This window comes from Amycolatopsis sp. NPDC114505 (assembly GCF_055633615.1).
Window position 1 is genome coordinate 601,168 of record NZ_JBVKDV010000005.1, and the last position, 54,216, is coordinate 655,383.

Annotated in this window: 57 protein-coding genes (2 of these 57 cut by a window edge); 35 read left to right on the forward strand and 22 right to left on the reverse strand. The window is 71.8% G+C overall.

Translation table 11 applies throughout. The features are described 5' to 3' along the window. On the reverse strand, positions 1-242 hold the 5' portion of the coding sequence (locus tag ACZ7OU_RS45740) for a putative quinol monooxygenase (RefSeq protein ID WP_284750715.1). 55 nt of this gene lie to the left of the window's left edge; 242 of the gene's 297 nt are visible here — the first part of the coding sequence; the start codon lies at positions 240-242; its stop codon lies off the left edge, out of view. A 169-nt stretch (positions 243-411) separates the two neighbouring features. Here ACZ7OU_RS45740 and ACZ7OU_RS45745 point away from each other — a divergent pair, with 169 nt between their 5' ends. The 13 genes from ACZ7OU_RS45745 (at position 412) to ACZ7OU_RS45805 (ending at position 15,129) form a co-directional block, all read left to right on the forward strand. Further along, entirely contained in the window at positions 412-1,797 is a 1,386-nt protein-coding gene (locus tag ACZ7OU_RS45745; protein ID WP_470260053.1) for an AlkA N-terminal domain-containing protein, read from the forward strand. Between the two features lie 20 nt (positions 1,798-1,817). Continuing rightward, positions 1,818-2,642, forward strand: coding sequence for an isocitrate lyase/PEP mutase family protein (locus ACZ7OU_RS45750; protein ID WP_470244902.1), 825 nt, complete (start codon positions 1,818-1,820; stop codon positions 2,640-2,642). Positions 2,643-2,806: 164 nt separating this feature from the next. Then, positions 2,807-3,982, forward strand: coding sequence for an acyl-CoA dehydrogenase family protein (locus tag ACZ7OU_RS45755; RefSeq protein WP_470244901.1), 1,176 nt, complete (start codon positions 2,807-2,809; stop codon positions 3,980-3,982). Positions 3,983-4,023: 41 nt separating this feature from the next. Continuing rightward, a complete protein-coding gene (locus tag ACZ7OU_RS45760) occupies positions 4,024-5,691 on the forward strand; it encodes a peptide ABC transporter substrate-binding protein (RefSeq protein WP_470244900.1) in 1,668 nt (555 codons plus the stop codon). Positions 5,692-5,750: 59 nt separating this feature from the next. Next, positions 5,751-7,097, forward strand: a complete 1,347-nt coding sequence (locus ACZ7OU_RS45765) for a SidA/IucD/PvdA family monooxygenase (RefSeq protein WP_470260054.1) — start codon at positions 5,751-5,753, stop codon at positions 7,095-7,097. Then, a complete protein-coding gene (locus tag ACZ7OU_RS45770) occupies positions 7,094-7,465 on the forward strand; it encodes a cupin domain-containing protein (protein WP_470244898.1) in 372 nt (123 codons plus the stop codon). The genes ACZ7OU_RS45765 and ACZ7OU_RS45770 overlap by 4 nt, the downstream gene beginning before the upstream one ends. Then, positions 7,462-9,000: a class I tRNA ligase family protein gene (locus ACZ7OU_RS45775; RefSeq protein ID WP_470260055.1), complete on the forward strand. Its 1,539-nt coding sequence runs from the start codon at positions 7,462-7,464 to the stop codon at positions 8,998-9,000. The genes ACZ7OU_RS45770 and ACZ7OU_RS45775 overlap by 4 nt, the downstream gene beginning before the upstream one ends. Beyond that, positions 8,997-10,496: an NAD(P)/FAD-dependent oxidoreductase gene (locus ACZ7OU_RS45780; RefSeq protein WP_470260056.1), complete on the forward strand. Its 1,500-nt coding sequence runs from the start codon at positions 8,997-8,999 to the stop codon at positions 10,494-10,496. Before ACZ7OU_RS45775 ends, ACZ7OU_RS45780 begins: the two co-directional genes overlap by 4 nt. Before the next feature lie 18 nt (positions 10,497-10,514). Continuing rightward, positions 10,515-11,813 (forward strand): ATP-grasp domain-containing protein, encoded by a 1,299-nt coding sequence (locus tag ACZ7OU_RS45785; RefSeq protein WP_470260057.1) that lies wholly within the window; start codon positions 10,515-10,517, stop codon positions 11,811-11,813. Continuing rightward, positions 11,810-12,151: an avidin-fold protein gene (locus ACZ7OU_RS45790; protein WP_470260058.1), complete on the forward strand. Its 342-nt coding sequence runs from the start codon at positions 11,810-11,812 to the stop codon at positions 12,149-12,151. Before ACZ7OU_RS45785 ends, ACZ7OU_RS45790 begins: the two co-directional genes overlap by 4 nt. Beyond that, a complete protein-coding gene (locus ACZ7OU_RS45795) occupies positions 12,148-13,494 on the forward strand; it encodes an FAD-binding oxidoreductase (RefSeq protein ID WP_470260059.1) in 1,347 nt (448 codons plus the stop codon). Before ACZ7OU_RS45790 ends, ACZ7OU_RS45795 begins: the two co-directional genes overlap by 4 nt. Then, positions 13,494-14,024 (forward strand): flavin reductase family protein, encoded by a 531-nt coding sequence (locus tag ACZ7OU_RS45800; protein WP_470260060.1) that lies wholly within the window; start codon positions 13,494-13,496, stop codon positions 14,022-14,024. The genes ACZ7OU_RS45795 and ACZ7OU_RS45800 overlap by 1 nt, the downstream gene beginning before the upstream one ends. Before the next feature lie 55 nt (positions 14,025-14,079). Continuing rightward, positions 14,080-15,129, forward strand: a complete 1,050-nt coding sequence (locus ACZ7OU_RS45805) for a radical SAM protein (RefSeq protein ID WP_470260061.1) — start codon at positions 14,080-14,082, stop codon at positions 15,127-15,129. 7 nt (positions 15,130-15,136) lie between these two features. On the opposite strand, the gene ACZ7OU_RS45810 is transcribed toward ACZ7OU_RS45805, so the two are convergent. Together ACZ7OU_RS45810 and ACZ7OU_RS45815 are read right to left on the reverse strand one after the other, a co-directional pair. Further along, entirely contained in the window at positions 15,137-16,366 is a 1,230-nt protein-coding gene (locus ACZ7OU_RS45810; protein ID WP_470260062.1) for an HNH endonuclease signature motif containing protein, read from the reverse strand. Positions 16,367-16,534: 168 nt separating this feature from the next. Then, positions 16,535-16,960 (reverse strand): MerR family transcriptional regulator, encoded by a 426-nt coding sequence (locus tag ACZ7OU_RS45815; protein WP_470260063.1) that lies wholly within the window; start codon positions 16,958-16,960, stop codon positions 16,535-16,537. Positions 16,961-16,984: 24 nt separating this feature from the next. Here ACZ7OU_RS45815 and ACZ7OU_RS45820 point away from each other — a divergent pair, with 24 nt between their 5' ends. From ACZ7OU_RS45820 to ACZ7OU_RS45835, 4 genes are all read left to right on the forward strand, one after another. Beyond that, positions 16,985-18,370 (forward strand): MFS transporter, encoded by a 1,386-nt coding sequence (locus tag ACZ7OU_RS45820; protein ID WP_470260064.1) that lies wholly within the window; start codon positions 16,985-16,987, stop codon positions 18,368-18,370. Positions 18,371-18,486: 116 nt separating this feature from the next. Continuing rightward, positions 18,487-18,858 carry a YciI family protein gene (locus ACZ7OU_RS45825; protein ID WP_470244888.1) on the forward strand — a complete coding sequence of 124 codons (372 nt, stop codon included), beginning with the start codon at positions 18,487-18,489 and terminating at the stop codon, positions 18,856-18,858. A 47-nt stretch (positions 18,859-18,905) separates the two neighbouring features. Continuing rightward, positions 18,906-19,730 carry an NAD(P)H-binding protein gene (locus tag ACZ7OU_RS45830; protein WP_470260065.1) on the forward strand — a complete coding sequence of 275 codons (825 nt, stop codon included), beginning with the start codon at positions 18,906-18,908 and terminating at the stop codon, positions 19,728-19,730. Positions 19,731-19,821: 91 nt separating this feature from the next. Next, complete coding sequence (locus tag ACZ7OU_RS45835; RefSeq protein ID WP_470260066.1) at positions 19,822-20,703, forward strand: M48 family metalloprotease; 882 nt, start codon at positions 19,822-19,824, stop codon at positions 20,701-20,703. On the opposite strand, the gene ACZ7OU_RS45840 is transcribed toward ACZ7OU_RS45835, so the two are convergent. The 3 genes from ACZ7OU_RS45840 to ACZ7OU_RS45850 are packed head-to-tail and all read right to left on the reverse strand — an operon-like array spanning position 20,693 to position 22,325. Then, a complete protein-coding gene (locus ACZ7OU_RS45840; protein ID WP_470260067.1) occupies positions 20,693-21,667 on the reverse strand; it encodes an NAD(P)-dependent alcohol dehydrogenase in 975 nt (324 codons plus the stop codon). The genes ACZ7OU_RS45835 and ACZ7OU_RS45840 overlap by 11 nt on opposite strands. Further along, on the reverse strand, positions 21,664-21,879 hold the full coding sequence (locus ACZ7OU_RS45845; RefSeq protein ID WP_470245681.1) for a helix-turn-helix transcriptional regulator: 216 nt from the start codon (positions 21,877-21,879) through the stop codon (positions 21,664-21,666). The genes ACZ7OU_RS45840 and ACZ7OU_RS45845 overlap by 4 nt, the downstream gene beginning before the upstream one ends. After that, the gene (locus ACZ7OU_RS45850; protein ID WP_470260068.1) at positions 21,876-22,325 is read right to left on the reverse strand and encodes a hypothetical protein; all 450 of its coding nucleotides are present in this window, start codon (positions 22,323-22,325) and stop codon (positions 21,876-21,878) included. The genes ACZ7OU_RS45845 and ACZ7OU_RS45850 overlap by 4 nt, the downstream gene beginning before the upstream one ends. 105 nt (positions 22,326-22,430) lie before the next feature. Here ACZ7OU_RS45850 and ACZ7OU_RS45855 point away from each other — a divergent pair, with 105 nt between their 5' ends. Next, on the forward strand, positions 22,431-22,781 hold the full coding sequence (locus ACZ7OU_RS45855; RefSeq protein ID WP_155545365.1) for a YciI family protein: 351 nt from the start codon (positions 22,431-22,433) through the stop codon (positions 22,779-22,781). A 5-nt stretch (positions 22,782-22,786) separates the two neighbouring features. Next, positions 22,787-24,028: an RNA polymerase sigma factor gene (locus ACZ7OU_RS45860; protein WP_470260069.1), complete on the forward strand. Its 1,242-nt coding sequence runs from the start codon at positions 22,787-22,789 to the stop codon at positions 24,026-24,028. Between the two features lie 325 nt (positions 24,029-24,353). Here ACZ7OU_RS45860 and ACZ7OU_RS45865 read toward each other — a convergent pair whose 3' ends face one another. Further along, the gene (locus ACZ7OU_RS45865) at positions 24,354-24,971 is read right to left on the reverse strand and encodes an enoyl-CoA hydratase/isomerase family protein (protein WP_470260070.1); all 618 of its coding nucleotides are present in this window, start codon (positions 24,969-24,971) and stop codon (positions 24,354-24,356) included. Beyond that, positions 24,968-25,561: a TetR/AcrR family transcriptional regulator gene (locus tag ACZ7OU_RS45870; RefSeq protein WP_470260071.1), complete on the reverse strand. Its 594-nt coding sequence runs from the start codon at positions 25,559-25,561 to the stop codon at positions 24,968-24,970. Before ACZ7OU_RS45870 ends, ACZ7OU_RS45865 begins: the two co-directional genes overlap by 4 nt. Positions 25,562-25,614: 53 nt before the next feature. Between ACZ7OU_RS45870 and ACZ7OU_RS45875 the strand changes: the two genes are divergently transcribed. Beyond that, positions 25,615-25,968, forward strand: coding sequence for an arsenate reductase family protein (locus tag ACZ7OU_RS45875; RefSeq protein ID WP_470260072.1), 354 nt, complete (start codon positions 25,615-25,617; stop codon positions 25,966-25,968). Here ACZ7OU_RS45875 and ACZ7OU_RS45880 read toward each other — a convergent pair. Next, on the reverse strand, positions 25,965-27,176 hold the full coding sequence (locus tag ACZ7OU_RS45880) for a threonine synthase (protein ID WP_470260073.1): 1,212 nt from the start codon (positions 27,174-27,176) through the stop codon (positions 25,965-25,967). The two genes, ACZ7OU_RS45875 and ACZ7OU_RS45880, sit on opposite strands and share 4 nt — an antisense overlap. A gap of 11 nt (positions 27,177-27,187) precedes the next feature. Further along, positions 27,188-27,679, reverse strand: a complete 492-nt coding sequence (locus ACZ7OU_RS45885; protein ID WP_470260074.1) for an EXPERA domain-containing protein — start codon at positions 27,677-27,679, stop codon at positions 27,188-27,190. 30 nt (positions 27,680-27,709) lie between these two features. On the opposite strand from ACZ7OU_RS45885, the gene ACZ7OU_RS45890 reads away from it, so the two are divergent. Then, positions 27,710-28,489 (forward strand): DUF1295 domain-containing protein, encoded by a 780-nt coding sequence (locus ACZ7OU_RS45890; protein ID WP_470260075.1) that lies wholly within the window; start codon positions 27,710-27,712, stop codon positions 28,487-28,489. Next, positions 28,486-29,298 (forward strand): carbon-nitrogen hydrolase family protein, encoded by an 813-nt coding sequence (locus ACZ7OU_RS45895; protein WP_470260076.1) that lies wholly within the window; start codon positions 28,486-28,488, stop codon positions 29,296-29,298. Before ACZ7OU_RS45890 ends, ACZ7OU_RS45895 begins: the two co-directional genes overlap by 4 nt. A 17-nt stretch (positions 29,299-29,315) precedes the next feature. On the opposite strand, the gene ACZ7OU_RS45900 is transcribed toward ACZ7OU_RS45895, so the two are convergent. The 3 genes from ACZ7OU_RS45900 to ACZ7OU_RS45910 all read right to left on the reverse strand — a co-directional run bounded on the left by ACZ7OU_RS45900 (position 29,316) and on the right by ACZ7OU_RS45910 (position 32,311). Beyond that, positions 29,316-30,062 carry an SDR family NAD(P)-dependent oxidoreductase gene (locus ACZ7OU_RS45900; protein WP_470260077.1) on the reverse strand — a complete coding sequence of 249 codons (747 nt, stop codon included), beginning with the start codon at positions 30,060-30,062 and terminating at the stop codon, positions 29,316-29,318. A 90-nt stretch (positions 30,063-30,152) separates the two neighbouring features. Beyond that, positions 30,153-31,052 carry a LysR family transcriptional regulator gene (locus tag ACZ7OU_RS45905; protein WP_470260078.1) on the reverse strand — a complete coding sequence of 300 codons (900 nt, stop codon included), beginning with the start codon at positions 31,050-31,052 and terminating at the stop codon, positions 30,153-30,155. After that, positions 31,052-32,311, reverse strand: coding sequence for a cytochrome P450 (locus ACZ7OU_RS45910; RefSeq protein ID WP_470260079.1), 1,260 nt, complete (start codon positions 32,309-32,311; stop codon positions 31,052-31,054). Before ACZ7OU_RS45910 ends, ACZ7OU_RS45905 begins: the two co-directional genes overlap by 1 nt. A 46-nt stretch (positions 32,312-32,357) precedes the next feature. Between ACZ7OU_RS45910 and ACZ7OU_RS45915 the strand changes: the two genes are divergently transcribed. Both ACZ7OU_RS45915 and ACZ7OU_RS45920 read left to right on the forward strand, forming a co-directional pair. Beyond that, entirely contained in the window at positions 32,358-33,086 is a 729-nt protein-coding gene (locus ACZ7OU_RS45915; RefSeq protein ID WP_470260080.1) for an alpha/beta fold hydrolase, read from the forward strand. Positions 33,087-33,327: 241 nt separating this feature from the next. Continuing rightward, a complete protein-coding gene (locus tag ACZ7OU_RS45920) occupies positions 33,328-36,555 on the forward strand; it encodes a tetratricopeptide repeat protein (RefSeq protein WP_470260081.1) in 3,228 nt (1,075 codons plus the stop codon). Here the strand turns inward: ACZ7OU_RS45920 and ACZ7OU_RS45925 are convergent. Together ACZ7OU_RS45925 and ACZ7OU_RS45930 are read right to left on the reverse strand one after the other, a co-directional pair. Then, complete coding sequence (locus tag ACZ7OU_RS45925; protein ID WP_470244866.1) at positions 36,492-36,716, reverse strand: hypothetical protein; 225 nt, start codon at positions 36,714-36,716, stop codon at positions 36,492-36,494. The genes ACZ7OU_RS45920 and ACZ7OU_RS45925 overlap by 64 nt on opposite strands. Then, entirely contained in the window at positions 36,713-37,510 is a 798-nt protein-coding gene (locus ACZ7OU_RS45930) for a methyltransferase (protein ID WP_470260082.1), read from the reverse strand. Before ACZ7OU_RS45930 ends, ACZ7OU_RS45925 begins: the two co-directional genes overlap by 4 nt. A 28-nt stretch (positions 37,511-37,538) precedes the next feature. Between ACZ7OU_RS45930 and pdxR the strand changes: the two genes are divergently transcribed. The 3 genes from pdxR (at position 37,539) to ACZ7OU_RS45945 (ending at position 41,640) form a co-directional block, all read left to right on the forward strand. Continuing rightward, a complete protein-coding gene (gene pdxR / locus ACZ7OU_RS45935) occupies positions 37,539-39,011 on the forward strand; it encodes a MocR-like pyridoxine biosynthesis transcription factor PdxR (RefSeq protein WP_470260083.1) in 1,473 nt (490 codons plus the stop codon). A gap of 94 nt (positions 39,012-39,105) precedes the next feature. After that, positions 39,106-40,875, forward strand: coding sequence for an MFS transporter (locus tag ACZ7OU_RS45940; RefSeq protein WP_470244863.1), 1,770 nt, complete (start codon positions 39,106-39,108; stop codon positions 40,873-40,875). Positions 40,876-40,938: 63 nt separating this feature from the next. Continuing rightward, positions 40,939-41,640: a hypothetical protein gene (locus ACZ7OU_RS45945; protein WP_470244862.1), complete on the forward strand. Its 702-nt coding sequence runs from the start codon at positions 40,939-40,941 to the stop codon at positions 41,638-41,640. 6 nt (positions 41,641-41,646) lie between these two features. On the opposite strand, the gene ACZ7OU_RS45950 is transcribed toward ACZ7OU_RS45945, so the two are convergent. Next, a complete protein-coding gene (locus tag ACZ7OU_RS45950) occupies positions 41,647-42,309 on the reverse strand; it encodes a peptidylprolyl isomerase (RefSeq protein ID WP_470244861.1) in 663 nt (220 codons plus the stop codon). 25 nt (positions 42,310-42,334) lie between these two features. Next, positions 42,335-42,589, reverse strand: coding sequence for a DUF2631 domain-containing protein (locus ACZ7OU_RS45955; protein WP_360674352.1), 255 nt, complete (start codon positions 42,587-42,589; stop codon positions 42,335-42,337). A gap of 94 nt (positions 42,590-42,683) precedes the next feature. On the opposite strand from ACZ7OU_RS45955, the gene dxr reads away from it, so the two are divergent. From dxr to ispG, 3 genes are all read left to right on the forward strand, one after another. Beyond that, complete coding sequence (dxr, locus tag ACZ7OU_RS45960) at positions 42,684-43,886, forward strand: 1-deoxy-D-xylulose-5-phosphate reductoisomerase (protein ID WP_470244860.1); 1,203 nt, start codon at positions 42,684-42,686, stop codon at positions 43,884-43,886. A gap of 3 nt (positions 43,887-43,889) precedes the next feature. Then, complete coding sequence (locus ACZ7OU_RS45965) at positions 43,890-45,104, forward strand: M50 family metallopeptidase (protein WP_470260084.1); 1,215 nt, start codon at positions 43,890-43,892, stop codon at positions 45,102-45,104. A 136-nt stretch (positions 45,105-45,240) separates the two neighbouring features. Further along, a complete protein-coding gene (gene ispG, locus ACZ7OU_RS45970) occupies positions 45,241-46,374 on the forward strand; it encodes a flavodoxin-dependent (E)-4-hydroxy-3-methylbut-2-enyl-diphosphate synthase (protein ID WP_470245680.1) in 1,134 nt (377 codons plus the stop codon). A gap of 46 nt (positions 46,375-46,420) precedes the next feature. Here the strand turns inward: ispG and ACZ7OU_RS45975 are convergent, their stop codons facing one another. After that, positions 46,421-46,675 (reverse strand): hypothetical protein, encoded by a 255-nt coding sequence (locus tag ACZ7OU_RS45975; protein WP_155545387.1) that lies wholly within the window; start codon positions 46,673-46,675, stop codon positions 46,421-46,423. Between the two features lie 83 nt (positions 46,676-46,758). On the opposite strand from ACZ7OU_RS45975, the gene ACZ7OU_RS45980 reads away from it, so the two are divergent. Together ACZ7OU_RS45980 and ACZ7OU_RS45985 are read left to right on the forward strand one after the other, a co-directional pair. Continuing rightward, on the forward strand, positions 46,759-47,562 hold the full coding sequence (locus ACZ7OU_RS45980) for a helix-turn-helix domain-containing protein (protein WP_470260085.1): 804 nt from the start codon (positions 46,759-46,761) through the stop codon (positions 47,560-47,562). Further along, entirely contained in the window at positions 47,559-47,948 is a 390-nt protein-coding gene (locus ACZ7OU_RS45985; RefSeq protein ID WP_470260086.1) for a VOC family protein, read from the forward strand. The genes ACZ7OU_RS45980 and ACZ7OU_RS45985 overlap by 4 nt, the downstream gene beginning before the upstream one ends. Positions 47,949-48,124: 176 nt before the next feature. On the opposite strand, the gene ACZ7OU_RS45990 is transcribed toward ACZ7OU_RS45985, so the two are convergent. After that, positions 48,125-48,331, reverse strand: coding sequence for a DUF4177 domain-containing protein (locus ACZ7OU_RS45990; RefSeq protein WP_470244856.1), 207 nt, complete (start codon positions 48,329-48,331; stop codon positions 48,125-48,127). A 100-nt stretch (positions 48,332-48,431) separates the two neighbouring features. On the opposite strand from ACZ7OU_RS45990, the gene ACZ7OU_RS45995 reads away from it, so the two are divergent. The 3 genes from ACZ7OU_RS45995 (at position 48,432) to map (ending at position 52,023) form a co-directional block, all read left to right on the forward strand. After that, positions 48,432-49,286 (forward strand): GNAT family N-acetyltransferase, encoded by an 855-nt coding sequence (locus ACZ7OU_RS45995; RefSeq protein ID WP_470260087.1) that lies wholly within the window; start codon positions 48,432-48,434, stop codon positions 49,284-49,286. A 62-nt stretch (positions 49,287-49,348) separates the two neighbouring features. Further along, positions 49,349-51,142, forward strand: a complete 1,794-nt coding sequence (locus ACZ7OU_RS46000) for a penicillin-binding transpeptidase domain-containing protein (RefSeq protein WP_470260088.1) — start codon at positions 49,349-49,351, stop codon at positions 51,140-51,142. 23 nt (positions 51,143-51,165) lie between these two features. Further along, positions 51,166-52,023: a type I methionyl aminopeptidase gene (gene map / locus ACZ7OU_RS46005; protein WP_470244853.1), complete on the forward strand. Its 858-nt coding sequence runs from the start codon at positions 51,166-51,168 to the stop codon at positions 52,021-52,023. Position 52,024: 1 nt separating this feature from the next. Here map and ACZ7OU_RS46010 read toward each other — a convergent pair whose 3' ends face one another. The 3 genes in view from ACZ7OU_RS46010 to ACZ7OU_RS46020 are tightly spaced (at most 29 nt apart) and all read right to left on the reverse strand, a layout consistent with a single transcriptional unit that may run on beyond the window. Further along, positions 52,025-52,828, reverse strand: coding sequence for an ABC transporter permease (locus tag ACZ7OU_RS46010; RefSeq protein ID WP_436394399.1), 804 nt, complete (start codon positions 52,826-52,828; stop codon positions 52,025-52,027). Then, positions 52,828-53,793, reverse strand: coding sequence for an ATP-binding cassette domain-containing protein (locus ACZ7OU_RS46015; protein WP_470260089.1), 966 nt, complete (start codon positions 53,791-53,793; stop codon positions 52,828-52,830). Before ACZ7OU_RS46015 ends, ACZ7OU_RS46010 begins: the two co-directional genes overlap by 1 nt. Before the next feature lie 29 nt (positions 53,794-53,822). Further along, positions 53,823-54,216, reverse strand: partial view of a DUF4097 family beta strand repeat-containing protein gene (locus ACZ7OU_RS46020; RefSeq protein ID WP_470260090.1) — the final stretch only. 449 nt of this gene lie beyond the right edge of the window; only the last 394 of its 843 coding nucleotides appear in the window; its start codon lies beyond the right edge, outside the window — the gene reads right to left on this strand; it ends in the stop codon at positions 53,823-53,825.

A 54,216-nucleotide genomic window follows, 5' to 3' on the forward strand; every position in this document is an offset into this window, starting at 1 on the left:
GCGAACTTGCCGGCGATCAGTTCCTTGTAGGCGGCCGACCCGGTGTGCGCGTCGTAGGCGGCCTGGTCGGCGAAGTGCTCGACGAACAGCAGGAAGTCCGGCTTGGCGGGGTCGCGGTAGACGCGGAAGGACACGGTGCCGTCCTCCTGCCCGGGGCCGAGCGGCGCGAACTCGTGCACGAGCGCCTCGGCCTCGGCCTGCTTGCCCGGCTTGAGGGGGATGGGGAACACCTTCGCCAGCATGGGAAAACCTCTCGGTAGTGCGGTGCTTGGTCCGGCGACCACTTTGCCGAGCGCGCGCGGCCGCGTCCGGCCACATCCGGACACGTCTCTTCTCCTGGTGTGCGCACCTGCCACGGTCGTGTCCGGATCTGGCTAGCGCCCGCCGGGGCGGATCGCCTACACCTGGGACATGACGACTTTTTCGGCCGTGGTCACGACCGGCATCTACTGTCGTCCCGGCTGCGGGGCGAAGCCGCTCGCGGAGAACGTGAAGACCTTCGAGCTCGCCGCCGAGGCCGAGGCGGCCGGGTTCCGGGCCTGCTTGCGGTGCCGCCCCTACCGCGTCGCCGGCCCGGTCGGCGCCGACGCGCCGGAGCTCGTCTGCCGCGCGGTGCAGCTGATCATCGCCGGAGCCTTGGACACCGGCACCGAGGCGGCGCTGGGCCAGCGGCTGGCGGTGTCCCCGCGGCACCTGCGCCGGCTCTTCCACGACCACCTCGGCGTGACGCCCGACCAGCTCGCCCGGTCGCGCCGCGCCCACTTCGCGCGCCGCCTGCTCGACGACTCGGACCTGACCGTCGCGGACGTGGCGTTCGCGGCCGGGTTCGGCAGCCTGCGTCAGTTCAACCGGGACATGAAGCTCGTCTTCCGCGCGTCGCCGGTCGAGCTGCGCAACCGGCGCCGGCGGACCGACCGGCTCGCCGCCGACGGTGGCCTGACGGTGCGGCTGCCCTTCGCACCACCCCTGCACTGGGAAGCCCTCAGCGCGTTCCTGGCCGAACGCGCGGTGCCCGGCGTCGAGTCGGTGCGCGACGGCGTCTACCGGCGCACCATCAGCCTCGACGGCGAAGCGGGGGTCATCGAGGTGACGCGCGGCGGCGACGACCACCTGCTGCTGACCGCGCACATGCCGTTCTGGGAAGGCCTCATCCACGTCGTCGACCGCGTCGGGCGGATGTTCGGTGTCGACGCCGACATCGCCCCCGCCGAGGCCGCCCTCGCCGGGGACCCGGTGCTGGGGCCGCTCCTGCGCAAGCGGCCGGGGTTGCGCGTGCCGGGGGCGTGGGGCTCCTTCGAGGTCGCGGTGGAAGCCGTGCTCAGTCAGTACAGCGTCCGCGCGCGGGTGCGGCGGCAGCTGGCCGCGCTGGTCGACGCGGCGGGTCAGCGCGTACCCGGCCTCGAGCACGGCCTGACCCACCTGTTCCCCTCGGCCGAGACCCTGGCCCAGGCGGACCTGGCGGGGGCCCGGCTGCCCGCGGCGACCGCGAAGACACTGCGGACGTTCGCCGCCGCCGTGGCCGCGGACGAGACCCTGCTCGATCCCGGGGCGAGCCTCGCCGACTGCACGTCCGCGCTGACGGCACTGCCCGGCATCGAGCAGAGCACCGCCCAGGAGATCGCGCTGCGGCTCGGGCACGCCGATGCGTTCCCGGCCACCGAGCGCACGCTCGAGACGATGCTGCTCGAGCACGACGTCTCCGCCGACGCCGGCCGGCTGGCCGCCGCCTGGCACCCGTGGCGCGCCTTCGCCGCGACCCACCTGATCGCCGCCGGTGTACCGACGCCGGCCGCCTGAACCACCGAGAAGGAGTACGGATGTCCACCAAGCGGCTCGCCGAACAGCTGCGTGCCCTGCACACCGACCGCACTTTGGTGCTGCCGAACGCCTGGGACGCCGCCAGCGCGGCCCTCATCGCGCGGGCCGGTGCGCCGGCGATCGCGACCACCAGCGGCGGGGTCGCCTGGTCCGCCGGACGGCCCGACGGGCACGGCCTCACGCGTGAGGAGATGGCCGAGCTGGTCGCGCGGATCGTGCGCGTCGTCGACGTCCCGGTGACCGCCGACATCGAGGGCGGCTACGGCCCGTCCGAAGCCGACGTCGCGGCGACCGTCCGCGCGATCGTCGAGGCCGGCGCGGTCGGGATCAACCTGGAGGACTCGACCGCTCCCGGCGGTCCGCTGTTCGACGTCCCGGCCCAGGTCGGGCGGGTCCGCGCGGCCCGTGACGCGGCGACCGCGGCCGGCCTGCCCGAGCTGTGGGTCAACATCCGCACCGACGTCTACCTGTTCGGCATCGGCGAGCCCGAAGGCCGCCTGGACGACGTCCTCTCCCGCGCGGGCGCCTACGCCGCCGCGGGCGCGGACAGCCTGTTCGTGCCGGGCCTGATCGAGCTGGAGACGTTGCGCGTCCTCGTCAAGGAGAGCCCGCTGCCGGTCAACGTGATGGTGTGGCCGGGCGCCCCGACCGTGGCGGAGCTGGAAGCGGTCGGCGTCCGCCGGATCAGCGTCGGCACGGCGATCGCGCAGGGCGCCTACGCGGTCGCGCAGCGCGCGGCGGTCGAACTGCTGGAGCAGGGCACCTACACCGCGCTGGAGGGCGGGCTCGACTTCGGCGCGGTCAACAGCGCCGTGACCGGCTGATTCTTCCCCCGGGACAGGGCCGCGACGGAGCTTCCGTCGCGGCCCTGTCCACTTCGTTTTTGCGCCCCGTTGATTTTCCTTGGTGGACAACCGTTTCCATCAATTAAACCGCTGGCTTCAATCACTTCCACAGCCGAGAAGAAGACCTCGAGGGAAGTGATGTGATGACCGTAGTCGAGCCGTTGGCGGTCCGCCCGCCGGAAACCGCGGCGGAGATCCTCGCCAGGGCCCATGCCCTCGCCCCGGTGCTGAGGGACCGCGCCGAGGAGATCGAGCGGGCCCGGCGGCTGCCCCCGGACGTCGTGGACCTCCTGCGCGGCACCGGAGTGTTCCGGATGGGGTTCTCCCGCACGCACGGCGGTCCCGAGCTGACGTCGATCGAGCAGACCGAGGTGATCGAAGCCTTGGCCTACGGCGACCCCGGGGCCGGGTGGTGCGCGATGATCGGGTCGGACACCGGTCTCTACGCCTCGTTCCTGGACCACGCCGTCGCCGAAGAGATGTTCCCGAGCCTGGACATGGCGACCGCGGGGCTGCTCTTTCCCAACGGCCGGGCGGAAATCGTCCCCGGCGGCTACCGCCTGACCGGCCGCTGGCAGTTCGGCAGCGGTGTCACCCACGCCGACTGGGTCGTCTCCGGAGCGTTCCTGTACCGCGACGGTGAGCCCGAACACGACTCGATCCTGCTGATGGTCCCGAAGTCCGACGTCGAGGTGCTCGACACCTGGCACACCACCGGCCTGGCGGGCAGCGGCAGCTGCGACTACACGATCACCGACGTGTTCGTGCCCGCCGAGCACACGCTCACCTTCGCCGACGTCCGCGGCGGCTCGGGTCCGCTGGCCCAGCCCGAGGTGCACATGCGGAACATGCCGGGCGTCGCGCTCGGTGTCGCCCGCGCCGCGCTCGACTTCGCCACGGACGCCGCCGTCTCCGCGGGCCGCGAAGACGACTACCGCACGCAGACCACCCTCGCCGACTGCGAAGCCGACTTCGCCGCGACGCGCGAAGGCGTCTACGGCGCGTTGCGCCGCCAGCACGAAGTCCTGTCCGCCGGCGGTTCCCTCGACGACCTGACCCCGCGCGAGCGGGCCGCGCTGCCGCTGTCACGGCGGCACGCGTTCCGCACTGCCCGGGCGATCGTCACCCGGCTCTACGACCTGGTGCAGACCACCGCGATCTACCGGCCGTCGCCGCTGGACCGCTGGCTGCGCGACACCACCACGATGTGCCAGCACATCGTGGCGCAGGACCGGATCCTGCAGACCGCCGGCGCCCACCTCCTCGGTGGCCGCCCCGCGTTCCCGCTGGCACTGGGCATCACCTCCAGCCGGCGCTGACTCCACCCCGTCCCACCCCCCGAATAAGAAGGAAGACACCCATGCGCAAGCTCCGGGCCGCCGTCTGCGCGGCCGCCGTGCTCGCCGTGACACTCACGGCGTGCAGCACCCCGAGCGGCACCACCACCGCCGCTCCCTCGCCCGACGGTGCCGCCGCGCCCGCCGCGGCGAGCATCGACCGCGACGCGGTCATCAGCTACAGCGAGACCGAGCCGGCCAACCCGCTCGTGCCCGGCAACACGACCGAGGTCGGCGGCATCAGCGTGCTGGGCACGCTCTTCCGCGGCCTCATCGAGTACGACGCCAAGACGGCCGCCCCGCACAACGCCGTCGCGGACTCGATCACCACCACCGACTCCAAGGTGTGGACCATCAAGCTCAAGGACGGCTGGACGTTCCACGACGGCACGCCGGTCACGTCGAAGAGCTTCGTCGACGCGTGGAACTACACCGCGTATTCCCCGAACCTGATGGCGGGCGCGAGCTACTTCTCGCATGTCGTGGGCTTCTCCCAGGTCAACAACGCGACCGCGGACGGCAAGCAGCCGGCGACCCTGCCGGCGGCCAAGGATCTCTCGGGCCTGAAGGTCGTCGACGACAAGACGTTCACGGTCACCCTCGACGCGCCGTTCTCGGAGTTCGGCGTCCAGCTCGGCTACGCGGCGTTCTTCCCGATGCCGGCGAGCTTCTTCGCCGACCGCAAGGCGTTCGAGGCGCACCCCGTCGGCAACGGCCCGTTCAAGTTCGAGTCGTACACGCCGGGCAAGGACCTCGTCGTCAAGCGGTTCGACGGCTTCGCCGGCACGCAGAAGCCGAACATCGGCGGCATCGACTTCCGCTTCTACACCGACCTGGACCAGGCCTACGCCGACGTCCTGGCGAACAAGCTCGACTTCCTGTCGTTCACGCCGTGGACCTCCACGCAGGGCGGCAAGATCAAGAAGGACCTGCCCGAGGACCGGCGCAAGACCTACACCTACCTCGGCTACCAGGCGATCGCGTTCCCACTGTTCGACAAGCGCTACGACAGCCCGCAGTTCCGCCAGGCGATCTCCATGGCCATCGACCGGAAGGCACTGATCCAGAAGGTGTTCAACGGCGGCCGCACCCCGGCCGACGGCCTGGTCGCCCCGAACGTCCAGGGCCACCTGGACAACCAGTGCGGCGAGCTGTGCACCTACCAGCCGCAGAAGGCCAAGCAGCTGTTCGACGCCTCGGGCTTCCAGGGTGACATCGAGCTGACGTCCAACATCGACTCCGGCAACCAGGAGTGGATGGAGGTCATCTGCAAGCAGATCCAGGACTCCCTCGGCCGCACCTGCAAGTTCACCCCGCAGACGACGCTGGGCGACTTCCGCAAGCAGCTCAACAACCGGACCGTCACGGGCATCTACCGCTCGGCGTGGGTCGCGGACTACCCGTCCATCGAGAACTTCCTCAACCCGCTCTTCCGCACCGGTGCGGCCTCGAACGTCGGCCAGTACTCGAACCCGAAGGTCGACGACCTGCTCAAGCAGGCCGACGCGGCGCCGTCGCAGAAGCAGGGCCAGGCGCTCTACCAGCAGGCCGAGAAGCTCGTCCTGCAGGACATGCCGACCATCCCGATCTGGTGGCAGTCCGGCACCGCGGCCTGGGCGCCCCGCCTGCACAACGTCCAGCCCACCCAGTTCCGCGAGCTCGACCTGTTCAGCGTCACCGTCAGCAAGTAGCTCCCTGCGGCGCGCCGCGACCCGGCGCGCCGCAGGTCGACCCGGAAAGCAGTGATGACATGACCGTCCACGAAGTGGATGTCCTGATGATCGGGGCCGGCCCGGCGAACCTCGCACTGGCCGTGGCCCTCGAGGAGTGCGGGCGGGCCGGCGTGGCCCGCAGCGCCATGGTCCTCGAACAGCACGAAGACGTGAAGTGGCAGCGCAACCTGATGCTGCCCTGGGCGCGCAGCCAGGTGTCCTATGTGAAGGACCTGGTGACCCTGCGCAACCCGCGCAGCCGCTTCTCGTTCCTCAACTTCATGCACGAGCGCGGCGAGCTCGACGAGTTCGTCAACCTCGGCACGTTCAACCCGTTCCGCTGGCAGATCTCGGCCTACCTGCAGTGGGTGGCCGACTCGCTGGAGCAGGTCCGGGTGCGCTACAACGCCCGCGCGGAGCGGGTCCTGCCGATCCACTCGGAGTCGGGCCAGGTGCTCGGCTTCACCGTCCCGCTGTCCGACGGCGACACGATCCTCTGCCGCGACCTGGTCGTCGGCGGCGGCCGGGACGCCCACGTGCCGGAGGTGTTCCGCGGGCTGCCGGCCGAGCGGGTCGTGCACAGCACCGAGTTCAGCACCCGGGTCGCCGAGACCACGGGGCTCGCCCGCCCGGGCAAGGCGCTGCGGCCGGTCGTGGTCGGCGGTGCGCAGAGCGCGGCCGAGATGTTCATGGCCCTGCACCAGGAGGCGCCGGGCTCGTCGCCGACGCTGCTGCTGCGCGCGATCGCGCTCAAGGACTACCAGACCAGCAAGTTCATCAACGAGCTGTTCTTCCCGTCCTTTGTGGACGAGTTCTTCACGATGTCCGAAGAGGCACGGGAAAAGGTGCTCGCGGAGATGCACCTGACCAACTACGGCGGCCTGGCCGGGCCGTTCCTCGAAGAGCTCTACACGATGCTCTACAAGCAGAAGATGCTCGGTCAGCCCGTTTCGACGATCCGCGGTTCGGCCGACGTCGTCGCTTCCCGGACGGAGACGCTGCCCGGCGGCGGCGAGGAGATCGTGCTCGACGTCCGCGACCTCAAGCACGACACGGTCGAGCAGGTCCGCTGCGACGCGGTGTTCCTCGGCACCGGCTTCGACCCGCGGATGCCGTCGATGGTCCGCGGCCTGGCCGACGCGATCGGCCTGGACGGGATCTCCGTGAACCGGCGCTACCGCGCGGACCTCGGCCCCGACGCCTTCGGTGCGCTGTACCTGCAGGGCGTCAACGAGGCGACGCACGGCATCTCGGACTCGCTGATCAGCGTGCTGGCCCAGCGTTCGGCCGAGATCGCCGGGGACATCGTCGAGCGCCGCGTCACCGGCGCGGGCCCCGACGACGACCTCCGCCGCACCGACGAGTCCGTGGTGGTGGCGGTATGATCGACATCCACCGGCTCGACCGCGATCACCTGGAGCGCGCGTACGGGCTCGACTCCCAGCGGCTGCTGCCCTGGCCGGAGCTCAACGCGCCGTTCGAAGGCGCGTGGTGCGTCCTGCGCCCGGGCACCACCTCCACCGCCCATTCCCATCACGAGTACGAGATCTTCATCGCCCTGGCCGGCACCGCCACGCTGGTCGTCGACGACGAGCCGCACCCGTTCGCCGCCGGCGACGTCGTCCGGCTGCCGCCGGGTTCGACGCACTGCGTCACCAACCAGGGCGACGCGGACTTCGAGTACTACGGCGTCTGGTGGGACCCCGAGATGGCCGCGCAGTTCACGGCCCGGCACGAAGCAGGCGTGTCATGAGCGCCCGGACGGTCGTCATCTCGCCGGCTCCGACGGCGAACGGCGACCTGCACCTCGGGCACATCGCGGGCCCGTTCCTGGCCGCCGACGTGCACACCCGCTACGCCCGGTCCCAGGGCCGGGAAGTGTTGCTGGGCACCGGTTTCCAGGACACGTCGACGTTCGTGGTGACGACCGCGCACCGCCGCGGCGTCACCCCGGCGGAGCTGGTGGCCACGTCGGCCGCGCAGATTTCCGCCAGCCTCGAAGCCATGGGCATCGGCGTCGACGGCTACACCGGCGACGACGACCGGTTCACCAAGTGGGTCGTCGACTTCGTCGGCCGGCTGTACTCGGCGGGCAAGCTGGAGCTGCGCACGATGAAGTTCCCGTACTCGTCGCGGTCGGGCGAGTTCCTGGTGGACGGGTTCGCGTCGGGCAGCTGCCCGGAGTGTCTCGCCGAAGGCTGCGCGGGACTGTGCGAGAGCTGCGGGCAGCTGGTAGCCGCCGGTGACTTGCTGGACGTCCGGTCCACTTTGGACCCTTCGGACCCCGTGGTGCTGCGCGAAGCCGACGTGCTCGTGCTGCCGGTCGAGCGGTACCGGTCGCAGCTGCGCGAGCACTTCTCGCGTCATGCGGCGGGGATGCGGCCGCACATGGCGCAGGCGATGGCTGCCATGTTGTCGCGCCCGTTGCCGGACTTCCCGGTGACGTACCCGACTTCGTGGGGCATCGAGGTGCCCTTCCCCGAGGTCGCGGGGCAGCGCGTCAACCCGAACGCCGAGCCGATGGCGTGGAGCATGCACTGTTCCGCCCTCTCGGCGGAGAAGCGGTCGGGCGCGGTTTCGTCGGAGGACGCTCTGTGGCTGGCCGGCGCGGGGTCGGAGATCGTGTACTTCCTCGGGTTCGACAACATCTACCCGTTCGCGATCGCCGGCCCGGCCATGTTGCTCGCGCTGGACGGCCGTTACGACCTGCCGACGCGGTACCTCACGAACGAGTTCTACGAGCTGGACCACCGGAAGTTCTCCACCAGCCGCGGGCACGTGGTGTGGAGCCGGGAGCTGGCCGCCGAGGTGCCGCGCGACCTGATCCGGTTCCACCTGGCCGCGACCAGCCCGGAGCACCAGCGGACCAGCTTCAGCCGGGACGGCCTGTCCCGCGTCACGGGGCTGCGGCTCGTCGAGCCGTGGAACCGGGTGGCGGACAAGGTGAACCGCTGGGTCGGCCTCGGCCCGCTGCCGGTGTCATCGCGGTCGCGGCGCGCGGCTTCGCTGATGGCGTCGCGGTTCGCGGAGTCGTACGAGCTGGCCGGGTTCAGCCTGAACCGGGCGGCGGAGACGATCGCGGAGCAGCTGGGCCGCCTGGACCGCCGCGAGGTGACGGGAGCGAACGCGGGCGACTTCTGTTTCGAGGTCGACCGCCTGCTGCGCGGAGCCGCCCCGATCCTGGTGGACTTGGCGGAGCAGGCACTGGGTGCGGACGCTGGTCCGGAGGCGGAGTCGTTCACACCGGCTGCGCTGCCGCGGCTGCGCCTCGCGGAGGCCGGCCGATGAGCACCGGCATCCGGCAGGAGGAGCTGCCGGCCCGCGCGCAGTCGATGGCCAGCGCCGGCCGGGGTGACCTCGGCCGGGCCCGCGCGAACTCAGCGGTGGGCACGGTTGCGGCGAGCGCCGCTACCTCGCCGGCCGCGCCTGGCGCCGGCCTCGCGCTCGGCGGTGACCGCGTGGTGGTGGCGGGCGCTGCCCCGTCGCCGGCAGCGCCTGGCGCCGGCCTCGCGCTCGGCGGTGACGGTGCGATTGCGGCATGCGCTGCCTCGTCGCCGGCTGCGCGTGGGGCGGGCCTCGCCGTGGCCGGGCTGGGCGGGGCGGCCAACGCTCCCGCCCGGCCGGGCACCTCCCTGGCCGGGACCGTCACCCTCCCCGGCACCGCGCTCCCGAAGACGGCGTCCGGGAGCAGCCGTCCCCGCTCCGGGCGGCGCGACAGCCTGCAGGTCATCGTCGTCGGCGGAGGCATCACCGGGCTGCTCACCGCCATCCAGTGCGTCCTCGCCGGGCACCGGGTGGTCCTGCTCGAACGCGGCCCCGTGCCGCATCCCGGGGCCACCTCCTTCGACCAGCACCGCGCGCTGCGGGCGCTCGTCGTCGGGGATCGGGCCGCCACCCGGCGGGCCGCCGAGCTGCACCACCGGTGGCGTGAGCTCGACACCCTGCTGTGCGACCACCTGCCGGGGGCCGGCCTCTACCGGCGCGTCGGGGTGCTCCAGGCCCTGCCGCCCGGGCTCGTCCCGGCGGCCGTCGCCACCGCGGGGGCCGCCGGGGTGCCCATCCGGATCGTCCACCCGTCCGCCTACCCCCTCATCGGGTTCCCGCGGGGCAGCGGCGCGGTGTACGAGCCGCACGCCGGGACGCTGCTCGCCGACCGCGTGCTGCACGCCGCCGCTCGTTGGCTGCGGCACCACCCGGACGCCGAGCTGCGGCCCGGCCGGGAGGCCGTCGAAGTCGATCCGGACCGGGCGACCGTGCACCTGGCCGACGGCACGGCCGTGACCGGCGACGTCGTCCTCGTCGCCGCCGGGCCCTGGACCGGGGCGCTGCTCGACCGGCCGGTCGCGCTGCACCGGCAGACGATGGTCTACCTGCGTCCGCCCGCCGCGCTCGCCCACGCCTGGGCGGCGACGCCCACCGCGGGCGGGATCGGCGCCGACGGGCGGGCGTGGCTGCTGCCTTCGGTGGCGGGCACGCTGCTCAAGGTGAGCACCGACGCCGTCCGGCGCGAGGTGACCACCCTGTCCGGCCCCGACGACGACGCGGGCTGGGCGGCGCGCGTCCTGTCCGCCGGCATCGTGTCCGATGTGGACGGATACGACGTCGTGCGCGTCAAGCACTGCCACTACGCCACTTCCGACGGCGGCGACACGGGCTTCGTCCGCGTCGGGCCCGCCGCCTGGGCCCGCCCGGCCAGTGGCGCCGACGGTTTCCGCACCGCCCCGCTGGCCGCGGACGCCGTCGTCGCCGAGCTCGCCGGCCAAGCCCTCGCCCTCTTTCCCTGACCCCGAAAGGACTTTTCGATGAACGCGAACCCGGGTGCGCTGCTCGTGATCGGCAGCGGCCTCAAGCTCTACCGCGAATACCTCGTCCGATCCGTGGCCGACCGGGCCCGCGAGGCCGGGCTGCGGCTGGTCCTGATCAACAACCTCAAGCCGACCTGGCAGCACGAGTACTTCGACGACATCACCGTGGTGAACGTCTTCGACCACGTGCTGCTCACCGAGACCGCCCGCGAGCTGGCGAAGCAGTACGCCGTGGCGGGCGTGCTCTGCTGGGACGAGCCGCTGGTCATGCCCGCGGCCGAGCTGGCCGCCGAGTTCGGCGTCCCCGGCCTGAGCATCCCCGGCGTGCACGGCTGCCGCGACAAGCACAGCTGCCGCGTCCGGCTCACGGAAGCCGGCCTGCCGCAGCCCGGCTTCCACCTGGCCGTCGACCTCGACGACGCCCGCGCGGCGGTCGCCCGCATCGGCTTCCCGGTGGTCGTCAAGCCCCGCGCGCTCGGCGCCAGCATGGGCGTCTCCCTCGCCCGTGACGCGGGGGAGTTCGACGCCGCCTACCGCGTCGCCCACGAGGCCAGCCTCGTCGGCGACGAGCCCTACCGCGGCGGCGCCATCATCGAGGGCTTCGCCGACGGACCCGAAATCAGCATCGACGGTGCCGTCCACAAGGGCGAGTACCTGCCGATGTTCCTCGCCCGCAAGAGCACCGGCATGCCGCCATTCTTCGAGGAGACCGGCCACCTCGTCGACTCCGCCGACCCGCTGCTGCGCGACGAAGAGCTGCTGCACGTCCTGGCCGAAGCCCACCGCGTGCTCGGCATCGAGAACGGCATCACCCACACCGAGGTCCGGCTGACCACCCGCGGCCCGGTGATCATCGAGGTCAACGGCAGGCTCGGCGGCGACCTGATCCCGCTGCTCGGCAAGACGGCCACCGGCATCGACCCGGGCAGCGTGCTGTTCGACGTCGCCACCGGCCAGCGCCCGGACGTCACCCCGACGCGCTCCGGCGTGGCCGGCATCCGGTTCGGCTACCCGGACCACGACTGCGTCGTGCACTCGGTCGAGGTGCCGTGGGACGCCGACGGGCTGGTCATGGCCTCGCCCATGGTCGAGCCGGGCACCACGCTGCGGCTGCCGCCGGGCGGCTACATCGCGCGCCACTCGTTCGTCGCCTGCGAGGCCGACGACGCCGCGACGTGCCGGCAGCGGCTGGAGCACGCGGCCTCGCTGGTCGAGGTGGACGCCGTCGAGATCGAGCCGCCGCCCACCGGCACCACCCTGGCGATGCCGGCCGGACTCCTGGACGTGGACGAATGAGCATCCACTACGACGGCCGCCGGTTCCGCGCACTGGGCGGCGGCGACGGCACGTACGCGGAGTACCGCCAGGACGGCGACCTGGTGTGGGCCGAGTTCGATGGCGGGCACGTCCTGCGCGGCACGGTGACCGGCACCTGCGACGCCGGCGGCGTCCTGCGGCTGGCCTACACGATGGTCCTGGCGAGCGGCGAGGTGATCGCCGGGCACAGCACCAACACCCCGCAGTGGCACGGCGGCACCCTGGTGCTGCGCGAGGTCTGGGAGCGCTACGGCGAGCACGCCGCCACCGGCGTCTCCTTCCTCGAAGAGGTCATGGCGGAAAGCAGGGCGTCATGACCTCCTGGGACGGCCTGCGCGGCCTGGGCGAGCTCCGGTTCCCCGGCGACCCCGGTTTCGACACCGTGGCGCCGGTGAACCGGCGGTTCGCCGCCACCCGCCCCGCGGCCGTGCTCTCGGTCTCCCGCACGGAAGACGTCGCCCGGGCCGTCCAGTGGGCCCGTGCGGAGTCGGTGCCCGTGACGGTCCGCGGCGGCGGCCACAGCTACGCGGGCCACTCGGCGGGCCCCGGCCTGGTGCTCGACCTCGGGCGCCTGTCCGGGATCCGCGTCGACCGCGGCACCGGACTGGTCACCGTCGGCGGCGGGACGCCGATGAAGGCGCTCTACGCCGGGTTGCGGCCGTGGGACCTGACGTTCCCGCTCGGCAACTCCGACACCGTCGGCATCGGCGGCCTGACCCTCGGCGGCGGCGTCACGACGATCTCCCGCGCGCACGGCCTGACGTGCGACGCGCTGGTCTCGACCGACGTCGTGCTCGCTTCCGGCGAGGTCGTCACGGCGTCGGCGGCGGAGAACCCGGACCTGTTCTGGGCCTGCCGCGGCGGCGGGGGCGGCAACTTCGGCGTCAACACGAGCTTCACGTTCCAGGCGCGGCCGGCCCCGGCCGGCTCGACCTGCGTCGTGCTCTGGGCGTGGCCGCACGCGGTCGAGGTCCTCGCGGTGATGCAGGAGATCATGCTCGCCGCGCCGGCGGAGTTCTCCGCGCGGATCGGCATCGCGCGCTCGGCGGGCGACGACGGCGTCGTCTCCGTGGTGGGCCACCACCTCGGCCCGGCGTCGGAGCTGTGGGAGCTGCTGGCGCCGGCCTTCGCCGTCGCGGCTCCCGACCGCGTGGACATCGAAGACCGGGACTTCTGGGACGCGGCGTCCTTCCTGCACCACTCCAGCGAGGGCGGGGCGTTCGCGGTCCGCACGCGGTGCACGCCGCACGCGATCGAGGACGCCGGGCTGGAGGCGCTCGTCCGGGCCGTCGAAAAGTGGCCCGGCAGCGGCAACCCCGACGGTGCCGGGGCGGCGTTGTTCGCGTGGGGCGGGGCGATCGGCCGCGTCCCGGTGGCGGACACCGCGTTCCCGCACCGGGACACGAAGTTCCTGCTGAGCCTGGACACGTCGTGGACCGAGCGGGACGCGCCCGGCGTCGTCGCGGCGAACCTGGACTGGCTGCACGCGCTGCACGCCGAGACGGGCGAGTTCGCGCCGGACGCGTCCTACGTCAACTTCACCGATCCGGACCTCGAGGACTGGCGCGGCGCCTACTACGGCCCGAACGCCGCCCGGCTCGCCGAGGTCAAGCGCCGGTACGACCCGGACCGGTTCTTCTCGCACCCACAGGGGTTGTGATGGCTCCCGATCTTCGCGGTGCGATGCGCACCTTCGCGACCGGCGTGTGCGTCGCCACGACGTACCGCGACACCCCGGGCGGCCGGCGCCACGACGCCGTCACCGTCAATTCACTGGGGTCGATCTCCCTCGACCCACCGCTGGTTTCGCTGTCCTTCCGCAAGGAGTCGTCGTTCCTGCCGGACCTGCTGGACACCGGCCGCTGGGTGGTGTCGATCCTGCCGGCGGACGGGCGGGACGTCGCCCGCCGGCTGGCGGGGCCGCGTGCGTCGCGCGTCTCCGAGATTGCGCACTTGGCGGCGAAGCCGGGGGAGCGGACGGGAGCGCTCGTGCTCGACGGAGCGAGCTGGCTGGAGTGCGCCCTGGCCGACAAGTTCGACCTGGGCGACCACACGCTGGTCGTCGGCGAGGTGCTGGCCACGGGCCGCGACCGGCAGGCACCGGCTCTGGTGTTCGTGCACGGCGGCTACCACGCGGTCACCGACCCGAGGCACGTTTCCGGGCCGGGGCAGTGGGGCGAGGCGCTCTAGCGGTCATGTCCGAATCTGGCTAGCCCGGCTTCCCGGGGCGGGGCATGCTCGTGCGGTGAGTGAAGACGCGATGCGCTGGAGCGGCCAGCGCACGGACCGGGTCGACGAGGGAACGCTGCCGGGCCTGGCCCGGCTGACGGGGTTCGTGCGCAGCGTCCGGACCCCGGAGTTCCGCGACGTGACGTTCCACGAGGTGCTGGCGAAGAGCGCGTTGAACCACGTGCCGGCGGACGCGAGGATGTTGCCGGGGGAGTACACGATCAACCCGTACCGCGGGTGCACGCACGCGTGCCAGTACTGCTTCGCCCGCAACACGCACACTCGCCTCGGCTTGAACATCGCCGGCGACTTCGACAACGAGATCATCGTCAAGACGAACATCGTGGAGGTGCTGAGAAACGAGCTGGCCCGCAAGCGAAAGCTCCCACCCCGCGTGGCATTCGGCACGAACACGGACGTGTACCAGCGCGCGGAGGGCCGTTACGAGCTGATGCCGGGCATCATCGACGCGCTGTCCGGGCACCGGGTCCCCTTTTCGATCCTGACGAAGGGGCCGTTGATCCGCCGGGACTTGCCCCTGTTGGTTCGCGCGTCCAAGCGGGCAACGGTGCACTTGGGCGTGTCGCTGTCGATGTTGGACGAGGAGCTCCAGCAGTCGGTGGAGTTCGGCACGGCGACGACAACGGCCCGCCTGGCAACGGTCCGCGCGATCCGCGACGCGGGTCTGGAGTGCACGGTGTTCCTGTCGCCGATCCTGCCGTATCTGTCGGATTCACCGGTCCAGCTGGAGGACTTGGTCGCGGCGGTGGCCTCGGCGGGTGCGACGGATGTGCTGTACCACCCGCTGTATTTGTCTTCCGGCGTCAAGGACGTGTTCTTCGGGTGGCTGCGGCAGGCGTATCCGGCGTTGGTGACGGAGTACACGCGGTTGTATTCGTCGGGTTCGGAGACGGCGTACCGGCACGAGATCGGGGCGCGGATCCGGCCGTTGATCGCGAAGTACGGGTTCCCGGAGCCGGACAAGGTGATCGAGGACAAGTTCGCGTTGAACGGACGGCGGGGACAGCAGCCGCCGGAAGAACCGGCCCAGGCGACGCTGTTCTGAACCTCTGTTACGCCGCGAACGGCAACGGTTGGTGGAGGTTGTTACGCCTGGGTTTTCGGCGTTTGTCCAGGAACACCGGGGGCAGGAACTCGGGCAGGCCGTCGGGGGCGATCCGGACTTGCCAGCCGGAGCGGTGCAACAGCCGGTGGTGGTGGGCGCACATGAGGACCAGGTTGCCGAGCTCGGTCGGGCCGCCGTCGGCCCAGTGGCGGATGTGGTGACCCTGGCAGTGCCGCGGCGGGCGGTGACAGCCGGGGAAGGCGCAGCCGCGGTCGCGGAGGTACAACGCTCGGCGGAGTCCGGCCGTGACCAAGCGGTATTGGCGGCCGAGGTCGAGAGGTTCGCTCTTCGAACCGAGGACTGCGGGGATGAGCATGCAGTCGCAGGCGTGGATTCGGGCTTCGGCTGCCGAGATCGTGCCCAGGTCACCGAGGGTGGCGCGGCCGACGCCGGACTTCAGGTCCTCCAACGAGACCGCGACCATCACATGGGCTCGTTCGCCGGCCTGCATCGGCAAGTCGGGGGAGTTGAGAGCCAGGTTGATCGCGTCGGAGAAGGCTTCGCCGTAGCGTTCCTGTGGGGAGCGGAGGTCTGGGCCTTCGTCGGTGGTGCGACGTCCCGCGAGAGAGTCCAGGAGCGCACTGGCTCGGGTGCCGGTTTCGTCGTCGAAACGGCCGTTCAGCTCCCAGACCCCGGTTCTTTTGCGGCGCAACGACAGTTCGCGGCTGGGGGTGGCCGGTTCGGTCTCGTCGGGGAGATGACCGTCGGGGTCGAGGTGAGCCAGGATCCGGGTGCCCAGGGCGGCGACCTGCTTGTAACCCGCCTCGGCGGCGAAGGCGAGCAGGTGCTGTTCGGCGTCGTCGCGGTGTTCGGGCGGGACTTGGGTCATCACGCCGACGATCGTGTCGATCATCGGGGTGCTCAGTCGACCGTCCAGAGCGGCGGAGCCGGTGGCGGGGGCGACGGCGGGGATGGGGGTGCCGTCGAGGCTATGGCCACCAGTGAGGGCGCGACCTCGTTTGACCACCGTCTCGGCGGCAGATTTGGGGACGTCGGCGAGGTGTTCGAAAAGTCTTGCGGCAGAACGGTATCCGAAGAGTTCCATGACACCGCGCGACTCGATCTCGACGAGCAGCGACCCGATCTCCGCCTCGGCAGACCGCACAACAGTGAGCAGGGTGGAGACACGGTCGGCCAGGGCCACCGCATCCGCTTTCCACACCACTTCGCTGTCCACACAACAAGATTACCGGCAGACGAACGCATGTTCATCACTCGATCAGGTGGAACCCCGAAACACGGTAGGGGCACCGAAGCGTGGGGAATCGGCGCTCTGGCACCGAGCAGGAAGCAACAACAAGAAGCGCCGATTTCCCACGCCCCGGCGAAGCCGTATCGGTAAAAATCAACCCCCAGGAGCCCAAAGCCCCTCAGCATCCCCAGCGTCCAACCGCCCCCGATAAACCCCGATCTTCCGATCGATCAGCTGAAGGTTCTCCGTCAACTCGGCCAACCGAGCCACCACGTCATCCCGATGCGACTCCAGAAGTTCAAGCCGTTCCTGCTCATTACCCCGCCCGGCACTGACGAGCTCCGCATACCGCCGAACAACCTTGATCGGCATCCCGGTGGCCCGCAACCGAGTACAGACGGCGATCCACTCAAGGTCCACCTTCCGATACCGCCGCCGCCCACCGGAAGTGCGGTCCACCCGCGTGACCACCAGCCCGGCCCGTTCGTAGTACCGCAGCGTGTGCGCGCTGACCCCGGAGCGGCGCGCCGCCTCGGCGATGGTCAGTCCGGCCTCGGGGATCGGTTTGACTTCGAGCACACTCTAAATCCTACCGTCGTCCTCATGAAAGTTCCGCATCCTCAGCTCGTGCTGGCGATCTGCTGCACCAGCATCGTCGTCGCGGTCATGGACATCTCCATCGTCACCGTCGCCTTGCCGTCGATCCGCAACGACCTTGGCGCGTCCACAACAGGTCTACAATGGACGGTCGACGCCTACACGCTGGTGCTCGCCGGTTTCCTCGTGCTCGCCGGGTCGACCGCCGACCGGTTCGGGCGCAAACGCGTCTTCCTCGCCGGGCTCGCCGTCTTCGGGCTGGGGTCGCTGTTGTGCAGCGTGGCGTCCGGCATCGGCTGGCTGATCGCCGCCCGCGCCGTCCAGGCCGTCGGTGGTTCGATGCTCAACCCGGTCGCCCTGGCCATCGTCGTCACGACCTTCCCCGCCCCAGCGGAACGCGCCCGCGCCATCGGTGTCTTCGGCTCGATGTCCGGCCTGGCGCTCGCGCTCGGGCCGATCGTCGGCGGCGCGCTCGTCGACGGCCTGGGGTGGCGGGCCGTGTTCTGGGTCAACGTGCCGATCGTCGTCGCCGCCATCGTGGCCACCGCCGCCTTCGTGCCCGAGTCCCGCGCGGCCCGCGCGCGCCGGTTCGACCCGGTCGGGCAGGTGCTCGTCGTCCTCGCGCTGGGTTGCGTGGTGGAGGCGATCGTCGAGGCGCGCCGGCTCGGCTGGACGTCGCCGGTGATCCTCGGCCTGTTCGCCGTCGCCGCGCTCGCCGTGGCCGCCCTCCTCCGCCACGAACCGCGCCGCGCCGACCCACTGCTCGAACTGCGTCTCTTCCGCAGTGTCTCGTTCAGCGGCGCGATCGCCATGGCGTTGTTCGCGCTCTGCGGGTTCGGCGCCTTCCTGTTCGTCACCACGCAGTACCTGCAGGACGTCCGCGGCCTGCCCGCCCTCGACGCCGGGCTGTGCCTGCTCCCGGTCGGCGTGCTGGTCCTGGTCCTCTCCCCGCGGACGGGACGGCTGGTCGGCACGCGCGGGCCGCGGCTGCCGCTGGTCGTCGCCGGGGTCGCGCTCGCACTGGGCGGCGCCGCGGCGGCGTGGCTCGGCCCGGCGACGCCGTTGCCGCTCGTCCTCGCGGTCTACCTGCTGTTCGGCGTTTTCCTCGGCACGGTCAACCCGCCGATCACCAACACGGCCGTCTCCGGGATGCCCACGTCGATGGCCGGGGTGGCCGGGTCGCTGGCCTCGGCCGGCCGGCAGACCGGCACCACCCTGGGCGTCGCACTCGCCGGGACGTTCGCGGGCGCCGGCGTGTGGTGGCTGGTGGCCGCGCTCGGGGCCGGCGTCCTCGCCTTGGCGCTGGTCAGCACGGGACGTCGCGCCGGCGCGACGGCCACCCGGGCCGCGGCGCTGTTCGACGCGGTGGAAGGGGTGCCGACAACGCGGTGACCAGGCCATATGCTGCTCTCGAAAATTTCTTGGAGAGAAATGTCGAACGCCGCGTGCGGCCGATCGACGCGGGGGTGAAGGCCGGGCCCCGGCCGACGAGAGCAGGGAGAAAGATCATGCGTTTCCTCATGATGCACCGGATCGACGAGAACGACCCGCAGGCGTGGAACCCCACCCCGGAGTTCATGCAGAAGATGGGCGGGTTCATCCAGGAGTCGGCCGAGAAGGGCATCCTGATCACGGCCGAGGGGGTCCACAAGTCGGACAAGGGGGCGCTGGTGCGCAAGTCGCGCGGTGCGGCCATCCGCGTGACCGACGGGCCCTTCGCCGAGGCCAAGGAGGTCATCGGCGGGTTCGCCCTGATCAACGCCGCCGACCGGGCGGAAGCCGTCGCGTTCGCCGAGAAGTACGTCGAGCTGTTCGACCACGAGATCGAGGTCGAGGTGCGCCAGGTCGTCGAGTTCGACGACCTTCCGGCGCAGGACTGACGGCCGCCGGTGGCGCTAGGCTGGGCGGGAACTCTGGGGGTGGAGCGATGTTCCTGGTCACCGGCGCCACCGGCAATGTCGGCGCGGAAGTGGTCGCGGCACTGGCGGAGGCGGGCGAACCGGTCCGGGCGCTGGTGCGCCGGCCGGACGCCGCGCTCCCGGACGGCGCCGAAGCCGTCACAGGCGATCTCAACGATCCCGCGAGTCTCGGCGACGCGCTCGAGGGCGTCGACGGGATCTTCCTGCTGCCCGGCTACCGCGACATGCCCGGCATGCTGGCGAAGGCGCGCGACGCGGGCGTCCGCCGGATCGTGCTGCTGTCCGGCGGTTCGGCCGCGCTGGAAAACCTCGACAACGCGGTCTCGGCGTACATGACCCTGGCCGAACGCGCGGTCCGGGACTCGGGCCTGGACTGGACGTTCCTGCGGCCACGCGCGTTCATGGCGAACGCGCTGCGCTGGCTGCCGCAGCTGCGCGAGGGCGACACGGTCCGCGCGCAGTTCCCGCACGTCGCGGCGGCGTCCGTCGACCCGGCGGACATAGCCGCGGTGGCGGGGCGGGCGCTCGTGGGCGGCCACGAAGGGCGTGCGTACGACCTGACCGGCCCGGTGGCGCTGCGGCCCGCCGACCAGGTCGCGGTGCTGGCCGAGGTGCTCGGCCGGAAGCTGGAGTTCGTCGGCTTGTCGGACGACGAGACCCGCGCCGAGCTGGAAGCGAGCATGCCGCGCGAGTACGTCGAAGCGTTCTGGGACTTCTACGTCGGCGGAACGCTGGACGAAGCGACGGTGTACCCGACGGTGACCGAGGTGACGGGCCGCCCCGCCCGCACGTTCACCGACTGGGCCGAGGCGCACGCGGACGCCTTTTTTTAACAGCTCCGTCCTGACAGCTCCCGGACATTTGCGGCGGACCGTTGTGCTCCGCCCGGCGTCACGCCAAGGTGGACCGGCCGGGAGGGGGAGCGTGAACGACAAAGAGCGGGCGCGGGTCGATCTTTCCGCGGTCCTGGGCGTGGTGCTCGCCGTTCCGGTGGTCGCCAGCAGCCTGTTCGTGCTGGGCCTGCTGGGGACGCTGGTCTGGCCGCCGTACTTCTGGGTGTTGCCGGCCGGCTGGGCGCTGGCCGGCGCGATCACGTTCGTCCCTCTCTACGAGCACGTCGTGCTTTCCGTGCTGCTCAAGATGCGCGAGCCCACCCAAGGTGAGCTGACCTGGCTCACGCCGTGCTGGGCGGCCGTCTGCGCTGCGGCCGGGGTCGACGGCGGCCGGTACCGGCTGTGGGTCGAGCCGTCGCGCGAGCTGAACGCCTTCGCCGCCGGGGGCCGGACCGTCGCGGTGACCCGGGCCGCCCTCGACCTCGACCGCCCGGGCCTCGAAGCGATCCTCGCCCACGAGCTGGGGCACCACCTGTCCGGCCACACCCGGGCGACCCTGCTGGTCCACTGGCTCGAGCTGCCCGCCCGAGCGCTGTCCCGTCTGGTCCGGCTGCTCGCCTGGGTCGTGCCGCACGTCGGCCGCGTGTTCCGCTCCTTCGGCCGGTCGGTCGAGGTGCTGGTCACCGTGCTGCTCAGCCTGGGCATCCTCACCGCGCTCGCGTTCCTCGACCCGTGGCTGCTGCTGACGCCGCTGCTCGGCCCGGTGCTCGCCTGGGCGAAGCGGCTCGGCGAGTACCGGGCCGACCGGATGGCGGCGCGGCTGGGGTACGGCCGCGAGCTGGCGTTGCTGCTCAAGGCGTGGAACCTGCGCGACCGCGGGGACGAGCGCCGCCTGTGGTCGCGGCTGATGGCCGGGCACCCCGCCCACATCGACCGGGTCAAGCGGCTGAAGGAACTCGGCGTCAGGTTGTGAGCGCCGTGAGCACGGTCTTGCCCGCCGCGCGTCCCGCGTGGAGGTGGCCGATCGCGGCGGCGGCGTCGGCGAGGGGGTACGTCCGGTCGAGGACCGGGGTGAGCTTGCCGGCCTCGATCAGGTCCCGCAGGTCGTCGAGGTCCGCGGTGCGCACGCGGGAGACCAGCCCGCGCAGCCGGTGCCGCACGAACGGGTTCAGCAGCGCCGCCCGGAACACCCGCTGGATGCCGCCGAGCCACTTGCCGCCGTTTTCGCCGCCGACGATCACGAGCGTGCCGCGCGGGGTCAGCACCCGGCGCAGGGCGGTCAGCGAGCGCAGGCCCGCGGTGTCCACGATCAGGTCGTACCGCTCCGTCGCGAAGTCCTCGCGCGTGTAGTCGACGACGTGGTCGGCGCCGAGCGTGCGGACCAGCTCCGTCTTGGCGGTGCTGCACACCCCCGTGACGTCCGCGCCGAAGGCCTTGGCCAGCTGGACCGCGAAGGAGCCGATGCCGCCCGCCGCCCCGATGACCAGCACGCGCTGCCCGGGCCGGACGCGGCCCACGTCGCGCAGGGCCTGCAGGGCGGTGCCCCCGGAGATCAGGACGGCCGCCGCCTGCTCGAACGAGAGACGTCCGGGCTTCGCCGCGACGAGATCCGCCTTGGCGACGGCGTACTCGGCGAACGCGCCTTCGCAGACGCCGAACACCTCGTCACCCGGCCGGACCCGCGTGACGCCGTCGCCGAGCTCCTCGACCGTGCCGGCGAAGTCGAGCCCCCGCACCGGCAGCTTCGGTGCGCGCAGCCCGAAACCCAGCAGGCGCAGCAGGTACGGGTGGCCGGTGGTCAGGTGCCACACGCCCGGGTCGACGCCGGCCGCGTGCACGCGCACGAGGACCTCGCCGGCGCCGGGCGACGGTCTGCCGACGTCGCGGAACTCGAGGACGTCCGGGCTGCCGTAGCGGTCTTGGACGATCGCTTTCATGGTGACTCCTCCGGGTACTGGAACACTTCTTCGAGCGGGACGCCGAACACGTGCGCGATCTGGAACGCCATCTCGAGCGACGGCGAATAGCGGCCCTGCTCGATCGCGATGACGGTCTGGCGGGTGACGCCGATCCGGCCGGCGAGGTCGGCCTGGGTCATCTGGCCGTGCGCGAACCGGAGGGCGCGGAGCGAGTTGGTCACGCGGGTCACCACGGCTGGAAACCCCGGCGGTAGGCGAAGATCCGGGCGACCGACCCGAGGATCGCCGAGAGCGTGAAGGCCAGGTAGACGGCGTTGGCGATCCAGAAGTGCGGCGCCTCGGCCATCGCCAGCAGCAGCGCCGCGACGGCGCCGATGACGACGAACGAGTGGCCGACGTACTCGCCGAACCGGCCGATCTCGCGGTCGCGCTGGTCCTTCTCGCCGTCGCGGGAGATCATCGCGGCGAGGATGCTCGCGACGATCGACGCGGCGATGGACGCGCCGACCGTCCACAGCAGCGTCGCGACGTAGGGGACTTCGGCCAGCGGTCGTCCGCCGGCCCGGCCGAGGATCACCACCAGGTACACCGCGTAGCTCGCTATCGCGGCGATCCCGAGGATCCAGGCGCGCTTCTCTTCGTGGGTCACCTCGTCAAGGTAAAACAAACCAGACATCGTGTCAAAGTTTCTTGACATGAGAAAATCTTCGGCGAGGGTGTCCAAGGCGGCGTCGGCCGTTCGTAGTCACCGCGTACGACAACCGAGCCACCGGAGGATCCCGTGAAGTACCTGATGCTGATCAACGCCTCGCTCGACGCGGACGGCGCGCCCACCGGCTGCAGCACGCCCGAGGACTGGATGCTGTTCGACAAGTCCATGAAGGACGCCGGCGTCCACGTCGGCGGGAACTCGCTCGCCGACTTCACCACCGCCGCCGCGGTCCGCGTCGACGAGCACGGCGAGCGGATCGTCACCGACGGGCCGTTCGCCGAGTCCCGGGAGGTGCTCGGCGGCTACTTCGTCGTCGACGTGCCGGACTTCGACGTCGCGCTCGACTGGGCGGCGCGCTGCCCCGGCGCCCGCGACGGCGGGCACATCGTCGTCCGGCCGCTCGCTTCCTACGGGGACTGACGGCGGTGGAGGGGCGGGCGGCGGTCGAAGCCGTGTTCCGGGAAGAGCGCGGGCTGCTGCTCGCCGCGCTCGTGCGCCGGTTCGGCGACCTGGACCTGGCCGAGGAGGTGACGTCCGAGGCGATCGAGGCCGCGCTGGTGCACTGGCCCGCCGACGGCGTGCCGCCGAACCCGGGCGCCTGGCTGATGACGACCGCGCGGCGCAAGGCCGTCGACCGGCTGCGCCGCGACCAGGCCTACGCGGCCCGGCTCGCGGTGCTGCAGGTCGAGGCCGACCGCGCGGCGCCCGCGCGGGAGTCCGACGACGGCGGCCTCCCCGACGAGCGGCTCCAGCTGTTCTTCACCTGCGCCCACCCGGCGTTGCCGGCGGAGGACCGGACGGCGCTGACCCTGCGCTGCCTGGCCGGGCTGACGACGCCGGAGGTGGCGCGCGCGTTCCTGGTGCCCAGCGCGACGATGGGCAAGCGGATCGTGCGGGCGAAGAACCGGATCCGCGCGGCCCGGATCCCGTTCCGGGTGCCGGCCGCGGCCGAGCTGCCCGGGCGGCTGCCGGGCGTGCTCCAGGTCGTCTACTCGATCTTCACCGAGGGGTACGCGGCGAGCTCGGGCCCGGACCTGCAGCGGCTCGACCTGGCGGAGGAGGCGATCCGGCTGGCCCGGATCCTCCGCCGGCTACTGCCGGCCGAGCGCGAGGTCGCGGGCCTGCTGGCGCTGATGCTCCTGATCCACGCGCGACGCGACGCGCGCACGGGCCCGGACGGCGACCTGGTGCTCCTGGACGACCAGGACCGCGGACGCTGGGACCGCGCGATGATCGACGAGGGGACGTCGCTGGCCGAGATCGCTTTGACGGGCGGCCCACCGGGGTTGTACGGCGTCCAGGCGGCGATCGCGGCCCTGCACGACGAGGCACCGGACGTTTCCCGCACCGACTGGCCCCAGATCGTGGGGTTGTACGACGTGCTGCGCGGGCTGGCGCCGTCCCCGGTGGTGGAGCTGAACCGCGCGGTGGCGGTGGCGATGCGAGATGGGCCGGCGGCGGGTTTGGAACTCCTGGACGCGCTGGCGGAGGAGCCCCGGTTGCGCGAGTACAGCCCGTTCCCGGCGGCGCGGGGGGAGTTGCTCAGCCGCTTGGGTCGCCTCACCGACGCGGCGGGTGCCTACCGGGAAGCGTTGGCGCTGGCCGGAACCGAGCCGGAGCGCGAGCACCTGCGCCGCCGGCTGGCCGAGGTGCGCGAGGAGTGCTGACCCCCCGCCGGCCCCGGTGAGTGCTGATCGCCGCGCCCCGGCGGTGCTGACCCCGCGCGCCCTCTGCGGGTGCTGCCCCCTGCGTGCTTCGCGGTGCTGGCCTCGCGTGCCGCACTGTGATTGCTGACCGGGCGTGCTCCGGAGTGCTGGCCCCGCGTGCTCACCGCGCGCCCCGCGGCGCTGACCCGCGTGCCCCCTGTGGGTGCTGCCCCGTGCGCCCGCAGTGCTGACCTCGCGCGCCCAGTGAGTCCGACCCCGCGCCCCCGCTTCGGTCGCCCGAAACTGTCGGTGGCCCCCGGTAAGCTGGATACCGGGGGCCGGAGGCCTACGCCGGCGCGCGCAGCGCCGTGACCGCCGGGGCGAACATCGTCGCCTTGATCGCGCCCAGCGTCCCGGGATCCTTGCCCGCCAACGCATGCACCCGCTCGGACGCCACCTTCACCACGTCGTCTTCGGCAGCGATCTCGTCCACCAGCCCGATGGACAAAGCGTCGGAACCGCCGAACCGCCGTCCCGTCGTCATCGACGCGATCGCCGCCGACGGCGTCAGCTTCCCCTGGATCAGCGCCGCCATCCCCGGGGTGAACGGGATGTTGATGTCGGCCTCCGGAAAGCAGAAATACCCCCGGTCCGCGCGCATCACGCGGAAGTCGTGCGCCATCGCCAGCATCGCGCCCGCGCCGAACGCGTGGCCGGTGACCGCCGCGACCGTCGGCACCGGCAGCGTCAGCACGCGCGCGAGCAGCTCCTGCACCTCGGCGACGTACTGCGTGGCCTGGTCGCTGTGCGCCATGAGCCAGTCCAGGTCGAGGCCGTTCGAGTAGAACTTGCCGCCGCCGGTGGTCACCAGCACGTCGTCCACGCCGTCCAAAGTGGAATGGACGCGCTGCAGCCAGTCCGGTGAGAAGCGGTTTTCGTCGTCGCCCAAGTGCAGAACGGTCAAGGTCGGTCCTTCTCTCGAGGGGGCACGGTCAGCACGGCTCGCACGGCGGCGGCGAGCCGCTCCCGCACCAGTGGATCGGTGATGTCACGCCGGAAGAACGCGGTCGGCAGGTCGACGACGCAGGTGGTGATCACCTCGACGGCCAGCCCGTCGCCGCGGTCCCACACCTGACGCGCGAGCCGCACGAGCAGCGCGACCAGGTGTTTGTCCAGTGCGTGCAACGCCTCCGCCAGCTCGTCCGGCAGTTCCGGCCCGAACAGCCGGTCGCCCCGCACCCGGAGCAGCATCCGGGCCCCGTCGGGACGCAGCAACGCGAACTCCGCCGGGGTGTCCGCGGCCGCGACGACGGCTTCGACCGGTGAGGAAGCGGAGTCCACCCGCGAGGTCTGCAGGTCGAGGAACTCGGTCGCCGCGCGCACCCAAACCTGGGCCAGCACCGCGCTGAGCGACCCGAACGCGTGGTAGATCGTCCCGTTCGGGACGCCCGCGGCCGCGGCCAGGCCACGCACGGTGACCTCCCCCGACGAAGCGACGAGCCGCTCGGCGACGTCGAGCAGCGCGTCGAGGTCGTGGACGCGGGGGCGGGGCATGCCGCGACCATGACAGAACGTGTGCTCCAAAACCAGCGCGGTAAGCTGCCGCCGTGGAGATCTGGGTCAACCCGGCGTGCTCGAAGTGCCGGTCCGCCGTGTCGCTGTTGGACGAAGCCGGCGCGCAGTACACCGTGCGCCGCTACCTCGAGGACCCGCCGACGGCGAAGGAACTGAAAGCCGTCCTCAAGCGGCTCGGCCTGGAGCCGTGGGACATCACGCGCACCGCCGAGCCGATCGCGAAGGAACTCGGCCTCAAGACCTGGGGCCGCACCCCGGCCGACCGCACGCGCTGGATCGACGCCCTGGCCGAGCACCCGAAGCTCATCCAGCGCCCGATCATCACGGCGGACGACGGCACGACCGTCGTCGCCCGCGACCCCGAAACGGTCCGCTCGGTCCTTTAGGGAATGCGTCCGTCCCGGGCCAGCAGCGGGACGTCGAGGGGCACCGTCTCCGGGTACTTGATCCCGGCGCCGGTGTTCAAGACGACGACGTCCTCGTCGCCGGAAAGCCACCCCGACTCGCGCAGGTGCCGCAACGCGGCGAAGCACGCGCCACCCTCCGGGCAGACGAACGTCCCCTCGTGGGTGGTCAGTTCCCGTTGTGCCGCAAGCAGTTCCTCGTCGGTGACGGCGACCGCGGTGCCGTCGGTCGCGTACACCGCGTCGAGCACCAGGAAGTCGCCCAGTGCCTTGGGGACGGTGATGCCGAACGCGACGGTGTGCGCGTCCGGGAACGGCTCGCTCTCGCGAGCGCCCTGAGCGAAGGCCGTGACGATCGGCGCGCACCCGGTCGCCTGCACGGCCACGAGCCGGGGCAGCGGGCCGGAAACCCAGCCGAGCGCGAGCATTTCCAGCAGTGCCTTGTAGATCCCGATGATCCCGACCCCGCCGCCGGTGGGGTAGAGGATGACGTCGGGCAGCCGCCAGCCGAACTGCTCGGCGATCTCGTACCCCATCGTCTTCTTGCCCTCGATGCGGTACGGCTCCTTCAACGTCGAAACGTCCTGCACGCCGGGCCGCCGCGGAACCGCCGCCGCCACGAGCTTCCCCGCGTCGCCGATCAGACCGTCCACCCGGTACAGCTCGGCCCCGGCGGCGACGCACTCGCGCATGGTGATCGCCGGGGCGTCGTCCGGCATCGCGATCAGGCTCGACAGGCCCGCGCGCGCCGCGTACAGCGCCCACGCCGCGCCCGCGTTGCCGTTCGTCGGCATCGCGATCCCGCCCACGCCCAGTTCGGACGCTCGCGAGACGCCGACCGCGGCACCGCGCGCCTTGAACGTGCCGGTCGGGACCAGGCCCTCGTCCTTCATCCACAGTCGCGAAAGCCCCAGCTCACGGCCGTAACGCGGCAGCCGCAGCAACGGCGTCATGCCTTCGCCCAGGCTCACGACGTGCTCGGGCGAGCGCACCGGCAGCACCTCGTGGTAGCGCCACAGCGTCGGCTCGCGCCCGGCGATCTCCTTCGGCGTCACGGCTTCGCGGACGCCGTCGAGGTCGTACCGCGCCAGCAGCGGCGCACCGGACGGCGAGAGCCCCTGGACGGCGTCGGCGTCGAAGCGCTCGCCGGTCCGGGAGCATTCGAGGTGGCTGAGGAACGAGTACGGCACGGCGCCTCCGGTCAGAATCGGCGGGTGAAGGGCAACGGACGCCGCATCCGGACCAGGAGCAGCAGCGGCACCAGCACGTAGGGCAGGTTGAACGCGAGGAACTTCGCCGGGTTGCCGGTGCGGAACTCCGGGTCGCCGAAGAACTCGACGCCGAACACGACGACCCCGGTCAGCGTGACGATCATCGTCGCGTAGATCACCGACGGCAGCTGGATCCAGTTCCGGCCGGTCAGCAGCGCGAAGACGAGCACGACGTAGAACGGCATGTAGACGAACGCGGAGAGCCCGGTGACGATCCGCATCCAGTCCGGCGGGTGCATGAAGAGCGCGTCGGCGTCGTGGGCGTACCAGTAGTTCGAGTTCACGAAGAAGTTGTCCGACGGCTTCGAGAAGTCGACGCCGACCGTCGGCAGCAGGTCGCTGATCAGCGACGTCACCGTGAAGGCCGAGAACAGCACCGCGAAGAACACGTCGATCTTGCGGTCCCGCAGCGGCAGGTTCATGAGATCGATCCTAGGTCCTATTGTGGGCGGATGGACGCGCTGCGGGTCTGTCTGTACGTCTTCGCCGGGGTGACGCTCGGCACCTGGATCATGTCGGTGCTGACCAGGGAGTACTCCTGGGTCGACCGGATCTGGTCGATCGTCCCGGTCGCCTACGTGGGGATCTTCGCGGGCGCGGCCGGGTTCGCCGACGCGCGCCTCGACGTGATGTTCGCCCTGGTCGCCCTGTGGGGGATCCGGCTGACGTTCAACTTCGCCCGGAAGGGTGGTTACGCCCACGGCGGCGAGGACTACCGGTGGGCGGTGCTGCGCGAGCGGATGGCGCCGTGGCAGTTCCAGCTGTTCAACTTCTTCTTCATCTCGCTCTACCAGAACGCGATCCTGCTGCTGATCACGCTGCCCGCGTACACGGCCTTGGAGAACCAGGGCTCGTTCGGCGTGGCGGACGTCGTCGTCGCGGTGATCTTCGCCGGGTTCCTGCTCGGCGAGACCGTCTCGGACCAGCAGCAGTGGGTGTTCCACCGGGAGAAGCACGCGGGCCGCGCGTCGACGCGGTTCCTCCAGGAAGGCCTGTTCCGCTACTCGCGGCACCCGAACTTCTTCTTCGAGCAGGCGCAGTGGTGGGCGGTCGCGGCGTTCGGCGTCGTCGCCGGCGGTCCGCAGTGGACGGTCGCCGGCGCGGTGCTGCTCACGCTGCTGTTCGTCGGGTCGACGAAGTTCACCGAGAGCATCACGAAGTCGCGGTACCCGGAGTACGCGGACTACCAGCGCCGGACGTCGCCGGTGGTGCCCTGGCCGGTCCGGGGATGACGGTCGTCGCGGCCCTCCAGATCGGGACGGGGGTGTCGCTTTCGCGGATCCTGGAGTTCGAGGACGAGATCCGCGGCGCCGCCCTGGTGGTGCTCCCCGAAGCCGTCCTCGGCGGGTACCCGGGCCGGGAGCCGTTCGCCGACTACTTCCGTGCGTCGATCTCCGTGCCGGGACCGGAGACGACCGAGCTGGCCGCCCTCGCGGCGCGCACGGGCGCGAGCCTGGTCGTCGGCGTGATCGAGCGGGACGGTTCCACGCTGTACAGCACGGCGGTGTTCCTCGACCCCTCGCTCGGGCTGGTGGCGAAGCATCGGAAGCTGGTCCCGACGGAACGCGAGCGCCTCTTCTGGGGCCGCGGCGACGGCTCGACGCTCCCGGCGATCCCGACGGCGGCGGGCCTGGCGGGCGCGGCGATCTGCTGGGAGAACCACATGCCGCTGCTGCGCGCGGCGATGTACGCGAAGGGCATCGAGCTCTGGTGCGCCCCGACGGCGGACGACCGCGACGTCTGGCAGGCATCGATGCGGCACATCGCCGACGAGGGCCGGTGTTTCGTGATCTCGGCGTGCCCGTACGAGTCGTCCGGCGAGGACCCGTTCCGCGGCGGGAGCGTGATCGTCGGCCCGCTGGGAGACGTACTGGCCGGGCCTCTACGCGACGGCGAAGGCCTGATCAAGGCCGAGATCGACCTGGAGGAGATCGTCAGAGCGCGCAAGAGCCTCGACGTCTCGGGGCATTACGCGCGCCCGGACGTCTTCGCGCTGACGGTCGACGAGCGTCCCCAGGACGGCGTCACCTTCCTGCGGTGACGCCGTCCTGACAGGACTCACACCGCCAACCGGCCCCCGTCCACCGGGAGCACCGCGCCCTGGACGAAGCTCGATCCCTCGGTCACCAGGAACGCGATCGCCGCGGCGATCTCCTCCGGGGCGGCCACCCGGCCGGCCGGGCCCGCGGCGGCCAGCTCATCGAGACCGTCGCCGAAGACCGCGGTGCCTTCGGTGCGGGTCGGACCGGGGCTGACCGCGTTGACGCGCACGCCGGACGGGCCGAACTCCGCCGCCCACGCCTTGGTCATCAGCTCGACCGCCGCCTTCGACGAGCCGTAGAGCGCCATGCCCGCCATGCCCCGCGTCGCGACCATCGTGGACACGTTGACGATCGCGCCGTGACCGCGCTCGGCCATCGAAGGCGCCAGCTCGGCGGTGAGGAAGTACGGCACCTTCACGTTCGTTTCGTAGACGCGGTCGAAGTCGGCCTCGGCCGTGTCCGAAGTGGACCCGGTGGGGAAGATCCCGGCGTTGTTCACCAGCACGTCGACGTGCCCGCCCACCTCACGGGCCCGCGCGGCCAACGCGCGTGCGGACGCGGCGTCCGTCAGGCCGGCCGCGACGAAGTCCGCCTTCCCGCCCGATTCCCGGATCCGCGAGACGACCTCGGCCCCGCGCTCGGCGTCCCGGCCGGACACGACCACGTGCGCCCCGAGCCCGGCCAGCGCGACCGCCGTCGCCCGCCCGATCCCGCTGGTTCCGCCGGTCACCAGTGCCGTGGTCCCGGACAGTCCTTCAGTCATCACTCACTCCTCGCGAGCGGGGTGTTTCCCCGGTCGCAGAGTCCAAGGAGGAGCACCGCGCAGGACTTCCGGATGAGCGTTCGGCGCTCCTTATGCCCGCGATTCGCCGCGTGAATGGTCTTCCAGCGCGGCGACGAACTCCGCGAGGTCACGGCGGTGCGACGTCGCCGGCCACACGGCCCACGTCCGCCGGACGAGCGGGTTCCCGGCCAGGGGAAGCCACCGGACCGTGTCCGGGATCGGGTACGGCCAGTCCGGCGGGGCGAACGCGTAGGCGCCGCCGGCGCTGACCGCCGGGATCTTGAGCTCGACGATCAGCCGCCGCTCCTCCGGCACGTCCGGGCCGACGTCGAGGCCGTGGCTGCGCAGCGTCGCCGCCAGCTCGTCGTACCAGGCCGGGCTGCCCGCGCGGGCGAAGGCGAACCACTCCAGCCCGGCGAGGCTCTCCAGCCGGACCGGCGAGCCCAGCTTCTCCGCGAGATCCGCCGCCAGCAGGACGCCCACGTTCTCCTCGACGACGAGCGTCGCGTCCAGATCCGGCCCCGCCGGGCGTTCGCGGACCAGCCCGACGTCCAGCTCGTCCGCCCGCAGCGCCGTCACCTGCGCCACCGACGACAGGTGCCGGGCCTGCACCCGAGTGTCCGGATAGGCCTCCGCCAGCCGCGCGAGGGCCGCCGGCAGCAGTTCCGGCGGCAGCTCCAGGGGGACGCCGACGCGCAGCACGCCGGTGGTGGTGTGCCGGGTCACCGCGGCGACCGCCTGGTCGTGGCGGGCGAGCACCGCGCGGGCCTCGCCCAGCAGCGTCGTGCCGGCGTCGGTTGCCTGGACGCCGGTGCTGGTGCGGACCAGCAGTTGGACGCCGAGCCGCCGTTCCAGCGCGGTGATCGTCTGGGACAGCGCCGGCTGGCTCACGTGCAGCTGCCGCGCCGCCTTCGACATCGCGCCGGCCTCGACGACCGCGACGAACGCCCGCAGCTCGCGGATCTCCATCAGCGCGCCCAGCGGATCGGCAGCGACTTCAGGCCGTTCTGGAAGGTCGAGCGCAGCCGCACCGGCTCACCGGCGAGCTCCACGGGGCCCAGGTCGAGCACGGCGTCGAACATCGCCCGCAGTTGCACGCGGGCCAGGTGCGAGCCCAGGCAGAAGTGCGGGCCGTGGCCGAAGGTCAGGTGGTCGTTCGGGGTGCGGCCGACGTCGAACGCGTCCGGTGCGGGGAACACCTCGGGGTCGCGGTTGGCCGCGGAGAACCAGACGACCACCTTGTCCCCGGCCCGGATGTCCACATCGGACAGTGTGACGTCCGCGGTCGCCGTCCGCCGGAAGTTCATCACCGGCGTCCACCAGCGCAGCATCTCTTCGACCGCCGACGGCAGCAGCGACCGGTCGGCCAGCAGCCGCCGGTACTGCCCGGGGTGCGAGAGCAGCGCCAGCATCCCGCCGGGCAGGCCGTTGCGCAGCGTTTCGTTGCCCGCCACGGAAAACAGCCAGAAGAGGTTCTCGAACTCGGCGAGCGAGACGCGGCCGCCGTCGTCGCCGACGTGCCGCATCAGGTTGCTCATGACGTCGTCACCCGGGTGCTCGCGCTTGTACTCGCCGAGCGCGTTGGCGTACGCGTAGAGGTCCGGCATGCCGGCGCGGGTGCGCGGGTCCGGCATCTCCCCGCCGGGACCCGGGGACGGGCGGACGGCGAGCGCGGCCCGCGCGAGGTCGCTGACCTCGGAGAAGGAGACGGTCGAGCTGACCGCGTACTCGGCGTCCTGGTACCCGATGACCCGGTTGCTCCAGTCGTACATCAGCCGCCGGTCCCGCTCCGGCACGCCGAACACGGCGGCGAGGGTGAGCAGCGGCAGGTCGGCGGCGACCTTGGCGAAGTCGCACTCGCCGCGCTCGGCGACGGCCGCGACGAGGTCCCGCGCCGAGCGCTCGATCTGCGAGGTCAGCTTCGCGATGGCCCGCGGCGTGAACGCCTTGGTGAGCAGCCCGCGCAGCCGGCCGTGCTCCGGCGGGTCCATGTTGAGCATCATCCGGCGCACGTAGGCGAGGTCGGACGCCGAAGCCGGGTCGCGGATCTGCGTCCCGCCGAGCTGCGAGGAGAACAGGGCGGGATCACGCAGGACGCGCCGCACGTCGGCGTGGCGCAGCACGGCCCAGAAGTCGTCGACGCGCACCACCGGTGACGCGACCCGTAGCCGCGCCAGCTCCTCGTACGGGACACCGCGCACGTAGGTGTCCGGATCGGTGATCCCCACGCGCCGACCCTAGCCGCGGCCACCGACAGTTTGGCAGGCTGCTCCGATGGACACGCTGAACATGCGCACCGGCGGCCAGGGCGAACCGGCCGTTCTCCTCCTGCACGGCCTGGGCGCGACCGGTGCCGTGTGGGCCCACCTCACCGAGCAGCTCGACCGGCGCGTCCTGGTCCCCGACCTGCCCGGGCACGGCCCGTCCGCGCCGCTGCCGCACTACTCCTTCGAGACGCTGACCGCGGCCGTCGCGCGGGCGCTACCCGGGAAGGGCCCGTACGTCGTCGCCGGGCATTCGCTCGGCGGGGTGCTCGCGCTCGAGCTCGCGTCCGGGAAGTACGACTTCGAGGTCGAGGGCGTGCTGGCCCTCGGAGTGAAGGTCGAGTGGACCCAGGACGACCTGGGCCGCGCGGCGACGTTCGCGGCGCGCCCGCCCCGGCTGTTCGCGACGCAGCCCGAGGCCGACCAGGCCTACCTGAAGGTCTCCGGGCTGCTGGGCATCGCGCCCGCGGACCCGGCCGGGCTTCGCGAGACCGAGGGAGGTTGGCGCCTCGCGATGGACCCGGCCGCGTTCGGCGTCGGCGCACCGGACATGCCGGCGCTGCTCGCCGCGGCGCGGTGCCCGGTCGTGCTGGCGGCGGGCGAGAACGACCCGATGAGCCGTCCTGACCAGCTACGCGCGCTGGACCCGGACGCGGTCACGCTCGCCGGCCTCGGGCACAACGCCCACGTCGAGGACCCAGCCGCCGTCCGCGCACTCTTGGCACGCTTCGGCGTCTGAAGGCTCGGGTGCAGCCGTCGTACCCCACGCGACGGCTGCTCCGAACCCCTCGCCACCACCGGACGCGTGAAAGCCTAGGAAACCGTGGTGGACGTGCGCCTGTACCGGCCACTCGCGCCGATGTCACGGTCGGTACCTGCGAAAACGGTTATCTTCGCCGTTCGGTGGTACAGGTATAGCGGCACGATCGGAATCCTGGAGGGGTACGTTCCGCTGCGGGGCACGCGGGGAGAGGACGCCTGTGGACGAAGGCCTGCCGTTCGCCGGGTGGCTGCGGGAACGCCGCGTGCTCACCGGCCTCACCCAGGCCCAGCTGGCCGAGCGCGCCGGGTTGAGCCTGCGCGCCGTGCGCAACGCCGAGCTCGGCAGCGTCCGCCGGCCCCGGCCGGAGACCGAGCGACGGCTGCGGGAAGCGCTTGCTGAAGCACCGCCGGAGCCGGTGCGGATCGGCGTCCTGGGCCCGCTCACCGTGCTGCGCGGCGACTGCCCGGTCGAGATCGGCGCCGAAAAGCAGCGCCTGCTGCTCGCGATGCTGGCGCTGCAGCCGAACCACACCGTCCGGCGAGAGGACCTCGTCGACGTCATCTGGGACGAGCCGCCGACGTCGTGCCTGGAACTGCTCCACACCTACGTCGCGCGGCTGCGGCGGGCGCTGCGGCCCGCCGACCCCATCGCCACCGACAAGGGTGGCTACCGGCTCACCGCCGGCGAGGACGACCTCGACCTCCTGCGTTTCGAGGCGTTCCTGAAAGAAGGCGCCCACCGTGAGGCCCTGGAGCTCTGGCGCGGACAGGCGCTCGCCGACGTCGGACGGCTCCGGCAGCACCCCGCCCGGCTGGCCCTGGCGATGAAGCGCGCGAAGACGGTCATGGCGTACGCCGAGGTCGCGGACCCCGAGGACGCGGCGGTCCAGCTGCGCGTGCTCACCGCCGAGGAACCGCTGAACGAGTCCGCGCACGCCCGGCTCATGCAGGTGCTCGCCGCGTCCGGACGGCAGGCCGGCGCGCTGGCGGTGTTCGAGGAGATCCGGCAGCGCCTGGACGCCGAGCTGGGCATCGAACCCGGCCCCGAGCTGCGCGCGGCCCAGCGTCAGGTGCTCCGGCAGGACTTCGCCACCCCGGAACCGCCGGCCCGCGTCCCCGCCCAGCTGCCCGCGGACGTCGCCGGCTTCCGCGCCCGCACCGCGCAGCTGGCCGAGCTGGACGCCCTCCTGGCCGGCGGCGGCACCGGCGCCCGCATCGCGGTCCTGTCCGGCACCGGCGGGGTCGGCAAGACCGCCCTCGCCGTCCACTGGGCCCAGCGGTCCCTCGGCGAGTTCCCGGACGGCCAGCTCTACCTCGACCTGCACGGCTACGGCACAGTCCGGCCGGTCGAGCCGGGCGACGCGCTGTCCGGGTTCCTGCGCGCCCTCGGCGTCGCCGGCGCGGACATCCCCGCCGAGCCGGAGGAACGCGCCGCGAAGTTCCGCACCGCGCTCACCGGCCGGCGGATGGTGCTCTTGCTGGACAACGCCGGCTCGGTCGGCCAGGTCCGTCCGCTGCTGCCCGGCTCGGCGTCCTGCCTGGTCCTGGTGACCAGCCGCGACGCGCTGCCCGGGCTGGTCGCGCGGCACGGCGCCCGCCGCGTGCTCGTCGACCTGCTGACCGAGGCCGAAGCCCTCGACCTGCTGCGGACGCTGCTCGGCACGCGCGTCGACGACGAACCGGACGCCACCGAGGCGCTGATCGGGTACTCGGCCCGGCTGCCGCTGGCGCTGCGGCTCGTCGCGGAGCTGGCGCTGAGCCGGCCGGGGGAGCGGCTCGCCGACCTCGCGGCCGAGCTGGCCGACGAACGGCGGCGGCTCGACCTGCTCGACGGCGGCGGCGACCCGCTGACCGCGGTGCGCGCCGTCTTCTCGTGGTCCTATCGGCACCTGGCGCCTGACGCCGCCCGCGTCTTCCGGCTCTGCGGCCTGCACCCGGGCCGCGACCTGACTCCGGCCGCGATCGCCGCGCTCGCCGGCGTCCCCCTGCCGGAGGCGGAGCGGCTGATCGCCACGCTGGTCCGCGCCCACCTCGCGCAGGAGACCGGCGACGACCGCGTCCAGCAGCACGACCTGCTGCGCGTCTACGCCGCCGAGCTCGCCGCGCGCGACGAGGCCGAGAGCCACGACGCGCAGGAGCGGCTGTTCGACTTCTACGTCCGTTCGGCCGCACAAGCGATGGACGCCGTCCTGCCGCAGGAACGGCACCTGCGCCCGGACGTGCCCGACCCCGACGTCAAGGTGATCGACGCGCCGGCGTGGCTGGAAGCCGAGCGTCGCAACCTCCTGGCCGTCGCCGCGCACGCGACGCGGCACGGGTGGCCCGACCACCTGCGGCTGCTGTCCGGGATCCTGTGGCACTACCTGGACGTCGGCGGCTACCACGAGGAATCGCTGGTGCTGCACTCGCACGCGTCGGCGCTGGCCCACGACGCCGGCGACCGGGTGGCCGAGGCCGAGCCGCTCATCCTGATCGGGCTGGGGCACTGGCGCGTCGGCCGGTCGCGCGAAGCGCTGCGGTACCTGGAGGAGGCGCTCGCCCTCGCCCGCGAGACCGGCGACCGGCGCACCGAGATCCACGCGATCAACACCCTCGGCCTGGTCTGCCGGGCACTGGGCCGGTTCGCCGAAGCGATCACGTACTCGACCGAAGCCCTGTCACTGGCCCGCAAGGCCGGTGACCGCACCAGCGAAGGGCTGGTGCTGGTGGTGCTCGGCTGCTCCTGCCGCGGCATCGGCCGCTACACCGAAGCGCTCGGCTACCTCGAAGAAGCGCGGGTCCTCGCCCGCGACACCGCCGACCGCACGAGTGAGGGCTACGCACTGGTGAACTCGGGCGACGCGTTGTCGGCCCTGGGACGGCACGACGAAGCGGTCCGTGCGCTGGAGGAAGGGCTGGAGCACTTCCGCGCCATGGGCGTGTGGGTGAGCGAGGGCTACGCGCTGGGCATCCTCGGCGACGTCGAGCACGCGCGCGGCCGGTACGCGGAAGCCGCGGCGCACCTCGAACGGGCGCTGGAAATCGCGCAGGAGACGGGAAGTCCCACCAACCGCGGCGTCGCGCTGAAGCACCTGGGAGACGTCCGGCTCGCGCAGGGCCGGCACGCCGAAGCGGCCCAGCACCTCGAAGAGGCACTGGGCCTGGCCCGCGAATGCGGCGACCGGGGCGTGGAGTCCCGGGTCCTCAACAGTCTCGGCGCGCTGGCCGCGGCGACCGGCGCGTCCTCGGACGCGCTCGGCCACCACCGTGAAGCCCTTGCGGTGGCGAAGGAAACGGGCTGCCGCCCCGAGCAGGGCCGTGCCTACTTCGGGCTCGGTGAAGTCCATTGTGGACTCGGTGAGCCGGAAACCGCGCGCGAGCACTGGGAACGCGCGCTGGCCTGTTACGCCGGGGAGTGCGTGCCCGGCGCGATCCGCGCCCGGGACCGGCTGGCGGACCTGGAGTAGTGCCGCTCGTCGGCGACGAGGTCGCCTTCGAGGCGCTGCGCGTCCCGGTCGAAGACGTTCGTGCTGCCCGCCAAGCGGTTGCGCGGGTACGGACGACGACGGTAGGCGTGGTCGAGCGCCCAGGCGAGCAGGACAACGGCGGCGAGAACGGCGATGATCATGACGCTCCTCCCGGAGTGCGATGGGCTGTTGCTTTGTAGAACGCGTAATGGAAGGTCCCGTATTCCCTGGTGGTGCGGTAAAGGTCGGCGATTCCGCGGGCCCAGCGGGCTGCATCGATCAGGCCCCGCGCGACGGCGGTTTCGCCGACGCCCTCGACCATCGCGATGAAGGTGTCGCGGGTGAAACCGGTGACGAGGTCCGGCCGTGACGCGTCGGCGTAGACCGTCCGCGGTTCGACGCGGACGTCTTCGAAACCGGCGTCCGCGAGCAGCGGGTAGAGGCGCCGGCCGAGGAGCCCGTCACCGCCGGCGTCGGCCTGCAGCCGGACGAGGCAGTCGATCGCGGCCTGGGCGTGTTCGCTGCGCGGATGGAAGAAAGCCGAACCGTGGTCGCCCTCGATGACGGTGATCGTCCCGCCCGGCCGCAGCAGGGTTTTCAGGTGTGCCAACGCTTTCTCGGGCTCGGGCAGGTGTTCGAGCACGAAGCAGACGAAGAGGTGGTCCCACTCGCCGTCGAGGTCGAACAGGTCGGCCCGGCGGAACTCGACGCCCTGGACCCTCCGTCTCGCTTGGCCGAGGGAGTCTTCGGAGACGTCGACCGCGGTCAGGTGCGCGTCCGGGCTGCGGGCCACGAGGTGGACGGTCTGCGCGCCGACGCCGCAGCCGACCTCCAGCACGCGGCTCCCGGCGGGGTAGGCCGTCCCGGCGTGCAGCAGCGCGGCCAGGGTGTCGGCCTGGTCGCCGAGGCGGCGGGCCTCGGGTTCGGTGTACCCGTGCACGTAGGTGGTGTCCATGGGACCAGCGTGCTGCGACAATGGCTCGATGGACAGAGCCAAAACCTCGCTCTCAGAGGGGTCCATAGGTTCGGACTTCCTCCAGCTCGACGTCCGCGAGGCGCCGCCGGGCGGGCTCGCGGACTGGCTCGCCGGCCAGCTGCGCACCGCCGTCGCCGACGGCAGGCTCCCGATCGGCGGCCGGCTGCCCGCCTCCCGGGTTCTGGCCGCCGAGCTGCGGGTTTCGCGGGGTGTCGTGACCGAGGCCTACCAGCGCCTGATCGACGACGGCCACGCGGCGGGCCGCGGCCGGGCCGGCACGGTGGTGGTGGCCGCGCCGGTGCTCGCGCCCGAACCCGCGCGCGTGCGGCCGCCGTCGAAGGTGATCACGCCGATGCCGGGCGTCGAGGTCTTCGACGCGGTCCGCGCGGCCCCGGCCCGCATCGACCTCACGCCGGGCGTTCCCGACCTGACGGCGTTCCCGCGCGCGGCGTGGCTGCGGGCCGAGCGGGCGGTGCTGGACGAGCTCGAGCCGTCCCACTTCGGCTACGGCGACCCCCGCGGCGCGCCGGCGATGCGGCTGGCGGTGTCGCACTGGCTGGCGCGCGGCCGCGGCATCCGCGTGGACCCCGGGGAAATCATCGTGGTGGCCGGGGTCGCGCAGGCGTTGACGCTGGTGGGGGAGGTGCTGCGGCAGCACGGCGTCGACGAGATCGCCGTGGAGGACCCGAGCTCGCTGGGCGCGCGGCAGCACCTGCACCACTGCGGCCTGGCGACCCCGCCGGTCCCGGTGGACGCCGACGGCCTGCGCGTCGATGAGCTGAGCGCGCCGGCGGTGCTGGTGACGCCCGCTCACCAGTTCCCGATGGGGGTGGTGCTCGGCGGCGAGCGCCGCCGCGACCTGATGCGCTGGGCGGCCGAGGGCGGGATCGTGGTGGAGGACGACTACGACGCGGAGCACCGCTACGACCGCGCGCCGGTGCCCGCGGTCCGGTCGATGCTGCCGGAGGTCTGCTACACGGGAAGCGTTTCGAAGCTGCTGGCGCCGGCGTTGCGGGTGGGCTGGCTGCTGGCGCCGCCGCGGTTCCGCGACGACCTCGTGGCGGCGAAGCGGTTCGCGGACCTGGGCAACCCGGTGCTGGCCCAGCTGGTGCTGGCCCGGCTCATGGAGACGGGCGAGCTGGAGCGGCAGCTGAGGGTGGTCCGGGCCCGGCACCGCCGTCGCCGCGACGCGATGATCCGCGCTGTCGCTTCGGAGCTGCCTTCGGCGGTCGTCCACGGCGCGGCGGCGGGCCTGCACCTGACGATCACGTTCGACACGGACCTGGACGACGTCGCGCTGGCGGCCGCAGCGCTGGCCGAGGGGGTGAAGGTCCAGCCGCTGTCCTGGCACCGCCAGCTCCCGGGGCGTCCGGGGCTGGTCATGGGCTATGCGGCCAGGACGGCGACGGAGATCGCGGACGGCGTGGCGGTGCTGGGCCGTCTGGTAAAGGATCCACAAAGGACTGTCAACCGGGTGTGATCATGCTCTCCCAGGCGTTTCCGGAACTTGGTTGCCATACGCAAGCAAGTTGCTTAGCCTAGCTAAGGGACTTTGTGAGCAGAAGGGTTGCACAGTGGCGGAACGCCGGACGTATTCGATCGCGGAACTGGGGCCGCGGTACAAGTGGATCGCGCTGTCCAACACGACGCTGGGCATGCTGATCGCCACGATCAACTCCTCGATCGTGCTGATCGCGCTGCCCGACATCTTCAAGGGCATCGGCATCAACCCCCTCGAGCCCGCCAACACCAGCTACCTGCTGTGGATGATCATGGGCTTCCTCGTGGTCACCGCGGTGCTGGTGGTGAGCTTCGGCCGGCTCGGCGACATGTACGGCCGCGCGAGGATGTACAACCTCGGCTTCGCCGTCTTCACCGTTTCTTCCATCATGCTGGCCGTCACCTGGTTCGGCGGTGACGCGGCCGCGTTGTGGCTGATCGGCTGGCGAATCGTGCAGGGCGTCGGCGGCGCCTTCCTGATGGCGAACTCCTCGGCGATCCTCACCGACGCCTTCCCGGCCAACCAGCGCGGCCTCGCGCTCGGCATGAACGGCGTCGCGGCCATCGCGGGCTCGTTCCTCGGCCTGGTCGTCGGTGGCGTGCTCGCGCCGGTCGACTGGAACCTGATCTTCCTGGTGTCGGTGCCGTTCGGCGTGATCGGCACGATCTGGGCGTACCTCAAGCTGCACGACACCGGCATCCGCAAGCACGCGCGGATGGACTGGTGGGGCAACATCACCTTCGCCGTCGGCCTGATCGCGGTGCTGGTCGGCATCACCTACGGCATCCAGCCCTACGGCACGTCGCAGACCGGCTGGACCAGCCCGATGGTGCTCTCCTGCCTGATCGGCGGCGTCGCGGTGCTCGTCGCGTTCGTGATCATCGAGACGAAGGTGCCGAACCCGCTGTTCCGGCTGTCGCTGTTCAAGATCCGGTCGTTCACCTGGGGCAACGTCGCGAACCTGACGGCGTCGCTCGGCCGCGGCGGGCTGCAGTTCATCCTGATCATCTGGCTGCAGGGCATCTGGCTGCCCCAGCACGGCTACACGTTCGAGCAGACGCCGTTGTGGGCGGGCATCTACATGCTCCCGATGACGGTCGGCTTCCTGCTGGCCGCCCCGACGTCGGGCATCCTCGCCGACCGCATCGGCAGCCGCCTGCTGGCGTCCACCGGGCTGCTGATCACGGCGATCACGTTCCTGCTGCTGATCATCCTGCCGGTGAACTTCGACTACTGGGCGTTCGCGGCCATTCTGCTGATCAACGGCATCGGCATGGGCATGTTCTCCTCGCCCAACCGCGCCGAGGTGATGAACAGCCTCCCGGCCGACGCCCGCGGCTCCGGCGCGGGCATGATGACGACGTTCCAGAACGCGGCGATGGTCCTGTCGATCGGCTTCTTCTTCAGCTTGATCATCTCGGGCCTGTCGAGCACCCTCCCGTCGACGATGCACGACGGTCTGATCGCCCACGGCGTCCCCGACGCGGCGGCCACCCAGGTGGCGAACCTCCCGGCGGTGGCGGTGCTGTTCGCGGCGTTCCTGGGCTACAACCCGATCCAGCAGTTGCTGGGCGGCCAGCTGTCCTCGCTGCCGCCGGACCAGGCATCGTTCCTGACGGGCCGCAGCTTCTTCCCGAACCTGATTTCGGGCCCGTTCCAGTCGGGCTTGGCGGTGGCGTTCGGCTTCGCGATCGCGGTGTGCTTGATCGGAGCGGTGGCATCGCTGCTGACGAAGGACGCGCGCCCGAAGGACCGCGAGTCGGTGGGCGAGGAGCTGGCCGCGGTGGCCGGGGAGTCGGGTGGCGGACCGAGCGAACTGGTGTCGCCGGCCAGCGAGCGCTGAAGGTAGTTTCGGAAGCCGGGTGCCGCACTGCGCGGTACCCGGCTTCTGCTTTGGGGAGTGCGGATGGCTCGCGAGCACGAAGGCCCGTCGATGATCGCCGCGCTGCTGGCCGAGGCCGGCACCGAGGCCGGCGCCCTGGCCCACGACGCTCTGGCCGCCGGTGCGACAACCACGTTCCACGAAGGCGTCCAGCCGACAGCACAGGCGCGGTCCCGCTACGGTCGCCGGGAACACACCTGCCGCCGGGCCGGGCAGGGTTCCGTCGGGTTCGAACCGGGCGTCCGCGCACTCTGCGCCTACCTCGGCGGCACGCTCACCCACGCGCAGATCGACGACCGCGCGCGCGGTCGTTACCTCTTCGAGGTGTTCCTGGCGCCGGACCTCACGCGGGTCGTCGCCTGCTGGGGCATCGCCCGGCCCAGTGGGCGACCGGACGGGGTGCGGGCTCCGGACGCGCCGCCGTGGACACCGCTGGACGACATCGTGCACAGCCACACCCTCGAAACCCCGGAGAAGGTCGCCGTGCTGCACCAGGGCGGCGTCCCGGACGTGGCGGCGGGCCTCGTCGCGGGTCTGGAGCGCACCCTCGCGATGCGGCGGTGGCAGAACTTCCGGGAACACGCCGAACTGGTGCCCGCCTTCCCCTCGCCCGCGGCGGCCACGCACCTGACCGAGGCTCTGGACCGGACCCTCGCCGAGCCCTACGCCGGCGCGCTCCTGGTGGCGATCATCGAGGACGCGCTGGCCGCGGTGCCGGACTACTGACCAGCACTACCAGCCGACCGAAGCGCGCTGGATCTTCACCGGGTGGGCGGGCGCCCCGTCCAGCGGCCCGTTCGGGTCGGTCGGGATGATCCCGTCCGCGACCATCCGGTCCAGCGCCGACATCCCCCGCACCACGGTCCCCAGCACCGAGTAATTCGCCGGGATGTTCGCGAACGAGTGCACGATGAAGAACTCCGACCCGTTCGTCCCGGGCCCCTGGTTCCCCATCGCGACGGTCCCCCGCGGGTAGGTCTCCGCACCGGAAACCTCATCCGGGAACTGGTACCCCGGCCCGCCCTTCTCGACCTCGTAGATGTCCCCGCACTGCAGAACACCCAGCCGCGAAGAGTTCGAAAGCCGCCAGCACTGGGACCGGTCGTAGAACCGCTGCAGGATCAGCGAAACCATGTTGTGGACCGCGCAAGGCGCCGCCCCGGCGCGGTTCAGCCGCACCGTCACCGGCCCGTAGTTGAAACGGAAAGTCACGTCCACGGTCCCGCGCGTCAGCGCGAAGGGCAGCGGACGCACCACTGGGCGCGCGGCCGGATTCGAGGGCGTCGGGGTGAACGAGCACCGGACGACCGGCGAAGAGGCAGCCGAAGCCGAAGCCGGCGCCACCAGCAACGCACCCAGCACACCGACGAGAGCCAGACCCCAGCGCAGCTTCATGCCGGGGACGTTAGACCTTCACGGACTACTTGCGCCAGGCTGTGCGCTGCTTACGGATGTCGAGCACCAGCAGCAGGATCAGGAACAGCGCGAGGCCGACGAGCCAGACGTTCTCGGTGTTGTTCTCGTGGTTGCCCTTGATCATCACCAGCAGGATGATCGCGCTGACCCAGCCGGCGATCCGGGTGGCCTTCGGGAACGAACCGTGCCAGCCCCAGGCCGCGGACGGCTCGTCGCGGGGGTCGACCTCGGGCCGCTTCTCGACCGCCTTGCCTGCCACGATGAACTCCTCAAGACCCATGAACCACGTACTCCCCGATGATCCCACACCTCCGCGTGCGCCGCGGACACGCCCCGCGCGACAATGACCGGCGATGACTACCTCGCGAAGCGTCCTCGTGCTCGGCTCGACCGGGTCCATCGGTGTGCAGGCTCTCGACGTCGCCGCGCGCAACCCGCACCTCTTCCGGGTGGCCGGGATCGCGGCGGGCGGCGCCGATCCGGCCGCGCTCGCCGCGCAGGCGCTCGCCCACGGGGTCGAGGCCGTCGCCGTGACCAAGGCCACGGCCGCCGAAGACGTGCAGCTCGCGCTGTACGCCGAAGCGCAGAAGCGGGGCTACGACCAGGGCGACTTCAAGCTCCCGCGGCTCTTCGCGGGCTCCGACGCCGTCACCGAGCTGATCGACGCGGTGAAGGTCGACACCGTCCTGAACGCCCTGCCCGGCTCCCGCGGCCTCGAGCCCACGCTCAGAGCGCTCGCCACCGGCGCCACCCTCGCGCTCGCGAACAAGGAGTCGCTCATCGCCGGCGGGCCGCTCGTGCTCGCCGCCGCGAAGCCCGGACAGCTCGTGCCGGTCGACTCCGAGCACTCCGCCATCGCGCAGGCCCTGCGGGCCGGCCGCGAAAACGAAGTCGCCCGGCTCGTGCTCACCGCGTCCGGTGGCCCGTTCCGCGGCCGCAAGCGCGCCGAGCTGGCCGATGTCACCGTCGAGCAGGCGATGGCGCACCCGACCTGGTCGATGGGCCCGCTGATCACCATCAACTCCGCCACGCTGGTCAACAAGGGGCTGGAGCTGATCGAGGCGGCGCTGCTTTTCGACATCGCGCCCGAAAAGATCGACGTCACCGTGCACCCGCAGTCGATCGTGCACTCGATGGTGACCTTCACCGACGGCTCGACGATCGCCCAGGCCAGCCCGCCCGACATGCGGCTGCCGATCGCGCTCGCCCTGCACTGGCCCGACCGCGTGCCCGGCGCCGCCCCCGCCTGCACGTGGGACAAGGCCGCGACCTGGACTTTCGAGCCGCTGGACGACGAGGCCTTCCCGGCCGTCGAGCTGGCCCGCCACTGCGGCACCGTGGGCGGCTGCCTGCCCGCCGTCTACAACGCGGCGAACGAGGAGCTGGTCGCGGCTTTCCTCGCGCAGAACACCCGCTTCACGTCGATAGTGGACACTGTTTCCGAGGTGGTGGGAGCCGCCGACGAGTGGCGTCGCGAACCGCGCGACGTCGACGACGTTCTCGCCGCCGAGCGCTGGGCTCGCGCGCGGGCCGGTTCGATCATCGAGGGGAAGTAGCGGGTGTCCTACATCATCGGTGTGGTGCTCTTCGCGCTGGGGATCTGTGTCTCCGTCGCACTGCACGAGGCCGGCCACATGGTCACCGCGAAGGCCTTCGGCATGAAGGTCCGCCGGTACTTCGTGGGCTTCGGGCCCACGGTGTTCTCCTGGCGCCGCGGGGAGACCGAATACGGCCTGAAGTGGATCCCGCTCGGCGGCTTCTGCGACATCGCCGGCATGACGGCGCTCGACGAGGTGACGCCGGACGAGGCGCCGCGCGCGATGTGGCGGTTCAAGACCTGGAAGCGCACCGTCGTGATGTCCGCCGGGTCGGTCACGCACTTCATCCTCGGCTTCGTCGTGCTCTACCTGATGGCCGTGACGATGGGGCTGCCGAACCTGGCCGGCCCCACCACGACCGAGCCGGTGCTGGCCTCGACCTCGTGCGCCCGCGCGGCCACGACGAAGGAGCAGGCGCAGGACCCCAAGTGCCCGCAGGGCGCCGCGCGTCCCGCGGAGGCTGCGGGGCTGCGGGCCGGTGACAAGATCCTCGCGATCGGCGGCAAGCCGATCGCGACCTGGGACGAGATGCTCGCCACCGTGCAGGCCACCAGCGGCCCGACGGAGTTCGACGTCCAGCGCGGCGACCAGCGGCTGTCGCTCATCGTCGACGTCCCGAAGGTGCAGCGCTGGAGCACCGCCGGCGTCAAGGAGGTCGGGATGATCGGCGCCTCGCCGCAGCTCCCGGCCGCGACCACGCAGTACGGCCCGGTCGCCGCGATCGGCGCCACGTTCAGCTTCACCGGCACGATGTTCTCCGAGACGGCCCAGCGGCTGGTCGAGTTCCCCGAGCGCATCCCCGCCGTCGTCACCGCGATCTTCGGCGGCGAGCGCGACCCGAACACCCCGGTCAGCGTCGTCGGCGCGAGCCGGATCGGCGGCGAGGCCGTCGAGCGGGGCATCTGGGTGCTGTTCTTCTTCCTGCTGGCCAGCCTGAACTTCTTCATCGGCGTGTTCAACCTGCTGCCGCTGCTCCCGCTGGACGGCGGGCACATCGCGGTGGTCTGGTACGAGCGCGTCCGCGACTGGATCCGCGCCAAGCGGGGCAAGGTGGCCGGCGGGCCCGTCGACTACACGAAGCTGTCCGGGATCACGATGGTCCTGGTGCTCATCGGCGGCGCGGTGACCCTACTCACGGTGACGGCGGACATCGTCAACCCGATTCGCTTGCAGTAGCGGTCCGCCACGAAGGGGTTCCGGCCCCTCCGTGGCGGGGCGCACGCGCCGTAACGCTGCTCACCGTGACGGTTGACATGGTGCGGGGCGCCCACTCGGGGTAGGTACGCTGGAAGCCGTGACCGTCGCACTCGGTATGCCCGCCCTGCCCCCGCCCGTCCTCTCCGAGCGCCGCAAGACCCGCCAGCTCCAGGTGGGCACGGTCGGCGTCGGCAGCGACTTCCCGATCTCCGTCCAGTCGATGACGACGACGCTCACCTCCGACGTCAACGCGACCCTGCAGCAGATCGCCGAGCTGACCGCCGCGGGCTGCGACATCGTCCGCGTCGCGTGCCCGTCGGCCGACGACGCCGAGGCGCTGCCCGCGATCGCGAAGAAGTCGCAGATCCCGGTGATCGCCGACATCCACTTCCAGCCGAAGTACGTCTTCGCCGCCATCGAGGCCGGCTGTGCCGCGGTGCGCGTGAACCCGGGCAACATCCGGAAGTTCGACGACCAGGTCAAGGAGATCGCGCAGGCCGCGAAGGACCACGGCACGCCGATCCGGATCGGCGTCAACGCCGGCTCGCTCGACAAGCGGATCATGGACAAGTACGGCAAGGCGACGCCGGAAGCGCTGGCCGAGTCGGCGCTGTGGGAGGCGTCGCTGTTCGCCGAGCACGACTTCCACGACATCAAGATCTCCGTGAAGCACAACGACCCGGTGGTCATGGTGCGCGCGTACGAGCTGCTCGCCGAGCAGTGCGACTACCCGCTCCACCTCGGCGTCACCGAGGCCGGGCCGGCGTTCCAGGGCACGATCAAGTCGGCCGTCGCGTTCGGCGCGCTGCTGCGCCAGGGCATCGGCGACACGATCCGCGTCTCGCTGTCCGCGCCGCCGGTCGAAGAGGTCAAGGTCGGCATCCAGATCCTGCAGTCGCTGAACCTCAAGCAGCGCAAGCTGGAGATCGTGTCGTGCCCGTCGTGCGGGCGCGCGCAGGTCGACGTCTACACGCTCGCCGAGCAGGTCACCGCCGGGCTCGAGGGCATGGAGATCCCGCTGCGCGTCGCCGTCATGGGCTGCGTCGTCAACGGCCCGGGGGAGGCCCGCGAGGCCGACCTCGGGGTGGCGTCCGGCAACGGCAAGGGCCAGATCTTCGTCAAGGGCGAGGTCATCAAGACCGTGCCGGAGCACGCGATCGTCGAGACGCTCATCGAAGAGGCCATGCGCATCGCCGAAGAGGCGGGCGAGTCCCTCGGTGCGGGCGAGCCGGTCGTCACGGCCGGCTGACCGCTTCCGTCAAAAGGCCTCCTCACGCTGGTGAGGAGGCCTTTTTTCAGCCCTGCAGGTGGTGCTGGGCGGCGTCGCGGATCTGCAGCCGGACGTTCTCGAGCGCGGCGGCGACCTCGTCGATCTGCTGCGACGCCAGCTGGATCGAGCCCTGGATCGCGGTCGCGGTCGAGGTCTCCCCGAGCAGGCCGAGCACCTGCGCCTGCAGGTCTTCGAGGTCGCTCTTGGTGGCGAGCGCGATGCCGGTGGGCACCTGGTCGGCGAGCAGCTCCAGCTGCTGCGCCTGCTCCTGGATCGTCATCAGGTGGTTCCTTCCGCGGTGGGGACGCACCCTCCGTGTTATCAGAACCGGAACTGTCGGTGGTGACGTTTACGCTGGCATTCGTGACCGTGACCTGGGCTGTTCACGAGCCGCACCCCGTGGTGCGGCCCCTGGTCACGCGCTATGTCGGGTACGCGCAGGACGAGGTGACGCTGCCGGTCCACCGCGGTCTGCCGTCCCGGCATGTGACGCTCGTCATCAGCCTGGCCGGGCCGGTGCGGATGGCCGGACACAGCCTGCAGGCGCTGGTCGGCGGGCTGCACACGCGCGCGGTGTTGATCCGGCAGGACCGCAGGCAGGAGGGGCTGCAGCTGGAGCTCGACCCGCTGGGCGTGCGGACGCTGTTCGGGGTCACGGCGGCCGAGCTGAGCGGCGAAGTGGTGGATCTCGCCGAGTTCGGCCTGGGCTCGCTGCCGGAGCGGCTGAGTCCCCTCACCTGGGACGAGCGGTTCGCCTTGCTCGACGACGTGCTGGCCGCCCGCGCGGTCTCGCCGGTCGTGCCACCGCCCGAGCTGGGGGAGGCCTGGCGCCGGATGCGGGGCGCGGACGGCCGCGTGCGCGTCACGGACCTGGCGGGCGAGGTCGGGTGGAGCCGCCGTCACCTGGGCGAGCGGTTCCGCGCGGAGCTGGGCCTGGCGCCGAAGCAGGCGGCGCGGGTGCTGCGGTTCGAGCGAGCCGGCCGGCTGCTGCGGCAGGGGTTCGCGGACCTGGCCACGCTGGCGGTCGAGTGCGGGTACTACGACCAGGCGCACCTGACCAACGAGTGGCGCGCGCTGGCCGGGTGCACGCCGCGGACGTGGATCGCCGAGGAGCTCCCGTTCCTCCAAGACGAGGAGGTGGCGGCGGGGCAAGACTCGCGGGCATGACTCCTGAACCGAACGTCTGGCCCGCCCTGCGCTACGACAACGCCCCGGCGGCGGTCCGTTTCCTCGTCGACGTCCTGGGCTTCACCGAGGCACTGGTGGTACCCGACGGCGACCTGATCGCGCACGCGGAGCTGCGCTGGCCCGAGGGCGGCGCGGTGATGCTGGGCAGCGTCCGCCCCCCGGACGGAATCCACGACGCGATGAAGCCCGGCACGGGCGCGGTGTACGTGGTGTCGGACCAGGTGGACGCGATTTACGAGCGGGTGAAGGCGGCGGGCGCGGAGATCACGGCCGAGCTGACGGACACGGACTACGGCTCGCACACGTTCAGCCTCCGCGACCCGGAGGGCAACGCCTGGACGATCGGGAACTACCGCGGAGCTTGACCAACGCGGGTTGGCCAAGGCGGGCTGGCCGATCGCCGCCGCGCTGATGGTGGAATGCGTGGGCAGCCGGGTCGCGCCCCTGCCGGCGAGCAGCAAACCCCGGCGCGGGGGCCCGGCTCGCCCGCGGAACACCCGGCGGGCGAGCCCCCACCACCCCCGGCAGGCGAGCGCGAGCCCTACTGAACCGGCCGCTCGAAGGTCACCAGCAAGCCCTCCACCCCGCCGGGCCCGACGCGGCCCTTCACCTCCGCCGTGGTGATCGCCTTCAGCTGCCACCCGTCCGCCGCGTGGTCGTTCAGCAGCTTCTCGAGCTTCCCGCCGGACATCTTCCCCCCGATGAGCTTCTCCCGGACCTCGACGACCTTGTACGTGTACCGCTGCATACGCCCCATTCTCCCCGGGAAGCCCGACCCGGGCCGTTCATCTCAGCGTGTCCGGGGCCTCGCGTTCCGTTCAGGCGCCGAATCTGGCACCCTGGACCCCGTGTTGCGGCTTGCAGGTGCACGGCTGCTCGATGATCGGGACTATCCGGCGGTCCGTGCCGCGCTCGCCGCCGACCCGGTGGGCAGCTGCATGGTCAGCGCCCGGGTCGAGGCTGCCGGTCTCGACCCGTGGCGGCTCGGTGGTGAGCTCTGGGCCGCCGACAGCCGTCCGGTCCGGGCCGGACGGCTCCAAGGCCTGTGCTTTTCCGGGCCCAACCTCATCCCCCTCCGCGGCAACGCCCCCGCGTTGCGCTCCTTTGCCGACCGGGCGCTGCGCCGTCAGCGCACCTGTTCTTCCCTCGTCGGGCCGGCCGAGCAGGTCCTCGGGCTGTGGGAGGAGCTCGAAGACGAGTGGGGCCCGGCCCGCGAGGTCCGCGACGACCAGCCGCTGATGGCCCTCGACGCGACGCCGCTGGTCGCGGCCGATCCGCTGGTCCGGCCCGTCCGGCCGGACGAGCTCGAGCGGTACCTGCCCGCGGCCGTCGCGATGTTCATCGAAGAGGTCGGTGTCGACCCGCGCAGCGGTGACGGTGGCGCCAGCTACCGCGCCCGCGTCACCGAGCTGATCGGCGCCGGGCGCGCGTTCGCCCGCTTCGAGAACGGCGAAGTCGTCTTCAAGGCCGAGATCGGCGCGATGTCGGCGACCGTCGGGCAGATCCAGGGCGTCTGGGTGCACCCCGATCGCCGCGGCGACGGCCTCGGCACCGCCGGCACCGCCGCCGTGGTCAACCGGCTCGTGCGCGGGCTCGGCCGCACCGCCAGCCTCTACGTCAACGCCTTCAACACCCCCGCCCTCGCGGCCTACCGCAAGATCGGCTTCCAGCAGGTCGGCCAGTACGCGACGGTCCTCTTCTAGCCACTCTTCCGTGGCGGCGTTTCGACGCCGGGGCACCCCCGCTGACCAGGCATCATCCCGCCATGAGTGCACGTCGACGCCGCGGTGCCCTCGCGGTGCTGCTGCTCGTCGCCGCGACTACGGCCGGGTGCTCGGGCGACGACCCCGAGGACGCCCTCTCCGCCTTCCTCGACGCCCTCGCGTCCGGGGACGTCGCCACTGCGGCCGCCCACACCGACTCGCCCGACGCGGCCACGACCGTGCTGTCCCAGGTCCGCGGCGTGCTCGAACCCGAGTCCCTGGACGTCGACGACGAAGAGGTGAAGGAGCCGAACGGCGACACCGTCACCGCCGGCTACCAGCTCACCTGGCACCTGCCGCACGGCCGCACCTGGTCCTACCGCGCCGACGCCCTGCTGCGCGCGGCCGAAAGCGGCTGGCAGGTGCACTGGCAGCCGACGGTCGTGCACCCGCAGCTGGCCGTCGGCCAGACCCTCGGCGTGTTGCCGCAGCTGCCCGAGACCGCGCCGGTCCTCGACCGCGACGGCGTGCCGCTGATGCGCCCGCAGACCGTGATCGGCGTGGCCGTCGACCCGCAGAAGGCGGGCAACGCGACCGCCGTCGCCGGCTCGCTCGCGAAGGCGCTGCACCGCTTCGAGCCGTCGGTCACCGGCCGGTCGGTGCTGGACGGGATGAGCAAGACCAAGCCCGGCGACGCCTACCCGGTGATCAGCCTGCGCGCCGGCGACTACCAGCGGGTCAAGCCGGTGATCTACGACCTGCCCGGCGTCCGGTTCGTCAGCCAGGAGCGGCTCCTGCCGGTCACCCGCGGCTCCGGGCAGCAGGTCCTCCCCGGCATCCGGACGCTGGTCGAGCAGCAGCTGGCCGGCGCGGCGGGCTGGCGGATCGTCACCCGGGGCGTCACCGGCGCCGAGGTGTCCGAGCTCAAGGCCGAGCCGCCGCGCCCGTCGCCCGCGGTCGCCAGCACGCTCAGCGCGCGGATCCAGGCCGCCGCCGAGAAGGCCCTCGACACCGAGCCGTACCCGGCCGCGCTGGTGGCGATCCAGCCCTCGAGCGGGGACATCCTCGCCGTGGCGCAGAACTCCGCCGCCGACGACGAGGGCTCGCTGGCCCTGTCCGGCCGCTTCCCGCCGGGGTCGACGTTCAAGATCGTGACGGCGGCGGCCGCGCTGTCGGCGGGCGACGTCGACGCCGGCAGCCCGGTCGACTGCCCCGGCACCACGACGATCGAGAACCGCGTCATCCCGAACGAAGGCCGGTTCGACCTCGGCCGCGTCCCGCTGACGACGGCGTTCGCGCGCTCGTGCAACACGACCTTCGCGCGGCTCGCCGCCGGGCTGCCGTCGTCGGCGCTCACCGACGCCGCCCGCTCGTTCGGGATCGGCGCGGACTTCGTCGTCCCCGGCCTGACCACGGTCACCGGCGCCGTCCCGGCCAGCGACTCGGCCGTCCAGCGCGCCGAGAACGGCTTCGGCCAGGGCACGGTGGTGACCAGCCCGTTCGGCCTGGCGCTGGCCGCGGCCACCGTGCAGGCCGGGAAGGTGCCGACGCCGTCGATCGTCAAGGGCCTGCCCGCGACCACCCAGAACGTCGGCGACGGGCCGTCGGACGACGTCCTGGGCGCGCTGCGCGGGATGATGCGCGAGGTCGTTACCAACGGCACCGCGACCGGCCTGCGGGACATCCCGGGCGTCGCGGGCAAGACCGGCACCGCCCAGTTCGGCGACGGCTCCCGCTCGCACGGCTGGTTCGTCGGCTACCGCGGTGACCTGGCGTTCGCCGTGCTGCTGACCGAGGCCGGGTCGTCCAAACCGGCGGTGCAGGCCGCGCACCGGTTCCTGGCGGGGGTCGGCTGAGCGGGCCGTCGTAAGGTGGAGGCATGTCCGTTCGTGCCCCGCTGGTTCCCGGCGTCCAGACGCCGCGCCGTGACGTCCCCAGTTCCATCGCCCGTCCCGAGTACGTGGACAAGCCGGCGCCGAAGCGGGACACCGGCAACGGCGTGCGCACGCCCGAGGTGATCGAGGCGATGCGGATCGCGAGCCGCATCGCGGCGCAGGCGCTGGAGGAGGGCGGCAAGGCCGTCAAGCCGGGTGCCACCACGGACGACATCGACAAGGTGGTCCACGAGTTCCTGCTCGACCACCACGCCTACCCCTCGACGCTGGGCTACCGCCGGTTCCCGAAGTCGTGCTGCACCTCGCTCAACGAGGTCATCTGCCACGGCATCCCGGACTCGACGATCATCGAGGACGGCGACATCTGCAACATCGACGTCACCGCCTACATCGGCGGCGTCCACGGCGACACGAACGGGACGTACCTGGCCGGCGACGTCTCCGAGGAGGCGCGCCTGCTGGTGGAGCGCACCCGCGAGGCGACGATGCGGGCGATCAAGGCGGTCCGGCCGGGCCGCCAGCTCAACGTGATCGGCCGGGTCATCGAGGCCTACGCGAAGCGCTTCGGCTACGGCGTGGTCCGCGACTTCACCGGCCACGGCGTCGGCCCGGCGTTCCACACGCCCCCGACGGTCCTGCACTACGAAGAGCCCTCCGTCGACACGATCATCGAGGAGGGCATGACCTTCACGATCGAGCCGATGATCACCCTGGGCACCATCGACTACGACATCTGGGCCGACGACTGGACCGTCACCACGAAGGACAAGAAGTGGACGGCCCAGTTCGAGCACACCCTCGTGGTGACGGCCGACGGCAGCGAGATCCTGACGCTGCCCTGATTCAGTGGCTGGTGGCCTTCTTGTAGCAGCGCACCGAGAGCGGCACGAAGACCACCAGCAGCAGCGCGATCCACAGCACCGACGCCAGGAGCGCGTGCTGCATCGGCCAGACGTCGCGCGGCGGGAGGGCCGCGCTCGTGTTGCCGAACAGCTCCCGCGCCGCCTGGGTGACCGCCGAGACCGGGTTCCAGTCCGCGATCGCCCGCAGCGGGCCGGGCAGGCGGCCGCTGTCGACGAACGTGTTGGCCAGGAACGTCAGCGGGAAGACGACCACCATCGACACGTTGTTGAACACCTCGGGCTTGCGCACGGCCAGGCCCAGCGCTCCCATCACCCACGACAGCGCGTACGAGAACGCCAGCAGCAGGACGATCCCGCCCAGTGCCTCGAGCACGCTCGTGTGGATGCGCCAGCCGACCAGCAGGCCGACCAGGCCCATGATGAGCAGGCTCGCCGTGCTGAGGATGAGGTCGGCGGTGGTCCGCCCGATCAGCACCGCGGCCGGTGACATGGGCAGCGAGCGGAACCGGTCGATGATCCCCTTCTGCAGGTCGTCGGTCAGCCCGTAGCCGGTGACGATGCCGCCCATCGCCACCGCGAGCGTGAAGATCCCCGGCAGCATGAACTCGCGGTAGGACAAGCCCGGGATGTCGATCACGCTGCCGAACACGTACCCGAAGAGCAGCACGAACATCACCGGCGTGAACACGAGGGACCCGAGTAGGTCCAGTGACCGGAAGATCTTGATCGAGTTGCGCTTGGCGACGGTCACGCCGTCGGTCACAGCCATCTGCACCGCGTTCATCACACGGCCTCCTTCGCGGTCTCGTCTGTGTCGGATACGTCATGACCGGTGAGGGTGAGGAAAACGTCGTCGAGGGTGGGGCGGCGGACGCCGACGTCGCGGACTTCGACGCCGTCCACCGCGAGCAGCGCCAGCGCTTCGGTAAGCGCTTTCGCGCCGTGGGTCACGGGCACGGTGAGCCGGAATCCCTCGGCCTGCGGCTCGCCGCTGGACAGCCGGGACAGCGTCCGCTGCGCGACGACGAGGTCGTCGTGCGTGCCGACGGTCAGCTCGATCCGCTCGCCGCCGACGAGGTCCTTGAGCTCGTCGGCGGTGCCGCGGGCGATCACGCGCCCGTGGTCGATGACGGCGATGCTGTCGGCCAGCCGGTCGGCCTCTTCGAGGTACTGCGTGGTCAGCAGCAACGTGGTGCCGCCGGCGACCAGTTCGGTGATGACGTCCCACAGCTCGGTGCGGGCCCGCGGGTCGAGCCCGGTCGTGGGCTCGTCGAGGAACAGCACCGGCGGGTTCGCGACGAGCGCGCCGGCCAGGTCGAGCCGGCGCCGCATGCCGCCGGAGTAGCCCTTGACCGGGCGGTCGGCGGCGTCGTCCAGGCTGAACCGGGCCAGCAGCTCCCGGCCGCGCGCCTTGGCCCGCTTGGTGCCCAGGTGGTACAGCCTGCCGACCATCTCGAGGTTTTCGGCCCCGGTCAGCTCGAGGTCGACGGCGGCGTACTGCCCCGACGCGCCGATGTGCGTGCGCAGCTCGTGCGCGTCCTTCACGACGTCGAACCCGGCGACCGTCGCGCGGCCCGCGTCCGGCTGCTGCAGCGTCGTGAGGATCTGGACGGTGGTGGTCTTCCCGGCGCCGTTCGGCCCGAGCACCCCCAGCACCGTGCCTTCGGGCACCGACAACGACATCCCGTCGAGCGCGGTGACCTTCCCGTACTTCTTGACCAGTCCCTCGGCCACGATGGCGTCTGACATGGATCTTCCCCTTCGTGTGTGCGGAGTCTTCAGGCGCGGCGGATGACGATGTCGCCGGTGTAGGTGTGGGCCTTGACCTCGACGGTCTCGGTGCTGCCACCGGGTCCGTCGGTGGCGCTGAGCGTGTTGCGCACGGTGCCGGTCAGGGAGTTGAGCTCGAGCCACGCGGCGCTGCCCTCGCGGATGCCGACCTCGATCTCGCCGACGGCGGTTTCGAGGACGACGCGGTCGCGGATGACCTCGCCGACCCGGATGTCGCCGGAGGCGGTCTTGGCGTGCACGGCCGCGTGGGCGAGGTCGACGAGGATGTCGCCGTTGGCGGTGTTGACGCGCAGGTCGCCGGTCACCTCGCCGACGCGGGTTTCGCCGTTGGAGTTCTTCAGCACGGCGGTGCCGTCGATCTCGCGGATCCGCAGCTCGCCG

What these genes read in the sequence shown, in the direction of transcription:
- ACZ7OU_RS45930 (WP_470260082.1), bottom strand. Translation starts at nt 37,510, where the DNA reads ATGGACACCACCTACGTGCACGGGTACACCGAACCCGAGGCCCGCCGC.
- ACZ7OU_RS45830 (WP_470260065.1), top strand. Translation starts at nt 18,906, where the DNA reads ATGTTCCTGGTCACCGGCGCCACCGGCAATGTCGGCGCGGAAGTGGTC.
- ACZ7OU_RS46010 (WP_436394399.1), bottom strand. Translation starts at nt 52,828, where the DNA reads ATGAACGCGGTGCAGATGGCTGTGACCGACGGCGTGACCGTCGCCAAG.
- ACZ7OU_RS45925 (WP_470244866.1), bottom strand. Translation starts at nt 36,716, where the DNA reads ATGATCATCGCCGTTCTCGCCGCCGTTGTCCTGCTCGCCTGGGCGCTC.
- ACZ7OU_RS45765 (WP_470260054.1), top strand. Translation starts at nt 5,751, where the DNA reads ATGACCGTCCACGAAGTGGATGTCCTGATGATCGGGGCCGGCCCGGCG.
- ACZ7OU_RS45785 (WP_470260057.1), top strand. Translation starts at nt 10,515, where the DNA reads ATGAACGCGAACCCGGGTGCGCTGCTCGTGATCGGCAGCGGCCTCAAG.
- ACZ7OU_RS45755 (WP_470244901.1), top strand. Translation starts at nt 2,807, where the DNA reads ATGACCGTAGTCGAGCCGTTGGCGGTCCGCCCGCCGGAAACCGCGGCG.
- ACZ7OU_RS45990 (WP_470244856.1), bottom strand. Translation starts at nt 48,331, where the DNA reads ATGCAGCGGTACACGTACAAGGTCGTCGAGGTCCGGGAGAAGCTCATC.
- ACZ7OU_RS45975 (WP_155545387.1), bottom strand. Translation starts at nt 46,675, where the DNA reads ATGACGATCCAGGAGCAGGCGCAGCAGCTGGAGCTGCTCGCCGACCAG.
- ACZ7OU_RS45885 (WP_470260074.1), bottom strand. Translation starts at nt 27,679, where the DNA reads ATGAACCTGCCGCTGCGGGACCGCAAGATCGACGTGTTCTTCGCGGTG.
- pdxR (WP_470260083.1), top strand. Translation starts at nt 37,539, where the DNA reads ATGGACAGAGCCAAAACCTCGCTCTCAGAGGGGTCCATAGGTTCGGAC.
- ACZ7OU_RS45950 (WP_470244861.1), bottom strand. Translation starts at nt 42,309, where the DNA reads ATGAAGCTGCGCTGGGGTCTGGCTCTCGTCGGTGTGCTGGGTGCGTTG.
- ACZ7OU_RS46000 (WP_470260088.1), top strand. Translation starts at nt 49,349, where the DNA reads ATGAGTGCACGTCGACGCCGCGGTGCCCTCGCGGTGCTGCTGCTCGTC.
- ACZ7OU_RS46015 (WP_470260089.1), bottom strand. Translation starts at nt 53,793, where the DNA reads ATGTCAGACGCCATCGTGGCCGAGGGACTGGTCAAGAAGTACGGGAAG.
- ACZ7OU_RS45905 (WP_470260078.1), bottom strand. Translation starts at nt 31,052, where the DNA reads ATGGAGATCCGCGAGCTGCGGGCGTTCGTCGCGGTCGTCGAGGCCGGC.
- dxr (WP_470244860.1), top strand. Translation starts at nt 42,684, where the DNA reads ATGACTACCTCGCGAAGCGTCCTCGTGCTCGGCTCGACCGGGTCCATC.
- map (WP_470244853.1), top strand. Translation starts at nt 51,166, where the DNA reads ATGTCCGTTCGTGCCCCGCTGGTTCCCGGCGTCCAGACGCCGCGCCGT.
- ACZ7OU_RS45775 (WP_470260055.1), top strand. Translation starts at nt 7,462, where the DNA reads ATGAGCGCCCGGACGGTCGTCATCTCGCCGGCTCCGACGGCGAACGGC.
- ACZ7OU_RS45750 (WP_470244902.1), top strand. Translation starts at nt 1,818, where the DNA reads ATGTCCACCAAGCGGCTCGCCGAACAGCTGCGTGCCCTGCACACCGAC.
- ACZ7OU_RS45800 (WP_470260060.1), top strand. Translation starts at nt 13,494, where the DNA reads ATGGCTCCCGATCTTCGCGGTGCGATGCGCACCTTCGCGACCGGCGTG.
- ACZ7OU_RS45780 (WP_470260056.1), top strand. Translation starts at nt 8,997, where the DNA reads ATGAGCACCGGCATCCGGCAGGAGGAGCTGCCGGCCCGCGCGCAGTCG.
- ACZ7OU_RS45890 (WP_470260075.1), top strand. Translation starts at nt 27,710, where the DNA reads ATGGACGCGCTGCGGGTCTGTCTGTACGTCTTCGCCGGGGTGACGCTC.
- ACZ7OU_RS45895 (WP_470260076.1), top strand. Translation starts at nt 28,486, where the DNA reads ATGACGGTCGTCGCGGCCCTCCAGATCGGGACGGGGGTGTCGCTTTCG.
- ispG (WP_470245680.1), top strand. Translation starts at nt 45,241, where the DNA reads ATGCCCGCCCTGCCCCCGCCCGTCCTCTCCGAGCGCCGCAAGACCCGC.
- ACZ7OU_RS45870 (WP_470260071.1), bottom strand. Translation starts at nt 25,561, where the DNA reads ATGCCCCGCCCCCGCGTCCACGACCTCGACGCGCTGCTCGACGTCGCC.
- ACZ7OU_RS45985 (WP_470260086.1), top strand. Translation starts at nt 47,559, where the DNA reads ATGACTCCTGAACCGAACGTCTGGCCCGCCCTGCGCTACGACAACGCC.
- ACZ7OU_RS45770 (WP_470244898.1), top strand. Translation starts at nt 7,094, where the DNA reads ATGATCGACATCCACCGGCTCGACCGCGATCACCTGGAGCGCGCGTAC.
- ACZ7OU_RS45790 (WP_470260058.1), top strand. Translation starts at nt 11,810, where the DNA reads ATGAGCATCCACTACGACGGCCGCCGGTTCCGCGCACTGGGCGGCGGC.
- ACZ7OU_RS45760 (WP_470244900.1), top strand. Translation starts at nt 4,024, where the DNA reads ATGCGCAAGCTCCGGGCCGCCGTCTGCGCGGCCGCCGTGCTCGCCGTG.
- ACZ7OU_RS45840 (WP_470260067.1), bottom strand. Translation starts at nt 21,667, where the DNA reads ATGAAAGCGATCGTCCAAGACCGCTACGGCAGCCCGGACGTCCTCGAG.
- ACZ7OU_RS45795 (WP_470260059.1), top strand. Translation starts at nt 12,148, where the DNA reads ATGACCTCCTGGGACGGCCTGCGCGGCCTGGGCGAGCTCCGGTTCCCC.
- ACZ7OU_RS45820 (WP_470260064.1), top strand. Translation starts at nt 16,985, where the DNA reads ATGAAAGTTCCGCATCCTCAGCTCGTGCTGGCGATCTGCTGCACCAGC.
- ACZ7OU_RS45915 (WP_470260080.1), top strand. Translation starts at nt 32,358, where the DNA reads ATGGACACGCTGAACATGCGCACCGGCGGCCAGGGCGAACCGGCCGTT.
- ACZ7OU_RS45945 (WP_470244862.1), top strand. Translation starts at nt 40,939, where the DNA reads ATGGCTCGCGAGCACGAAGGCCCGTCGATGATCGCCGCGCTGCTGGCC.
- ACZ7OU_RS45850 (WP_470260068.1), bottom strand. Translation starts at nt 22,325, where the DNA reads ATGTCTGGTTTGTTTTACCTTGACGAGGTGACCCACGAAGAGAAGCGC.
- ACZ7OU_RS45900 (WP_470260077.1), bottom strand. Translation starts at nt 30,062, where the DNA reads ATGACTGAAGGACTGTCCGGGACCACGGCACTGGTGACCGGCGGAACC.
- ACZ7OU_RS45745 (WP_470260053.1), top strand. Translation starts at nt 412, where the DNA reads ATGACGACTTTTTCGGCCGTGGTCACGACCGGCATCTACTGTCGTCCC.
- ACZ7OU_RS45825 (WP_470244888.1), top strand. Translation starts at nt 18,487, where the DNA reads ATGCGTTTCCTCATGATGCACCGGATCGACGAGAACGACCCGCAGGCG.